The following is a 57671-nucleotide window of genomic DNA, read 5'->3' as shown; positions in this document are numbered from 1 at the left end:
CCCGGCCTATTCACAGGACGGTAAAAAAATAGCTTTTTCATCAGACCGGGCTTCAATTGCAAAAAACAGCAATACAGCGGTACATGCCATCAACCTGAGCATTTACGATGTGGACAGCAAAACCCTGACCGACATTCCTCTATTTCCAGGTGCAAATAACTTAAACGCCCAGTTTTCCGGAGACAGCAAAAGGCTGTTCTTTTTATCCAACAGGGATGGGTTCAGGAACCTGTATGAATACAACCTGGCCGACAATACGGTAAAACAACTCACCGATTATTTTACAGGGATCAGTGGCATCACCGAATTCTCACCCGCCATTTCCGTATCCAGGAACGACGACATTGTTTACAGTTATTACCGTTCGCAAAGGTATACCTTGTACAATGCGCCCATCAGCAGCTTCCGTTCAAAACCGGTTGATGCCAATGACATAAACTTTGATGCAGCGGTATTGCCGCCAATGGAAACGATCGGCGTCGATATCGTCAACTCGAACCTCGGTAATTTTGAACGCTTTGAAAAAACCATAGCAGATTCCATGCGCCTTGTGCCTTACAAACCTAAATTTAAACTGGATTACCTGGCCAATAGTGGTGTCGGGGTTTCTACCAGCAGGTTTGGTACAGGTGTACAGGGCGGTATAGTAGGCATGTTCAGTGATATCCTGGGCCGCAACCAGATCGTCGCCAATCTTTCCGTCAACGGCGAGATCTATGATTTCGGAGGACTGGTAGGTTACATCAACCAGCAAAACAGGGTCAACTGGGGTTTTGCCCTATCCCATATCCCCTACATTACCGGTTTCAGGGAAATTGTAGAGGACCAGCTGGATAACAATGGTACGCCTGTTAGCGTGATCAACGACAGGACCAACCTCATCCGGACTTTTGAAGACCAGGCCCAGCTTTTTGGTGCCTATCCCTTCAATAAAGTACATCGCTTTGAGGCCGGAGGTGCATTTTCCCGTTACAGTTACAGAATTGACCGGATCAGCAATTATTACGAGAACCTGGGTGGTTATCCGGGCTATTACATCACTTCCGACAAAAAGAAAGTGCCTTTGGACCAGGCAACCAATGAATTCGGCGTACCCTTTAAAAGTTTTTCCATCTTCCAGCTCAATGCTTCCTTCGTGGGTGATAACTCCATCAATGGCATCACCTCTCCTTTAGATGGTTTCAGGTACCGCCTGGGCATGGAACAATATTTCGGAGATTATAAGTTCTCTGCAGCTACCGTTGATGTAAGAAAATACTGGCGCTTAAAACCGATCACCATAGCAGCCAGAAGCTACAATTACCTTAGGATTGGTAAGGATGGGGAAAACTTATATCCCCTGTACGTTGGATATCCTTACTTAATCAGGGGTTATGAGGCCAACTCACTTTACAACAGCAGTACCGGAACCAGCGGAGGTTTTGACATTAACCAGTTATCCGGAAATAAAATTGCCGTGTTCAACTTTGAAGTCCGGCTTCCTTTTACCGGGCCTAAAAAGCTGTCTGCCATTCCGTCCAAGTTCTTATTTACCGATCTGAACCTGTTCTTTGATGCCGGACTGGCCTGGAATGAGGGTTCTAAAGTGGTATTTAAAAACCAGCCGGCCAATAACATCACGCCCCAGCTGGGTTCTGACGGCCTGCCGGTCAAAGACATCAATGGCAACCCGGTGTATACCGAAACCAACGAACGTGTTCCGGCATTAAGTGTGGGTATATCCTTAAGGGTAAATGTATTCGGCTATTTTGTAATTGAACCTTATTACGCCATTCCATTCCAGCGCAGAGATATCTCCGCAGGCGTGTTTGGCCTTACTTTCGCTCCGGGCTGGTAAGAGTTAATAGTAGCTAAGAAAGGATATTAAAAGCAAGATCCACCTGGCTGACCATCTTCTTATTTGTAGTGATGTGCTCAAAATCCAACCCTATCGTAAGGTCAATCCAGTCCGGATTACAAGAGCGCACCAGGCGTTCCTTTTGTGTGCGGGTAAACCTGCTGATCAGTTTAAAGCGGCTCAATGCCTGGGCCTCGGTCTTTAACTCTTCAAAATAGACCAGTCTTGTCAGCTGCTGTCCGCAATCAAACAGCAAACAAGGCATCTGTTTATAGAAATCTAAGGTCTTAATGAGATCTGAACTCATCCCAACATGTAAACTGGTTCTGTTCCTGTCTGTTACCACGTACACAAATTTTTTCATAACTATCTGTTAAAATTGCTCACAACTAAATAAATTAGTATATATTTGTATAACAATAAATATAACTAACTTTATTGGTACAATAATACTAACAATATTAGTAAAAACAAATTTATTTTAAATTTTATTTTATGTCAAATATTTCGACCAACCTGAAGTACTTAAGAAAGAAAAAAGGCCATACACAACAGCAATTCGCTGATGCAATGGAGATTAAACGGTCCCTTATTGGTGCTTACGAAGAAGACAGGGCTGAGCCAAAGTACGATTTGCTAAAAAAAATAGCAGAATATTTTGACTTAACCATAGACGAGTTCATCAACGAAAACATTAATGACGACTGGAAGCCAAGACCAAAAAGCCAGGGCTCCAACCTGAGGATCCTGAGTATATCGGTAGATAAAGATGACAATGAGAACATAGAGATGGTCCCTGTAAAAGCCAGCGCCGGATACCTGAACGGATTCTCAGATCCCCAATACATTAAAGAATTGCCAAAATTCCAGCTTCCGCTGCCCTTTTTAAAACATGGCACCTTCAGGGCCTTCGAAATCGTAGGCGATTCGATGCTGCCCATACAACCCGGCAGTGTGATAGTTGCAGAATACATGGACAACTGGAACGATGTTAAAACCGGCGAAACCTATATTATCGTCAGCAGAACAGAAGGTGTGGTTTACAAAAGAGCAGGAAACCGCTTCAAAGAAAACAAAGAACTTAAACTGATCTCAGACAATAAAGTTTATGACCCTTATACCGTTGCAGCAGACGACATCATGGAGATCTGGAAAGCCAAAGCCTATATTTCGACCAGCCTGCCGGAACCCACACCAGAGCCTACCATAGAAACTTTAAGCGCCATGATGGCACAGATGCAGAAATCCATTTCTCAGCTGAATAAGAACTAATGCAAAAAGCGGAGCTGTTTATCCAGGAAAAACTAGCGCAAAGAGCCCGGAAGGGCATTCTGCGTAAACTCCCGGCGCCTGTTTTTCCTACCGATTTTTCTTCCAACGATTACCTGGGCTTTGCCCGCTCGGCAGAATTAAAAACAAGAACTGAAAATACACTCCGCCAAATCCCGGACTATCAAAATGGCGCTACCGGCTCACGTCTGCTGAGCGGCAACCATCCCTTTACCGAGCAGACGGAACAATACATTGCCGGTTTCCACCAGGCGGAAGCAGGTCTGATCTTTAATTCCGGCTATGATGCCAATGTTGGCCTGCTATCCGGTTTAGGCCAGCGTGGAGATACCATCATCTGCGATGAGCTGATCCATGCCAGCCTGATCGATGGTGCACGCCTGAGCCATGCCAACCGCTACAGCTTCGAACACAATAACCTGGGCGAGCTTGAAGCCAAACTTAAAGCTGCCAAAGGTTGCATTTATGTGGTTGTTGAAAGCATTTATTCCATGGACGGAGACATGGCCCCATTGCCGGAGATCAATGAACTATGCCGTAAATACCAGGCAAACCTGATTGTCGATGAAGCACATGCATTGGGCATATTTGGACCTAATGGTTGCGGGATCGTCCAGCAGTTCGGCCTGCAAAATCAGGTATTTGCCCGCATTGTTACCTTTGGAAAAGCCATGGGCTGTCATGGAGCTATTGTTTTAGGCAGCCGGAACCTCCGGGAATACCTGGTCAATTTTGCCAGGTCATTCATCTATACCACTGCCGCTCCCATCCATACCATTGCAGCGGTCAGGTCAGCCTATCAAATGCTGGAACAAACAGATTACCCCCTGCAGATCGGCCATAAAATCACACATTACCTCAACCTGATCAGGCAAACAGCGCTCCCTAATACACCAAGTACCAGCGCAGTACACACCATTTTATACCAAAGCGGCGCTCAGGCTAAAGCTGCCGCAGCTGCAGTCCAAGCAAAAGGGCTGGACGTTAAGGCCATATTGAGCCCCACAGTAGCGGAAGGTAAAGAAAGATTAAGGATCTGTCTGCACCTGTTTAACACCGATACAGAGATCGCTACACTGGTTAAAGCATTAAAAGCAATCAGCATGTATGAATAATACCTATTTCATTACCGGAATTGGCACAGGTATCGGAAAAACCGTTGTCAGTGCCATACTTACCGAAAAACTAAAAGCCGATTACTGGAAACCCATACAATCCGGAGACCTGGAGATCAGCGACAGCCTGTTCATCAAACACCTGATCAGCAATTCCCAAACCGTCATTCACCCGGAAAGGTATCGTCTCGGCCAGCCGCTCTCCCCACACCTGTCGGCAAGAATGGATGGTGTGCAGATCAGCCTGGAAGCACTCCAGCCGCCCCAGACAGACAATAACCTGGTCATAGAAGGCGCAGGGGGATTAATGGTCCCGTTAAACGACAAGGAATTGATACTCGACCTGATCAAACAATTAAACGCGCAGGTCATTGTCGTTTCACAAAACTACCTGGGCAGCATCAACCATACCCTGCTCACCCTCGAGGTGCTAAAATCCAGCCACATCAGCGTTAAAGGTTTAATATTTAATGGCAGCCCAAATCCCGAAACTGAAAGTTATATCAGCCAGTACAGCCAGTTAGCCATTCTAGGCAATATCCCAAAAATGAGCATTATAGATCAGCAAAGTATCCTGCAGGCAGGGCAGTACATCAGGCTTTGATCATCAAAAAAAAGAAGCATAAAAAAAGGGAGCAAATGCTCCCTTTTTTTATAAACCTATGATGATATCTATTTTACGGTATCAATTACAGCTTTAAAAGCCTCTGGATGGTTCATCGCTAAATCAGCTAATACCTTACGGTTTAATCCGATATTCTTAGCGGCTAACTTTCCAATTAACTGAGAGTAAGATATACCATGCTGACGTGCTCCAGCATTGATACGCTGAATCCACAATCCGCGGAATTCTCTTTTCTTAACTTTACGGTCACGGTATGCATATTGCAAACCTTTTTCTACCGTATTTTTAGCAATGGTGAAAACCTTGCTTCTTGATCCCCAATAGCCTTTGGCTAAATTTAAGACCTTTTTCCTTCTTCTTCTCGAAGCTACTGCGTTTACCGAACGTGGCATGTTGTTGTTGTTTTTGATAAACGGTGTTGCGTATTACAGCAAACTTACTACCGGGTACCTGGTTAAAAATTTAATTATTTACCGATGCAAAGCATACGTTTAACGTTGCCCATGTCAGCGTCAGACACCATTGATGTTTGACCTAAGTTACGCTTACGTTTAGTCGACATCTTGGTTAAGATGTGGCTTTTGTAGGCGTTCTTCCTTGCGATTTTACCTGTTCCAGTAAGCGAAAAACGCTTTTTAGCACTGGAATTGGTTTTCATTTTTGGCATAACCTGTGTTTATTTATGTAATTTATTTATTTCTTAGCAACTTTGGGTGCAAGCGTTAAAAACATACGCTTACCTTCTAATTTAGGCAACAATTCTACCTTTCCGATATCCTCTAAAGCCTGGGCAAATTTCAACAGCAGGATTTCTCCCTGCTCTTTATAAACAATTGCCCTACCTTTAAAATGAACATAAGCCCTAACCTTCTCTCCATTTTCCAGGAAACTAACGGCATGCTTTAGTTTAAACTGAAAATCGTGGTCATTGGTATTAGGTCCGAAACGGATCTCCTTGATCACAGTCTGCTTTGCATTTGCTTTAATCTCTTTCTGCTTTTTCTTCTGCTCGTAAACAAACTTACTGTAATCAATGATTCTGCAAACCGGAGGTACAGCATTCGGAGAGATCTCTACCAAATCCAGTTCCAATTCATCGGCAAGGGCCAAAGCTTTTGCCAAAGGATAGATCCCTGGTTCAACATTATCTCCAGCTAATCTCACTTCCTGTGCTCTGATGTGCTGATTAATATTATGTTCTGCTTCTTTTTTCTTAAAAGGAGGACGTGGTCCCCTGTTAAATCCTGGTCTGCCTAATGCCAAATTTGTATCTTATTTAAACTGTTATTTCTTTAATTAATAATTCACTAAATGCCTGCAGGGTCATGTCACCTAAATCTCCTTCACCGTGTTTCCTAACTGACACCTTGCCTTCTGCCATTTCCTTCTCGCCGATAATCAGCATATAAGGCGTTTTTTTAACCTCTGCATCTCTGATTTTCCTTCCGATCTTCTCATCACGAAAGTCAATCAGCCCGCGAATATCGGAATTATTTAATTCATCTGAAACTTTTTTTGCATAATCTTCATACTTTTCTGAGATCGGCAGGATAATAAATTGTTCAGGAGAAAGCCATAACGGAAAGTTACCAGCACAATGTTCGATCAAAACTGCAATAAAACGTTCCAGTGAGCCAAACGGCGCCCTGTGGATCATTACCGGTCTGTGTTTCTGGTTGTCACTGCCGGTATATTCCAGTTCAAAGCGCTCCGGTAAATTATAATCCACCTGGATGGTACCCAACTGCCATTTTCTGCCCAAAGCATCTTTCACCATGAAATCCAGTTTCGGCCCGTAAAATGCGGCCTCGCCATATTCCACTACAGTTGGCAAACCTTTTTCATCAGCCGCTTCAATAATCGCAGCCTCAGCAAGCCTCCAGTTTTCATCACTGCCGATGTATTTGGTTTTATTCTCCGGATCCCTCAAAGAAACCTGTGCCGTATAATCGTCAAATCCCAGGGATTTAAACACATACAAGACCAAGTCTATTACCTTTTTAAATTCTTCTTTTACCTGGTCTGGCCTGCAAAACAAATGCGCATCATCCTGGGTAAAGCCACGAACACGTGTCAAACCATGCAGCTCTCCACTTTGTTCGTAACGGTAAACCGTTCCAAACTCCGCAAAACGCAAAGGCAGGTCTTTGTACGAACGTGGTTTTGTTTTATAGATCTCACAGTGGTGCGGGCAGTTCATCGGCTTAAGGAAAAACTCCTCTCCTTCCTGTGGTGTCTTTATAGGCTGAAAAGCATCTTTACCATATTTTTCATAATGACCGGAGGTAATGTACAGGTTCTTATGCCCGATATGCGGGGTAACCACCTGCTCATAACCGGCCTTGGCCTGCGCCTTGGTTAAAAACTGCACCAGACGTTCCCGCAAAGCAGCACCCTTAGGCAGCCATAAGGGCAGGCCCATGCCTACTTTTTCCGAAAAAGCAAACAGTTCCAGTTCCTTACCCAGTTTACGGTGGTCCCTTTTCTTTGCTTCCTCAATCATATGCAGGTACTCCGTCAGCTCGCTGGCCTTCGGAAAAGTAACGCCATAAATACGTGTCAGCTGCTTACGGGTCTCATCCCCACGCCAATACGCCCCGGCCACATTCATCAGTTTTACCGCTTTAACAAAACCGGTATTCGGGATGTGCGGGCCACGGCAAAGGTCAGTGAATTCACCCTGGGTATAAAAAGTGATCTTTCCATCTTCCAGACCTTCCAAAAGGTCCAGCTTGTATTCATCACCTTTTTCTTCAAAATATTCAATGGCATCGGCCTTGGTAACAGCCTTACGTTCAAAAACTTCTTTCTGTTTGGCCAGCTCCAGGATCTTAGTCTCAATCGCCTTAAAATCATCCGATGAGAATTCCCTGTCGCCAAAGTCTACATCATAATAAAAACCGGTCTCGATTGCCGGGCCTATGCCAAACTTGGTTCCGGGGTACAAGGCTTCCAAAGCCTCAGCCATGATGTGCGCTGATGAATGCCAGAACGTCGCTTTACCGGCCTGGTCATTCCAGGTCAATAATTTTACCGTTGCATCCCCTTCGATCGCTCTGGAGGAATCCCATACTTCGCCATTTACTTCGGCGGCTAAAACGTTGCGGGCAAGGCCCTCAGAAATTGATAAAGCAATTTGATGGGCAGTCGTGCCCTTTTCATACTGACGGCTGGAGCCATCAGGGAGTGTAATGTTAATCATCTACAACTATGATTTAAAAATTAATAAAAAAATTGAAACAATCACTTACAAGGTGATCCTCTTGTCGAAAACAAAGTTAATCAATATTCCGTACTTTCCAGCCAACCATTGGTCAGCACATCAGCTAAATGCATGGTTTTTAGTGGAATATTGTTTTTATCGATATAACCCTGCAGGTGCATCAGGCAGGACAAATCGGTGGAGATAATGTATTCTGCCCCCTGTTCCAGGGCATTGTTCACTTTTTGCTGCGCCATAGCAGAAGAGATGGAATCAAACTTAACGGCAAATGTACCCCCAAATCCGCAGCACATATCGGTGTCCTTCATCTCTACCATTTCCAGGCCATGCACTTTAGATAGCAGCAACCTGGGTTCCTCTTTAATTTTACATTCCCGTAAACCACTGCAGGAATCGTGGTAAACCGCCTTGCCATCCAGTTCTGCACCAAAATAATCCTTCTTCAGCACATTCACCAAAAAGTCAGAAAGCTCAAATATATTGCTCTGGATATTCCTGCATTTATTGTGCACCATCGTATTGGTAAACAAGTCATTAAAGCCGTTTTTCACCATGCCCACACAGGATGCAGATGGTGCTACTATATAATCTGTTTCCGAAAAATCGCTTAAAAACTTGGTCCCCGTTTCCTTGGCCTGCTCCCAGTAACCAGCATTATATGCTGGTTGCCCGCAGCAGGTCTGTTCCGCGTTGTAAAACACCTGGCATCCCGCTTTCTCCAGCAATTTAATGGTATTAAATGCAGTTTCAGGATATAACTGATCAACAAAACAGGGCACAAATAATTCTATTCTCATCAATATATGTTCTCTATTATTTAAATTAAAAGCGACCATGTCATTTAAGCTAAACGACAGTCATCCTGTATTTATTTTGCTTCGCAGCTTCTTCGCGGTCAGCCGTCATCTCGACGATAGGAGAGATCTCTTGAATGAGCATAACCAAGAGATCTCTCCTATCGTCGAGATGACGATTGTGCTATAGCATTGAGCATTATGTTAAGTATTTATAAAACTGATTTCCTTTCAACGCTTCTTAACACCACCAAAAACACCAAACCTATCACGAAAAATGATGCCAAAGCAATAATTGAATTCCGCATACTGCCTGTCGCTTCTTCTATGAAAGCAAAGCTAAACAATCCAATCACAATGGCCAGCTTCTCGGTCACATCATAAAAACTGAAGAAAGAAGCGGTATCCGGCGTACCGGCAGGCAAAAACTTAGAATAAGTAGATCTCGATAAAGACTGAATTCCGCCCATAATCAGCCCTACAACTGCTGCCAATGCATAAAACTGGTTGGCTGTATTTACAAAATACGCACAAAAACAGGCGCCGATCCATATGATCACCACAAAGATCAATACCCTGACATTGCCAATGACCTTTGCAAATCTTGACATCACTATGGCACCAAGTATGGCAACCAGCTGGATAATCAGGATGACCTTAATTAAATTCTCGGTACCCAGGTGCAGCGTTTTCTCGCCAAAACCGGCTGCAGCAAGCATAATGGTCTGTACCCCCATCGAGTAAAAAAAGAAAGCCGGTAAAAAACGTTTCAGGAACTTCATGTGCTTCAATTGCTTCCATACTTTCAACAACTCCTGGAAACCACTCCGCATCACATTTTTATTGACCGCCACATAATTTGGACTGCCCGCAGGCAATTTCCGGAAAGAGAGCTGTGCAAAACCGATCCACCATAAACCCACCAGCAAAAAAGAAAGCCGGGGTGGAAAAGAAAGGTCGGTAATCCCGAATAGCTCAGGTTTAAGCACAAAAACAAAACAGATCAGCTGCAACAGCACACTGCCGATATACCCAAAAGCATACCCTTTGGCACTCACCCGGTCCTGCTGGTCAGGGCTGGCAATTTCCGGCAAATAAGAATTGTTGAATACCACACCCCCTACATAACCCATTGCGGCAAGCACAAAACAGATGATCCCAAACTCCAGTGTCTCCAGCTTAAAGAAATACAGGCCCATACAGGCCAGACTGCCCATATACGTAAACAGTTTCATGAATGTCTTCTTATTGCCCCTGTAATCGGCCATTGATGTCAATATGGGCATCAGGATGACCATCACCAGGTAGGCAAAAGAAAGCGCATAATTGGATAAGGCAGTGTTGGTAAATGTCCGGCCAAAAAAACTAACCTGGTCACCATGCTGCACAGTAGTGGTGATGATGGTATAATAAGCCGGAAATATGGTTGAAGTGATGACTAAGTTATAAGCAGAATTTGCCCAGTCGAAGAATGCCCATGAGCGGATCACCTTCTTGTCGTTTTTTTGTTCCATATATCAGATAAGGCTGCTAAATTAGCTAAAAAATAACCCTGTTAATTTACTTTCTCCAGTTTAGTTGCCCCTGATTTTTTCTCGTCCACTTTTTTAGGATTGCCCTTGTAATAGATCTCACTCGAGCCTGAAGTTTTAACCTTCAGCTCATTCAGTACATTGATATTGGCCTTTCCGGTGCCATCTGTATCAATATTGTACACCCCTACGATAAAATCGAAGGCTTCTACCCTGGCGGTTCCGTTAATTTTTAAATCATGAACCCCGGCCTGTCCGCTAAACAGGATCTTACCTACGCCATCCACCCGCGTAACCACCTTCCGCGCACTCAAGTCCAGCTGTACATCAGCTGCACCCGAAAAAGAAAGCTCCAGGTCATCGGCATAAATACGTCCCTCACCAGCAGCCTTCACTGCGCCATCCAGCTTTAAGGCCCGCAGTTCTCCTATCCCAGCCCTGATCATAATAGAATCTGTACCACAATACTTATCATCATCCAGCTTCAGTTTCAGTTCATCTCCGGAAACATCAGCCTTAACATAAGCAATGATGTTCGAATCGGCAGCTATCTGGATCTTATAACTGCTGTCCTGTACCATTACCAGTTGAATTGCCCCCTCTACTTTGATGCGGTCAAAGCTTTTCACCGCTAGGGTCCTGCTCACAGGTCTGCCGGCATCTTCAATGCATTTATTTTCACATCCTGTAAATAAAACAGGGATAAACAAGGTTATAAGGGATATTTTCTTCATCATCATTAAAGGTAATAATTTTTGCCATCTGTTTTAATCTTTCCTGCATCCAGCAATTCCCGGATGCGCTCCAGGCGTTCATTTTCCGTTCCGGTAGCTACCGTACTGATCAAAACATCCAGTGCATAAGTTCCACTTTGCAACAGGGAAACAATTTCAAAATCTATTTTATCGTCAAGCACAGCGGCATCATCCAGTTTTTTTTCTGCCAGGCAAACATCACAAATGCCGCATTTATCTGCTTCAGGTTCATCAAAATAACCCAGCAGCTGTATGCTCCGGCAGATCTTTTTACCCGCATAGGCCAGTACTGCAGCGATCTGTTCAGCCTGCAGTTGTTTTCGCTGGGCAATGTATTTTACGTCAATATCCATATGGTTAAAATCCAGCCTAGGCCGTATGTATTGCAATTGCGGCTGATCAGATTGAGGGATATAAGACAACAGGCCCTGCTCCTGCAAATTGTTGAGCTGTCGCAGCACATCATTATAGGAAACCCGGAGCCGGGCAGCGATATCTGCTTCACTGATCTTCACATATTGTTCAAAAGAACCTCCATAAGACCTTAATATAGCTTTAATAAGTGAATCATAACCAGCATTTTCTATCTGAAAACGATAAACATCCTCATTGCTTACGATGAACAATACCCTCGAGGGTGAAAAAATGTTTTCTGATAAGGTCAGGTAACCATCGTGTTCTAAAAACTTCAGGGCAGCCATCGTTTTGATCACCCCTACACCGAACCTTTTGCAAAAATCGGCCAGGTCAAAACCAAAGCTCAACCCTTCCCCAGCCCCATAAGCCAGCTGAAAATAATTGCCCAGGTAATGGTAAGTTTTTTTGATCTCCTCTACCGAAGGAAAGCTGTCTGTATACTTCGCTTTCAGCGACAATTCGTCTGATTTATTGGCCAGCAATACCGTATAGGCCTTTAGCCCGTCTCTGCCTGCCCTGCCCGCTTCCTGGTAATAAGCTTCCAGACTTTCAGGAAGGTCTAAATGTACCACAAAACGCACATCAGGTTTGTCAATCCCCATTCCAAAAGCATTTGTGGCCACCATCACCCGGATGCGGTTCCGTTTCCAGTCATCCTGTTTCCTGAAACGGGCTTCCTTTTCAATTCCGGCATGATAAAAATCGGCAGCAATTCCGTTCCTGTTTAAAAATGAAGCTACCTCGGCTGTTTCCCTTCTGTTCCGTACATATACCAGGCCACTCCCTTTTACCTTATTCACAATACCGATCAGCTTCTTATACTTATCCTCATCATCCTGCACCACATAACTCAGGTTTTTGCGGCCAAAACTCTGTACAAAAATATGAGGTTTTTTAAACTGCAGTTTTTCCATGATGTCCGTTCGCACAAAACGTGTGGCAGTTGCCGTAAGTGCCAAAACAGGTACATCGGGATGGATTTCCCGGAGCTCGCTCAGTTTCAGGTAAGGTGGCCTGAAATCATAGCCCCATTGCGAAATACAGTGGGCCTCGTCTACAGCAATCAGGTTCACCTTCATATAGGAGATGCGCACCCGTACCAGTTCAGCTAATAAGCGCTCGGGCGAGAGGTACAGAAATTTGATCTTTCCGTAAATGCAGTTGTCCAGCAGGATATCAATCTCCCGTTTACCCATACCGGCATAAATGGCCACAGCGGCAATGCCCTTTGCTTTCAGTGCCTCTACCTGATCCTTCATTAAAGCCACCAAAGGCGATATTACAATGCAGATGCCTTCCTGAACCAGGGCCGGCACCTGGAAACAGATGGATTTTCCACCACCGGTAGGCAATAAGGCCAAAGTATCCTGTCCGTTTAAAACCGATCTGATAATTTCATCCTGTAAGGGCCTGAAACCATCATATCCCCAGTATCGCTTTAATATCTCCGTCTCGTTCATAAAAAGGTTGCACTCCAAAACTATAAAAATGAACTGATATTATTAAATTAGCAAAAAAATCACACAACCGGCTATATGAGAACACCTCTGCAATTGTTAATTCTTATATTCACCTATCAATCGTCATTCTCGCAATCCCAGGCTCCAACACCAGCTCAAACGCCTAAATGGGATATAGAAAAATATAAAGGCAATACCAAAACCTTCACCTTTAACACAGATGAGGGTACCTGGATGAACCTCGATGTCAGTCCGGACGGCAAGGACATTGTGTTCGACCTGCTGGGCGACCTGTATGTCATGCCCATCAGCGGCGGTGCTGCCATTCTGTTAAGCGGGGGCCCTGCCTGGGATATTCAGCCCCGCTTTAGTCCCAATGGCAGATACATCAGTTATACCAGCGACAAAAGCGGTGCCGACAACATCTGGATCATGAACCGCAACGGTTCCGGCAAAAGACAGGTCAGTAAAGAAAGCTTCAGGCTATTGAACAGCGCCACCTGGATGCCCAACAGCGAATACCTGATTGCACGCAAACACTTTACCGGTACCCGCTCACTGGGCGCCGGAGAAATGTGGATGTACAGCATTTATGGCGGTGAAGGCGTACAGCTGACCAAGAGAAAAAATGACCAGCAGGATGCCGGAGAACCCAATGTATCGCCCGATGGCAAATACCTGTACTTTAGTGAAGACGTATCACCCGGCCCCAATTTTGAATACAGCAAAGACCCTAACGGGATGATCTATGCCATTCGGCAGCTAAACCTCGGCACCGGTAAGCTCAGCAACCTGATTGCCCAGCCAGGCGGAGCGGCAAGGCCACAGGTCTCACCCGACGGCAAACTGATGGCTTATGTGAAACGCATCCGGTTAAAATCGGTGCTGATGTTACAGAACCTGCAGACCGCGGAAGAATGGCCGATCTACGAAGACCTTTCGCACGACCAGCAGGAAACCTGGGCCATATTTGGCGTTTATCCCAATTATGCCTGGACGCCTGAAGGCAAGAGTATTATTTTTTATGCCCGGGGCAAGATCAAAAAGATCGACCTCAGCTCCCTCTTCACCAATAACATCCCTTTTCATGTAACCGGCTCCCAAACCATACAACAGGCTCTGCACTACCCACAGCAGGTATACAACCCTGATTTCACCGTAAAAATGATCCGCCAGCTAACCACTTCTGCCGATGGAAAATTTGTCGTGTTCAATGCTGCCGGTTTCCTTTATAAAAAAGACCTACCCAATGGCATTCCAGAAAGGATTAGTAAAGGCCTGGATTTTGAGTTCGAGCCGGAGATCAGCAGCGATGGAAAATCAGTGATCTATGCCACCTGGAGCGATGAATTTAAAGGGGCCATTAAAAAAACAGAGCTCAAATCAGGAAAAACAATTGCATTAACCGAAGAAAAGGGCTTTTATTACTCCCCATCTTTCTCCGGCAAGGGCGATAAGATCGTATTCCGGAAAGGAGTTGGCAACGATGTGCTGGGCTATGCCTTTGGCCGGGGAACAGGAATTTTTACCATGCCTGCCGGCGGGGGGCCTAAAACCCTGATCACCGAAAGTGGCATCAGGCCGAAGTTCAATGCTGATGATACCCGGATCTGGTTTCAATCCAGTGAAGGTGGAAAAAAAGTTTTTAAAAGTATAGACCTGAACGGGGCGAACGAACGTACCCACTATACATCTGCTTATGCTACCCAGTTTGTGCCCAGTCCGGACGGAAAATGGATGGCTTTTACCGAACTATTCAACAGTTATGTAACCCCAATGGTAAGTACCGGCACGGCGCTGGAATTGTCTGCTACCAACAAAGCCATCCCCCTTACCCGCATTACTAAAGACGCCGGGACTTATATCCACTGGAGCAAGGACAGCCAGAAATTGTTCTGGACATTGGGTGAACAATATTTCAGCCGCGACATTCAAACCGCATTCAATTTTACCGATGGCCCAACGGCTGCCATCAAAGCACCGGACAGCGTTGGCCTGCCTATAGGCTTAAAGCTGAAAACCGATGTACCCCTTGGCTTAACTGCACTTACGGGCGCCAGGATCATCACCATGAAAGGTGATGAGGTGATCGAGAACGGTTCCATTCTGATAGAGAACAATAAGATTGTATCCATCGGTAAAAACCTGCCCCTGCCGGCAAATACCAGGATTATTGATGTAACAGGAAAAACCATTATGCCAGGTATCGTGGATGTACATGCGCACTTACGAACCAGCCCGGATGGCATCAGCCCGCAGCAGGACTGGTCTTACCTGGCCAACCTGGCCTTCGGGGTAACTACCGCTCACGATCCGTCCAGCAATACCGAAATGGTCTTCAGTCAGTCGGAAATGATCAAAGCCGGGCGGCTTACCGGCCCCAGGTTATACTCTACAGGTTCCATTTTGTACGGTGCCGATGGGGATTTCAAGGTGGTCATCAATAGCCTGGATGATGCCTTATCCAACCTGCGAAGGTTAAAAGCAGTCGGTGCTTTTTCCGTAAAATCGTATAACCAGCCCCGACGTGACCAGCGCCAGCAAATACTGGAAGCTGCACGACAATTAAAAATGCTGGTGGTACCCGAAGGGGGATCTACCTTTTTCACCAATATGAACATGATTGCTGATGGACATACCGGCATCGAACACAGCATCCCGGTAGCGCCGGTATTTAAAGACGTGACTACCTTCTGGAACAAAACCGAGGTGGCCTATACCCCTACACTAATTGTAAGCTATGGCAGCCAGTGGGGTGAAAATTACTGGTACGACCGGACCAATGTATGGGAAAACGAGCGGCTGATGGCCTTTACGCCACGTGCCATCATCGATCCGCGTGCGCGGAGGAGAACCACTTCCGAATATGGCGATTATGGCCATATTGAGGTAGCCAAAGCCGCCAGACAAATTGCTGAAGGGGGTACCAAAGTTAATTTAGGTGCCCATGGGCAAATCCAGGGCCTGGGTGCGCATTGGGAACTCTGGATGCTGGCCCAGGGCGGAATGACGCCCTTACAGGCCATCAGGTGTGCCACCCTGAACGGCGCTGCATACCTGGGCATGGATAAAGAGATCGGCTCACTGGAAATCGGCAAACTGGCCGACCTGATCGTGATGAATGCCAATCCGCTAGATGACATCAGGAATTCAGAAAAGATCAGGTATGTAATGATAAATGGACGTATTTTTGACAGTTTGTCTATGAATGAAATTGGCAACCGGGAAAAAGTACGGGGAAAATTATGGTTTGAAACAGGTAAAGGTATGGTCTACACTTTCCCTACCGGGAATGCAGAAACCTGGACCTATACCACCCCAAATTGCGAGTAGTAAGCGTACAATAAGGGTTGTACCTACTACTATTTAGCAAGGTTTTAAAAACATATTAAACAGTACAGTGCTTCCCGAATGCTGAACTTTTTAATAATTGAAAAGATATGATATATTTGTTATATTAGTAGTATTCAAGTAATTAAAACTGAGCATCCCTATTGTTCTTTAATAAATTTATTTTCCTTAGAAATTGAGGATGGGTAGGTACATTCAATATAAAATTGACTATAAAAGAATAAAATGGAAACTATTGACAGAAGAACTGATATATCTTACAAAGAATTCATCAGCGAGTATCAGCAGCCGGGTATCCCCCTGATCCTTAAAAATGCAACAAAGGTTTGGAAATCCAATCTGCTGTTTACACCAGATTATTTCAAAGAGAATTTTGGCAATCGCATTACCCACCATGAAAACAGAGCTTATACCATGTCTGAAATCCTGGATATCGCCGCCAATAGCACAAAGGAAAATCCCGCGCCTTATCCGATAAAATTCAATTTATTAAAGCAGCTCCCAGAAATAATGGAGTATATGGATCCCCTTAATCTCAATCTGGCAAAACCAAACTGGCTGTTTAGCAAGGTATTTCCCAAAAGCAAAATGGACCATAGTGTTGACTTGTTTATAGGTGGCCCGGGTAATCACTATTCTGTTCACAAAGACAGCTATCAGGTTCATGCCTGGTTAATCCAACTGTATGGGGAAAAAGAGGTCATTATCTTTCCCAAAGAGCAGGAGGAATTGCTGTATGCCGGAAAAGTAGGCATAGAAAAATTACGTTCGCCTATTAACATTGCTGATCCTGATTACGAAAAGTATCCCAGGTTTAAAGAGGCAAAGCCCATCCGTGTAATTTTAAAGGCCGGCGAAGTCATCTACATCCCAAGCGGTGTCTGGCATACCACCATGGCATATGTACACAACATTTCTATTATTGTAGACCAGCTGAACAGCACAAATTACAAGGCATGGAGAAAAGATATCTATGATTATAAAAAACATTACAATAAGCCCAGGGCCATTTTTGATTATTGTGCAGCAACGTTCATTGGAAATGTATGTATGGCAGCTGAATTCCTGGGCATACCGCTTTGAACCGAATTATAAATTGTCTGCAATTACAAAGCCACTGGCCCAGGCCCATTGAAAATTATAACCACCCAGCCAGCCGGTCACATCCACACATTCCCCGCCAAAGTACAGACCAGGTATTTTTTTACATTCCAGCGTTTTGGACGATAGCTCACTGGTATCTATGCCCCCACGCATCACTTCTGCCTTATCGTAACCTTTATCCCCCGCCGGTTTCACTTTAAACTGGTGTATAATTTGCGCAATCTGCTCCATCTCCGCCCTGGTTAAGCTTGCAACCTGTTTTTCTACCGGCAAAAACCTGGCCATGGCATCGGTAAACTTCTTAGGGTATAAATGGTTAAAAAAAGTAGACAATAGTGATTTGCCGTTCTGTTTCCGTTCTTCTTCCAGTAACGCAGTAATGTTTTGCCCCGGCAGCAAATCGATGTTAAATACCTCACCTCTCTTCCAGTAGGATGATATCTGCAGGATGGCAGGCCCGCTTAAGCCCCAGTGTGTAAACAGGATATTCTCTTCAAATGCAATGTGTTCATTACTCACGCGGCAAAAAACGCTGTTCCCCGAAAGCCGGGCATACCAATCTTCCTCTTTTCCGGTAATGGTTAGGGGCACCAGTGCAGGGGCAGTTTCTGCAATTTTTAAGCCCTGTTTCCGGGCAAAACGCAGGGCGAAATCTGTCGCACCCATTTTCGGGATGGGCAGTCCTCCGGTCGCTATCACCAGTTTAGGGGCTTTGAGTATCCGGCTTTTCGGGCCCTTATCATATTTTACCGCAAAGCCATCTTCCAATATATCGATGTCGGTAATAGAAACCCCGCAGATCAGCTGCTGCCCTAAATCTTCGCAAAGCGAAGTAAATACCGCAACAATATCCCTGGCATTGTTACTTTCCGGAAACAATTGCCCCAGGGTTTTCTCCCTCCCGTTGATGCCATAAGTTTCAAAAAAACTGATCGTATCGGCAACTGTCCACTGGGTAAAGGCAGATTTGACGAAATGTTTGTTACCGGAAATGAATTGCTCATCTGTAGCAAACAGATTGGTATAATTACACCTTCCCCCTCCGGATATCAGGATTTTAGCCCCCGGCTGTTCATTTTTTTCCAGCAGGATTACCCGTCTGCCGAGGTAGCCGGCCTGCACCGCACACATCAAACCACAAGCCCCGGCACCAATAATTATAGCATCTGCATCCATCAATCCGTTTATATTGTTATTTTTGTGCAAAATAAGCATAACTTTTTCATATAGATATGGCAAAACAAATAAGCGATCTGAAACTGGGCATATTGGGGGGCGGACAACTCGGCAGAATGCTGATCCAGGAAGCCATCAATTATAACCTGAGCACCCTGGTTTTAGATCCGGATACCGATGCGCCCTGCAAGCACCTGGCAAATTACTTCGAATGCGGCTCTATTACTGATTTTGATACCGTTTATAACTTCGGGCAAAAAGCAGACCTCATTACCATAGAGATAGAAAAGGTTAATATTGAAGCACTGGAACAACTGGAAAAAGAGGGAAAACAAGTATTTCCGCAATCCAGGGTCATCCGCCTGATCCAGGACAAAGGCGTACAAAAGCAGTTTTTTAAAGAAAACAATATCCCTACAGCCCCTTTTCAGCTGGTAAATACCAAAGAAGACATGCGCAACAGCAGGTTTGCCTTTCCGTATATCCTTAAACAGCGCCGGGACGGCTACGATGGCAAAGGGGTTATGAAAATCAACCTGGCCGCTGATATTGACCAGGCATTTGACGCGCCCTGCCTGATTGAAGAAATGATAGATTTTGAAAAGGAAATTGCCGTAATTGTGGCCAGGAACTCCAATGGGGATATGAAAACCTTTCCGATGGTAGAAATGGAATTCAATGCCGAGGCCAACCTGGTAGAATTCCTGATCTCTCCTTCCACTTATCCGGAAGCCTTGCAAAACAAAGCAGAAGTAATTGCCAAAAACATTGCTGCCTCGCTCAACATTACCGGCCTGCTGGCTGTAGAAATGTTTGTAACCAGGAACGGTGAGCTTTTGGTAAATGAACTGGCCCCAAGACCACACAACAGCGGGCACCAAACCATAGAGGGCAATTATGTTTCCCAGTTTGACCAGCACCTGAGGGCCATTTTCAATTTACCACTGGGCGATACACGCGCCATCAGCAATGCGGTAATGATCAACCTCCTGGGCGAGAAAAACCACAATGGTGTGGCCAAGTACCAGGGTCTGGAAAAAATCATGGCCATTGAGGGGGTATATGTACACCTTTATGGTAAAAAGTACACCAAGCCTTTCCGGAAAATGGGGCACGTTACCATAGTAGACCAGAACCGCGACAGCGCTATACAGAAAGCAAATTACATTAAAAACACACTAAAAGTTATTTCCTAATGAGCATACAAGCAGGCATTATCATGGGCAGCAAATCGGACCTTCACATCATGCAGGACGCCGCCGATATTTTTAAAGCATTTGGCGTTGAATTTGAAATGACCGTAGTATCGGCGCACCGTACCCCCGAAAGGATGTTTGAATATGCTAAAAATGCAGCCTCAAGGGGCTTAAAAGTGATCATCGCCGGTGCCGGCGGTGCCGCTCATTTACCAGGCATGGTAGCTTCCATCACTACTTTACCGGTAATTGGTGTTCCCGTAAAATCCTCAAACTCCATTGATGGCTGGGATTCTATCCTTTCCATTTTACAAATGCCAAATGGCATCCCTGTAGCTACTGTGGCCTTAAATGCAGCAAAAAATGCAGGTTTACTCGCAGTACAGATCCTGGCTACGGCAGATGCTTCACTTGGCGTTCAAATGCAGGCTTATAAAGATGAGCTGCGCAGAAAGGTAGAGGAAAGCGCGGACGAACTGCAGGGATAAGGCAGCTCAGTTTAAATTAGGGTCCTGGGGAAAATTGCTTACATGTGCATATTTTGGTCCCAGGTTAATGATCACTTCGCGCCACAGGTTTTCTTCATTTGCGGAGAAAACCACATCGGGATGAAATTCATCGGAGACGATCCAGGTGTTCTCTTTCATCTCCTTTTTCAGCTGTTCCTTTCCCCAGCCCGAATAACCTATAAAAAATTTGATCTCATCTTCAGTAATGCTGTTGCTGTTAATAAGTACTTTCAGGGCCTCAAAATTACCACCCCAATAAATTCCTTTGGCCACCTCCTGTCCATCTCCTATTTTATCATAACAACGGTGTACAAAATGTATGGTATCGGTTTCTACCGGTCCGCCAAAATAGACCGGAAAATTGGCTTCAGCGAGTTCGGGGATTACATCTTTAAGCAGCAATGTACTGCATTGGTTCAGAATAAAACCAACTGTACCTTCTTCCTGATGATCAGTGACCAGGATTACCGCACGCTTAAAATTCGGGTCCATCAAAAATGGTTCGGAAATTAACAATCTGCCCAGTGAAGGTTCTAACCTGCTTATCATTTTGGAAATTTAGGGATAAAATTGAATAAACTAAAACCTATTTTTGTACATGGACCTCAATAAAATTAATTTACATGATTTAAGACAGGAATACCGCGCTGCCCAGCTTACCGAACAAGATGTGGAAAGTGACCCTATCCTGCAGTTTGGAAAATGGTTTAACGCTGCAGTAGCTGCGCAATTGTACGAACCAAACGTAATGACCCTGGCCACTTGCGACCGTTTTGGCAAACCTTCGGCAAGAATTGTACTGCTGAAAGGTTTCGATGAAAACGGCTTCGTTTTTTATACGAACTATGAGAGCAAAAAAGGACGGGACCTGGTAGAGAACCCCCAGGCGGCACTGGTGTTTTTCTGGCCCGAACTGGAAAGGCAGGTGCGCATTGAAGGCGTGGTGAGCAAGGTAGCTGCAGAAACCTCAGCTGCTTATTTTCATTCCCGCCCGGTAGGCAGCCAGATCGGGGCCATGGCCTCGCCACAAAGCAAGGTGCTCGACAGCCGGGAATCCCTTGAAAATAAAGTAGATGAACTGACAAAAGCTTATGAGGGCATCGAAATTCCGCATCCGTTACACTGGGGCGGATACCTGATCGAACCCTCTTATATCGAGTTCTGGCAAGGCAGGCCAAGCCGGCTGCACGACAGAATTGTTTACAACCTGGTGGAGGGTTCGTGGATTATAAATAGATTAGCGCCTTAAAACGTTAAAAAACTCATAAAGAAAAAGGAATGAATACTATCGCGGTAATTGGCTCGGGTACCATGGGCAATGGAATTGCACATACTTTTGCACAGTTTGGCTATCCTGTAAACCTGATCGACATCAGCAAGGAGGCTTTGGAGAAGGCCATCAGTACCATTGGCAAAAACCTCGACAGGCAGGTGGGCAAAGGAACACTTACCGAAGCGGAAAAAATGGCTACTTTAAGCCATATCAGCACTTTTACAGACCTGCAGACAGGTGTAGCCCATGCCGACCTGGTGGTAGAGGCTGCAACAGAGCAACTGGAGCTTAAACTGAAGATATTTAAAGACCTGGATGCTTTTGCCAAACCAGGGGCCATTCTGGCCAGCAATACTTCTTCCATTTCCATTACCCGTATTGCCTCGGTTACCGGTCGCGGCGATAAAGTGATCGGCATGCATTTCATGAATCCCGTACCGGTCATGAAACTGGTAGAGGTGATCAGGGGTTATGCGACAAGTGATGAAACTACAGAAAACATTATGGCGCTTTCAAAAAAACTGGCGAAAGTTCCGGTAGAAGTGAATGATTATCCGGGCTTTGTGGCCAACCGGATATTGATGCCCATGATCAACGAGGCCATTTATACCCTGTATGAAAATGTAGCTGGCGTGGCAGAAATAGATACGGTAATGAAACTTGGCATGGCCCATCCCATGGGGCCTTTGCAGCTGGCCGATTTTATTGGCCTGGATGTTTGTCTGGCCATTTTAAGGGTATTGCAGGAGGGTTTTGGCCATCCGAAATATGCACCCTGCCCATTGCTGGTAAATATGGTGGCAGCAGGCCATAAAGGCATCAAATCGGGAGCAGGTTTTTACAATTATGCCAATGGGGTAAAAGAGCCCGTTGTTGCTGCCAAATTTCTTTAGCCCATGCTAAAATTCTAATTTTTAAGCGTATTTTTGAATAATGAACGAGAATCTCGACCCCTCATCCGAAAGCCTGTCACCTGTAGAACGCGATATTGAAAAAGTATTGCGCCCGCAGGCCTTTGACGATTTTACCGGACAGGAAAAGGTGATGGAAAACCTGAAGATCTTTGTGAAAGCGGCAAAACTGCGTGGCGAACCACTCGATCATGTTTTATTGCATGGCCCTCCTGGACTGGGGAAAACCACACTTTCCCTGATCATCGCCAATGAAATGGGTGTAGGGATAAAAGTGACCTCCGGACCAGTACTGGATAAACCAGGAGACCTTGCCGGGCTGCTGACCGGTCTGGATGAAGGTGATATCCTTTTTATTGATGAAATACACCGCTTAAGTCCATTGGTTGAAGAATACCTGTATTCGGCAATGGAGGACTTTAAAATAGACATTATGCTGGAGAGCGGGCCCAACGCCCGCTCTGTACAGATTTCCCTGAATCCATTTACCCTGGTTGGTGCCACTACCCGCTCCGGTTTACTGACCGCACCCTTACGGGCCAGGTTTGGCATCAACTCGCGTCTGGCCTATTACGATGCCAAGCTATTGACCACCATCGTATTGAGGTCATCAGAAATTCTGAAAACCCCCATTACAGATGAAGGGGCTTATGAAATTGCCAGACGGAGCCGCGGTACCCCCCGGATTGCCAATGCTTTATTAAGACGGACCAGGGATTTTGCACAGATCAAAGGTACCGGTGAGATCGATACCGATATTGCCCGCTATGCTTTAAAAGCTTTAAATGTAGATGAGCATGGCCTGGATGAAATGGACAATAAAATCCTGACCACCATCATTGACAAGTTTAAAGGTGGCCCTGTGGGTTTAAAAACCATTGCAACTGCTGTTGGTGAAGATGAAGGTACGATTGAAGAAGTTTACGAGCCATTCCTGATCCAGGAAGGTTTTTTAATGCGTACCTCACGTGGCAGGGAAGCCACAGAAGCAGCATATAAACACCTGCAAAGAAATTTCCCCGGACAAACCGGAAGATTATTCTGACAAAAAACTTTTTAGGCATCATTTCTGTTTCAGAATAGCTAAATTTAGCTGATATGAACATAGAAACAAGAAAACTTACTTTAGAAGATTATGACGACCTGAAAGAATCTATGCAACAGGCATACGATACACTGGGTGGTCAGATCTGGAGTAAGGTGACGATTGCTAAACTTTTAAAGCTATTCCCGGAAGGACAATTGTGTATCGCTGTTGACGACAAAGTAGTCGCTTGTTCGCTAGCAATTATTGTAGATTATGATGAATACGGTGATAAGCACACCTACCAGATGATCACCGGAAATTATACCTTTTCTACCCACGATCCGAACGGCGATACCTTATACGGAATTGAGATTTTCGTTTCCCCGGATTTCCGTGGATTGCGCTTAGGGCGGCGCCTGTATGAAGCCAGAAAAGAACTTTGCGAAAGCCTGAACCTGAAAAGTATCATCGCCGGCGGGCGCATACCCGGTTACCATGAACATGCGGAGCGCTTGACACCCAGGCAGTATATCGATAAAGTTAAAGCCAAAGAACTATATGATCCTACACTCACCTTTCAGATCTCCAACGATTTCCACGTCAGGAAAGTACTCAAGAACTACCTTCCCGGCGACCATGAATCCAAAGAATTCGCGACGCTGATCGAATGGAACAACATCTATTACCAGGGTATAGATGCTTCGGCACGGTCAGCCAAGACCATCAGGATTGGACTGGTGCAGTGGCAAATGCGCTTATTTCCTGACATAGAAGCGTTTTATGAACAGGTTGAATTCTTTGTTGATGCGGTAAGCGGCTACAAGTCTGATTTCATCATGTTCCCTGAGTTTTTCAACACTCCGCTGCTGCAGCCCTACAATCATTTACCGGAAATGGAGGCGATGCGCAAACTCGCCGATCAAACTGCTGAAATTGTAGAACGAATCCAGCAATATGCGCTTTCCTATAACGTGAACATCATATCAGGGAGCATGCCGGTTGTTGAAAACAATAAATTATACAACGTGACCTACCTTTGCCATAGGAGTGGGAAGACGGATGAATATAGAAAAATCCACATCACACCGAACGAACAGAAATATTACGGAATGGTAGGCGGAGATAAAATCGAGGTATTTGATACAGACTGTGGTAAAATAGGGATCCTGATCTGTTATGACGTGGAGTTCCCGGAACTGAGCAGAATATTGGCTGATGAGGGGATGCAAATGCTTTTTGTACCATTTTTAACGGACACGCAAAATGGTTATACCCGGGTAAGGCATTGTGCCCAGGCCAGGGCCATAGAAAATGAATGTTATGTAGCGATTGCCGGCTGTGTGGGTAATTTACCTAAAGTGAACAACATGGACATTCAGTTCGCACAGTCAGCGGTATTTACACCATCTGATTTCGCTTTTCCTACAAATGCAGTTAAAGCGGAAACCACACCGAACACAGAAATGATGCTGGTGGTAGATGTTGACCTGCACCTGCTGGATGAACTCCATCACTTCGGTACCGTTAAAATATTAAAGGACCGGCGTAAAGATCTTTACGAAGTAAGGCTGTTGAAATAAAACAACAGCCTTAGCATTTTTTTAACTGCCTGCCCCTTTAAAGGCGAACCAGTAAATGAGCAGGGCAATCACCAGTAGCGGAATCAGCCACCTCAGCACCACTGCTGCACCATTGATGTCTTTCTCTTTTACTGCCTGGGGCGATGGCCCGGGGTCCGTCTGATGGTGTGCGTAATCATGCTCTATCGGTTTATGTGGCTTGTTGGGATCTTCGGCATGTTTTGCAGCCAGATCATCTACACTATCATTCTGATTTTCAGTATCTTTATTTAAATTTTCCATAACATCTAAAATTTGGTCTGCTTATATAACAGCAGCTTAAATGGAAATGTTTTGTTCCTAAAGTTTATCTTTGCAGCAAAATGAACAGCAATACCGCTACATACAGTGAAATGATCAAAGCAGAAGCCCGGAGACTGGGCTTTATGCAATGTGGCATTGCCAAAGCGATTTTTCTGGAACAGGAAGCACCAAAACTGGAAAAATGGCTACAGGACAAGCATCATGGACAGATGGCCTACATGGAGAACCATTTTGATAAAAGACTGGATCCCAGGCTGCTTGTGGAAGATTCCAAATCGGTCATCTCCCTGACTTTAAACTATTATCCCGCTGAACAGCAGACAGACCCAGATGCACCCAAAATATCCAAGTATGCTTACGGAATGGATTACCACCAGGTCATTAAGGATAAGTTGTTCCAGCTGCTGAATTTTATCAGGGAAGAGATCGGGGAAGTTGCAGGCCGGGCCTTTGTAGATTCTGCCCCGGTGCTGGACAGGGCCTGGGCAAAGCGGGCGGGTATTGGCTGGATCGGCAAAAACAGCAACCTGATCAGTAAACAGAATGGCTCCTTCTTTTTTTTGGCCGAGCTGATCCTGGACCTGGAACTGGAATATGACCATCCCTTTGAAACAGATCATTGCGGAACCTGCACCAAATGTATAGATGCCTGCCCTACCGAGGCCATTTTATCCCCCTTTATCATTGATGCCAAAAAATGTATTTCCTACCTGACCATCGAACTGAAAGAGGAAATTGACCAGGAATTTAAAGGCAAAATGGACAACTGGATGTTTGGCTGCGACATCTGTCAGGATGTATGTCCCTGGAACAGGTTTGCAAGCCCGCATGCCGAACCGCTGTTTAAACCCAATGTACAGCTGCTGCAAATGAAGCGGGAAGACTGGCAGGACATTACAGAAGAGGTATTCAAAAGCATTTTCAAAAACTCAGCGGTAAAGCGCACCAGGTATAAAGGCCTGACCAGGAATATCGATTTCCTAAAAAAAACCTCTTAACAGTAGGGGTTATTTTACCTTAAAGGTATTGTCACTCTTGTCTTTGTCTGGCACATGTACGCTGCCCAGTACTACTCTTTTGAGCGTTTTGAGGGTGGGCAGGTCAATATCAATGGCCGGATCACCTTTTTCCCAAACTCCTATACTCCTGTGCAGCTGTGCCGAACTGCCATCGGCATACTCCAGGTTAAGGTCTATTGGTAAAGGTTTGCTGCTTTTGTTGGCGATGGTGACCTGGTAGCCCGCGGCCGTTTTAACAACGGCCTTGATGGCCATATCTGTGATGCCATCTTCAAAAAACCAGCGTTTCCAGAACCAGTCCAGGTTTTTACCGGAAGCTTCATTCATACAGTAAAAGAAATCGAATGGCATGGGATGTTTGCCCTGCCAGGTTTTCATGTAATGGTGCAAAGCTTTGATGAACAGCTCGTCGCCAAGATAATCTTTGACAAAGAGATAACCCATTCCTGGTTTGGGATAGGAATTGGTAAATGTCCCAACTCCTTTTAAATCAGGCGTTAAAGTGACAATAGGCACATCGTTTTTAGTACCCGAAGAAATTGCGGTCGATTCCACCCCGTAGTCATCAACCAGCGAAGTATCGATCATCGGGGCCAGCAGCCACTCGCCAAGGGTGGCCCAGCCTTCGTCCATCCATCCGTATTTTGTTTCGTTGGTACCCATGTAAAAAGGGAACAGGGTATGGAATACCTCATGCACCGTAAGGGTAATGGCGTCTGCTCTTTTCTCTACAGGATTATCGTTCACCATCATGGGGTATTCCATCTGGTCCAGGCCATCAAAAACCGTCTCATGCGCATAAGGAAAAGGCCATTTGGGAAACACATGGCTCATCAGGTATACGGTTTTCCGCGTAAAATCAATCACTTCATGATAATCTTTATGTATGGGATTAAAAGCGGCATCTACCCGGATCCTTCTTTTGGTCAGGGAATCAACAATCAGGCTGGAAGACTTCCATAAATAATGGTTACTGGTGGCAAAAACAAAATCAGTAACATTTTTTGCCTCAAAGATGTAGGTGTTAAATGCTTTGGTACTGGTTACCTGTTTTTGCTGCAGGTCTGTTGCTGTGATCACATCCAGCACTTCGTCTGTTTCTTCTGCCCTGCCCAAACGGCCCGCGATCTCTTTTCTGAATACCGCTTTCGGGTTCAGCAAATCGCCCGTGGCCCAAACCACATAATCTTTAGGCACGGTAATTTCAGCTTTGAAATTGCAGAAATCATTGTAAAACTCCTCTTCACCGGTATAAGGGTATTTGTTCCAGCCATCTATGTCGTCGTACACCGCAATGCGCGGAAAAAAGTAGGCTACAAAATGGGCACTGTCATTGACCTGCCCCGTCCGCATGTGCGAGCCTTTATTTAAGACATACTGGTAATCCATTTTCAGTTTTAAAGACTGACCAGGGGCCAATGCTGCAATATTGGTATGCATATTGGTACCTGCTATCTGCAGTTCGTCCTGAGCTATGGCCTTTCCATTTACCTGAACTGAGCTGAGCTCAACGCCCGGGCCCAGATCTTTAAGGGCTATTTTGGTTTTGACATTTCCACCTTTTTGATACAGGTTGGGATAAAGTTTAAACCACAGCTGTTTAAGGGTATCCGGACTATTGTTCACATAAACAATTTCCGCCTGCCCCTTCAGCTCCCGGCTAAGCGGGTTAAAATTTGCTTTCAACTGATAACTGGCGATATTTTGCCAGTAGGCAGGACCAGGTTTACCGCTCTTGCTCCGTGTACCTTTGGCATAGGCTTCCTGTATACTGGTGGGCACCGGCAAAGTTTGGGCAAATGCAGAAACAGACAGCATTAAAAATAATGCTGCCGCGGCTGTCCTTTTCATCATAAGCAAGGGGGATTATTTTCCAAATTTCATCTTCAGCTGTTCCAGCATATCGTTGGTCACTTCAGCGGCAGGTTTTTCCTTTTTAACCTCCAGGCTTTGCGGCCTGGCCGGGTTTTGCTGAGGTTTGGCCTGCGGGGCTTTCGGCTTGTTTGCTTCGGCCTGCTGTTGACGCTCCTGTTTAAGCTGTTCTTTCTTTTTGTTCCAGCGGATCCAGATCTCTTCTAACTTTTTCTTGGTATACAGCGGGAAATCGCCCTGCTTCATCCAGGCATAATAACTGGGTTCTATGTCAAAAACCTGTTCAACGGTTTTGCCTTTATGTTTACCAAAGTTGAAGATCTCTTCCTCATTTTCATTGTAAACCATTCTGCCGGCAAAATCAACAGGTTTATTCATATTGGTAAAGGCATGAAGGGCATCCACGTCATTTTGTACCGGTCTGGATATTTTACCTTGTTTATCCTCAAAATCAGTGTCTTTGTAACGTTCTATCTGCGCCAGCAATACCTGATAGGTTGCTATAATGTCTGCTTCTGCAGAATGTGCATTGATGATGTCTTTGTCACAATAGAATTTATAAGCCGCCCTCAGGGTACGTTGTTCCATCTGGTGGAATACATTCTGGACATCAACAAATTTCCTGTCTGACATGTCAAAATCCACTCCTGCCCTTAAAAATTCTTCCAGCAGCACCGGAATATCGAACCTGTTGGAGTTGTATCCGGCAAGATCTGCATCCCCGATAAAATCAGCCAGTTCAGCTGCAACCTGTTTAAAGTTGGGTTCATGGGCAATGTGTTCATCATAAATTCCGTGGATCAATGAAGCATACAAGGGAATAGGCATTTCAGGATTGATGCGCATGGTTTTGATCAGTTCAGATCCGTCCGGCATAGCTTTTAATATCGCAATTTCCACAATACGATCAGCACCTACATTCACACCAGTGGTTTCCAGATCAAAAAAAGCGAGTGGGCGTTTTAAATTTAATTTCATCTATTTATATTTTGACTTTTCATCTGTCAGATGGAGCCTTTGGTGATTAAAATAATTGTTGCCCTGTGAGCTTATTAATTATTTTAATCCTGTCGGGTTCATTTTTTAACTTTTTGGTAGCTTTTCAAAAGTCGTAAAAATCATCCATTAATCCTTGACTTATTTATTTGTAATTCGATTTTTTTATTCAGAATTCGGCATTATCTTGCAGTATATTTTATGCATTTAACGCCCGGATATGAAATATCTTATTTTTTTTATTGTGCTTTGCTCTTCTTTGACCGTATTTGCGCAGAACTTTGATTTTGCGCTTGTAGGCAACGACGATCTTTATTTAAAAAAAACGGAACTGGACAGCAGTGCCAATGCGGTAGTACTCCGGGAATTTGGCACCGCAGCCATCAGGCTTGACGAAAGCTATGGCAATCTATACATCGATTTTGAATACCATGTACGCATAAAAATATTCAACAAAAATGGCTTTGAAAAAGCCAATATCGTTATCCCGCAGCGATTTTACGGCGACAAGCAGGATATGGTATATGAACTGAAGGCGGTGACCATCAATGAGCAGAACGGACAGGCCGTTCAAACCGAACTGGACAAGAAAAAAGTGTTCAGTGAGAAAAAGAACAAATATGTGACCCTGACCAAATTTACGATGCCCAACCTGAAGGAAGGCAGCATTATTGAATACAGTTACCGCCTGCATTCGCCTTCCATATACAATTTCAGAAGCTGGGAATTCCAGTCTGACATTCCCAAACTGTACAGTGAATATGTTGCTTTTATTCCGGCACTGTATACCTATAATACTTCCTTGCGCGGTGCACAGAAACTCAGTTCGCAAAATGCAGAGCTCAATAAAGAATGCATCATTCTTTCAGGAACCCGTTATGATTGTTCAAAAATGACCTATGTCATGAAAGACATCCCGGCACTGATCGAAGAAGATTACATGACGGCTCCCAGTAATTTCAGGTCGGCCATTAATTTTGAGCTGTCAGAATATTATATGACTTCCGGCGGCAAAAAAAGTGTGACCAAGGAATGGAAAGATGTAGACTACGAACTGGTTACTGATAAATCTTTTGGCAGCCAGATGAAAAGAAAAGATGTATTTAAGGATATACTGCCTGATATCCTGAAAAACACCAGCGATCAGTTGAGCAAAGCAAAGGCCATCTATTATTATATTAAACGCAACATCAAAGGAAACGGCTTTGCAGGTGCTTTTACTGAAAATGGCGTCAAAAAGGCATTGGAAACCCATTCCGGAAATGTGGCCGACATTAACCTTGCCCTGGTAGCTGCACTGAGTGCCGCCGATCTGGACGTGGAGGCTGTCATCCTTTCCACCCGTTCCAATGGCATGGTCAGCAGCCTGTTTCCGGTGATCAGTGATTTCAATTACGTGGTGGCCAAGGTCAATATTGAAGGCAAGAGTTACCTGCTGGATGCGACTGAACCTTTAATACCTTTTGGCCTGCTGCCCCTGCACTGTATCAATGGACAGGGCCGGGTGATCGCCCTGAAAAAACCATCTTACTGGTATGACCTTAAAGCCAGCCAGAAAGAAACCACCCGGTACAGCTTAATTGCTGAACTGGGTAACGACGGAAAAATAAGGGGCAATTTAACCACCTATTCTGTCGGGTATGCTGCCCTGAACAAACGCAAAAGGATCATGTCGGCGAGTTCTGTGGATGAATTTGTAGAGAAACTGGATGAAAGCATGCCCAAGATCAGCATCCTTAAGCATGAACTGCACAATCTGGACAGCCTGGAAAACCCGCTTACTGAAAGTTATGAAATCGAAATGCCGGCCTTTAGCGACCTCCATAGCGACCCCTTATTCTTCAACCCCTTTTTTATCGACAGGATCAACCGGAATCCTTTTAACTTAAATGAACGTACCTACCCGGTAGATCTGGGTGCAGAAAGTGAAATGCGCATTACCATGACACTTAAACTGCCAGCCAATTACAGCCTGGTAGACAAGCCCAAAACCATGAACATGTCCCTTGCCGATGCTGGAGGCCGGTTTATGTGCGCCACCGATCTGACAGAAGGCATACTGCAGTTCACCCTGCTGCTCCAGTTCAATAAACCCATCTACAATTCAGCTGAATACCTGTCACTGAAAGAGTTTTACAGCAGGATCATCCAATTGCAAAAAACAGACATCATCCTTAAAAAATCAAAATAATGAGGTTAAAAAAAATGGGCCTGCCTGCACTGCTGCTTTGTAGCCTCCGCGTTTTTTCGCAGGAGGGTTTTCCGGCAGAAGAGATTCCTGCCGCACTGAAGAACCGGGCAAATGCGGTGATCCGGAAAATGGAGCGGACCGTAGACATGCGCGCAAACGACAATGTCATCTTAAACATCAAAAAGACGGTTACCATACTCAATAAAAATGGGGATGAAGAGGCCGAAATGGTCCTGCCCTATAACAAAAATAACACGATAAAATACGTTAAAGGCGTTATTCTGAATGCTTTTGGAAAAGCAACCAGTAAGTTCAGCCTCAGTAATTTCACAGACCATAGTGCAGTGAGCGACTTTTCTTTATTTGAAGATGACCGGGTAAAACATTATGCCCCGAATGTTTTATCCTACCCTTACACCCTTGTTTGTGAATATGAGGTCAGGTCTAAACAAAACCTGGCCATACCAGACTGGTACGCGGGGCTTGATGCCGGTGTTGCGGTAGCACACAGCAGCTATACGTTCATTTGTAAACCTGAAGATAAGGTAAGGATCAAAGCCTACAATTACATTGGAAATCCTGAACTCAGCACAACGGACAAGTTTAAAAGCCAGACCTGGACCGTAAAAAACATTCCGGCCTTTAAGCCGGAACCCTATGCCCCGGACCCGGACAATTACCGCACCCATATAAAAATAGCCCCTGAAGAATTTAACTTTTATGGCTACAAGGGCAAATACCAAAACTGGGACGAACTGGGCAAATGGATTTACACCGAACTGGTTAAAGACAGGCAAACCTTAACCCCCGCTGCTGTTGAAGAAGTTAAGGCCCTGGTGGCGGGAATAGAAAATGACAAAGACAAGGCCAGGAAAATCTATGCATATGTACAGCAAAAAACCAGGTACATCAGTGTGCAGATCGGTATAGGTGGCAACAGGCCCATGCCTGCAGCAGAGGTTCACCAGCTGTCTTACGGAGATTGTAAAGCCCTGGTGAACTATACCCAGAGTTTACTGAAGGCAGTTGGCATCCCTTCCTGGTACTGTGTGGTTAATGCCGGTGATTTCAAAAAGAACATGGAAACTGATTTTGCCAGCATGAACCAGGGCAACCACATCATTTTATGCCTGCCTTTGAAAAATGACACCACATGGCTGGAATGCACCAACCAGGAAATCCCTTTTGGTTTTCTCGGCAGCTTTACAGACGACCGGACGGTGCTGGCCTGCACCGGGGAAGCCGGAAAAATACTGAAAACCCCGGCTTTAACTACGCCGATGAACTTACAGCACCGCAGGGCTGAGCTGAGCCTGGACAAAGAGGGCAATATCAGCGGAAAGCTGCAAACTACTTTTGCCGGTTCGCAATATGACAATTGTGAAAGGATGATCAACCAGCCTTTAACCGAACAGTTAAAAATGCTGAAGCGTACATACGACATTGACAACATCAACTTTAGTGAACTTAAATATCAGCAGGATAAGGGCAGCAAACCCATTACTACCGAATCATTTGACCTCAGTATACAGAAATATGCCGCACAAACCAATAATCACCTGTACCTGGTGCTCAATGCTTTCAACAAAAAACGCAGTGTACCGGAAGTGAGGAACAGGAAGCTACCCCTTTTTATCAACAGGGGTTATACAGATGTGGATGAACTCATTTACCATTTGCCTGAAAATATAAATATTGAGCTTAGCCCCGATGATAAAGTGCTTAAAACTGAGTTTGGAACTTACGAGCTGCACATTAAAAAAGAAGATAAAAAGCTGACCTATAACCGGAAATTTATACTTAACGACGGAACTTATCCGGCAGAAAAATATGCGGATTTTGCTGATTTTATCAGTAAGGTCAGTTCAGCCGACCAGGTTAAGGCTATTTTTAAGCTGGACTCAGCCCAAAAATAAAATCCCCAGTGCAATGCCAATGGCCATGATCAGGTACATCAGGAGCTCTGTGGTGGCAAATTTGCTGTATTTTGTCCAGAATGAAATATCGGGTTTAGGTTTTGACATGTTTTAGTTTTTTACCGATCCGGCTTTTACAATGACCCTTTGGTAAGCAGGAAGACTTAAATCATCCACCACAACACCCCTGGTAGTAGAGGCATGCACGAAATAATTGTTGTTCAGGTAAACGCCTACATGGTCTACTGCCCCGCCGCCAAATGAAAAGAAGACCAGGTCGCCTTCATTCAGTTGGCTCATATTTTTCTCCCTTACAGCAGCTGCCTGATCCCTGGACCTTCGTGGTAAAGTATTGCCATAAATGTCTTTTTGCAGTAGCAAGGCAAAGCCGGAACAGTCTATACCTTTTTTATCCAGACCTCCTAAACGATACTGCACACCTGTCCAGTCGGTAATGAACCGGTACAAATGCCGGTTCTTTAAATGCGCCATGGCATCGGCTGTTTTAGCCGCAGCGGTAGTGCTGGGTTTTGCTGTATTTCTCCTGGAACTACAGGCAGAAAAAAACAAGACAGCACTCAGGAGCAGCAGCATGCCCTGCCTGTTTTTTCCGGATAATAAACTGCTGATATTCATATTACTGTTTTATTAAACGTTGTATCTCATCTAACTTTAATAAGGCCTCAACCGGTGTCAGCACATTAACATCGAGGTTGTTCAGCATATCGCGTATTTTAACCAATACCGGGTCATCAACCGCAAACATGTGCAGCTGATAGGCCTGGTTCTGTACTTTTTTGATACTGTCTTTGATGCTCTGTCCTTCGGTACGGTCTATTTCCAGCTTTTTTAAGATCTCATTGGCCCTGTTGATCAGCTTAGCTGGCATGCCCGCCATTTTAGCCACATGAATACCAAAACTATGCTCACTGCCACCGGGAATGAGCTTTCTTAAAAAGATCACTTTATTACCTACTTCTTTAATGGATACATTAAAGTTTTTGACGCGGTTCATGGTAGTGGCCAGCTCATTCAGTTCGTGGTAATGTGTAGCGAACAGGGTTTTGGGTTTGGCCGTTGGATGTGTATGTAAAAACTCGGCGATTGCCCAGGCAATGGATATCCCATCGTAAGTACTGGTTCCCCGGCCGATCTCATCCAGCAGGATCAGGCTGTTGTCTGATATGTTGTTCAGGATACTGGCCGTTTCGTTCATCTCCACCATAAAGGTACTTTCTCCTGAAGAAAGGTTATCAGAAGCACCTACGCGGGTAAAGATCTTATCTACCAGGCCAATGCTTGCCGCTTTGGCCGGAACAAAACAGCCCATCTGCCCCATGAGCACAATCAGGCCGGTTTGCCTTAAAATGGCCGATTTACCCGACATATTGGGACCGGTGATGATGATGATCTGCTGGCTGTCGTTGTCCAGGAACACATCATTGGTGATATAGGCTTCACCCACAGGCAAGCGCTGCTCGATGACCGGGTGCCTTCCACCCTTGATGTCCAGGGTTTTACCTTTGCTGAGCACTGGCTTTACATAGTGGTTTTTAACCGCTAAACAGGCAAAACAAAGCAATACATCCAGCTGGGCAACAGAAAAAGCATTCAACTGTATGGGCCTGATGTAATTGCTTACCTGGTACATCAGCTCATTGTACAACTTCACCTCTATCTGCTGGATTTTCTCTTCAGCACCGAGAATCTGCTCTTCGTATTCTTTCAGTTCAGGGGTAATGTAGCGCTCGGCACTAACCAGGGTCTGTTTCCTGATCCAATCGGCCGGTACTTTGTCTTTATGCGTATGGGTAACTTCCAGGTAATAGCCAAATACATTGTTAAAAGCGACTTTTAAAGAAGGGATGCCCGTAGCAGCAGCTTCCCTTTTCTGGATTTCCACCAGGTAATCTTTGCCGCCAAAAGAAATTTTGCGCAGGCGGTCCAGTTCTTCGTCTACCCCCTCAGCAATCACATTCCCCTTGATCAGTAAAGCCGGCGGATCCTGCTGCAGCTCTCTTTCCAGCTTTTCCCTGATGCTCAGGCAGGGGTCCAGCTGCGCGGCAAGTGCTGATAAAAATGGGTTCTTTGAATCTTCAGCTATCTTCTTAACGGATTCAATATGGTATAAGGCCTTTTTCAGCTGGCAAAGCTCCCTCGGTCCAACTTTTTGCAGGCCAACTTTAGAGATGAGTCTTTCCAGGTCGCCGATCTGTTTGATGTGGGCCAGGAACTCTTCTAAAAGGGCATCATGCCTGACCAGAAAATCGACCATACCCAGACGTTCCTCGATGGGTTTCAATTCTTTTAGGGGCATGATGATCCATTTGTGGAGTAATCTGGCACCCATTGGCGTACTGGTTTGGTCCAGCACTTCAAAAAGCGTTACCGCATTGTCATTTGCCGAACTGACCAGTTCCAGGTTGCGGATGGTAAAACGGTCCAGCCACATGTATTTATCCTCTTCCAGACGTGATATGGAAGTAATGTGTTTCAGGTTGCGGTGCTCGGTTTCATTTAAATAATGTAACACTACCCCTGCCGCAACAATACCGGTCTGCAAACGGTCTACCCCAAAACCTTTTAAAGAATTTACTTCAAAATGTTTGGTTAAGATTTCGTTGGCATAATCACCGGTAAAGGCCCAGTCGTCCAGGGGGTAGGTATAGAACCTGTCCCCGAACAGCTCCAGGAATTCTTTTCTTTTCGTTTTTTGAAAAACTACTTCATTGGGCCTGAAGCCCTGTAAAAGCTTGTCAATATATTCTGCGTTGCCCTGCGCGACATGGAATTCTCCGGTAGAAATATCTGCAAAAGATACGCCTATATTATTTTTATCAAAATAAACTGCAGCCAGGTAATTATTTGATTTTTGACTCAGAATATTGTCATTATAGGCCACACCGGGAGTAACCAGCTCGGTAACCCCTCTTTTTACAATGGTCTTGGTCATCTTGGGATCTTCCAGCTGGTCACAGATGGCTACCCTTTGCCCGGCCCTAACCAGTTTGGAAAGATAATTGTCTAAAGAATGATGTGGAAAGCCGGCAAGTTCCAGCGCCCCGTTTGGGCCTGTGCCCCTCCGGGTCAGTACAATCCCTAATATCTGGGATGTTTTAACCGCATCTTCACCAAATGTTTCGTAAAAATCTCCAACTCTGAACAATAATAACGCACCCGGGTACTTTGCTTTAATCACATTGTACTGTTGCATTAACGGGGTTTCCTTAGTATGATCTTTAGCCAAAATGATTCTGTTTACAAAATCGTAAAGATACTATCTTGAGGCCTAGGCTTTACGATTTGTTGAAAATTAAAAAAATGTGAATAGGTTTATAATTTTGTAATATAGGTAAGGAAAAGGCTCAGTGCTTCACGTTTTTTGTCGGTTAGCTCAAAATCCAGTTTATGCAACAAATAATCCTCCAGGTCAAAATTTGGTAGTTTCGGCAGTTCCTGCAACAGCAGTTTGCGGTTGGAAAGCCCGAATGCCAGCGCTTCATTAAAGTCATTGATAAAAGCTTGCGGAATGGGTTTATTGGCTACCCATGCGGCATACAGGAAAGGCAGTCCCGTAAAATTCATCCATTCCTGTCCCATATCATAAGCGTAGGCAAATTCTTCTTTTTTACCAAAGGTGCGGTCTCCTATTAAAACAATGGCATCCGTTTCCACATCCGGATCAGTGGTATAAGTTACCTCCCGTTTAAAATGGAATTTCAGTAATACTTTAGCCAGGTTGTTGGAGGTCCTGGATTGAAGATCCAGTTTTACCGTGCTGATTTCAGCGGCGGGTACCTTGCTGAATATGAACACTGAATTCACTGCACCAACAGAGCCGATGCAATAATCAGCAACGATGTACGCATTGGGGACATCTGGTATTGCAGCCACAGGGATCAGACCTATATCTACCTGTCCATCAATCAATTTAGCGGCGCAATCTGTAGGGATATCTAAACTCAGGTCTATCTGGTCCAGCAGTGCCGAACGTTCAATTCCATAAATAAAAGGCTTGGTATTGGTATAGGAAACAGCAGAGATTTTAATCTTATTCAACAGTACAGCTTATTTTAAATGATCGGTATTGTTAAACTCCGTGATCACAAACTGACCGCCGCTAAGTTCAACTTTATAAAGGGTGGTATTCTGATGGGGAAACTCGGTCATCTCTGCTATCGGCCTGTTGGTAAGCAAACATAAGAACAGGCGCATTGCACGTCCATGCATGCAAACCAATACCCTTTTCTCCTCTACTGCATTTTTAATGATGTCGATCGCTGCCTGTTCCCGTTTCACCACATCATTCGGGCTTTCGCCACCTTCAAAATGTGCATCATAATCTCCGGCCTCCCATTGCTCCATCAGGCCTTTAAATGCCGAAATGGCATTTTCATCATTTGGCTTCCCTTCCCAGATTCCCCAGGCCAGCTCATCCAGTCCATCCAGTTGTGTCCAGGGTGTACCTGCATCAATAAAAGCTTTAGCTGTCTGATGAGTACGCTTTAATTTTGAAGTATATACCCTGTCAAAGCTGATGTTTTTATAAGCTTCATAAAACGCCGCGGCCTGGGCCCTCCCGGTGTCGTTCAGGTCACTGTTTATGCCCCGGCCCTGTACAATTCCCTGCTTGTTTAAATCTGTTTCACCATGTCTGATGATATATAATTCTTTGTCCATCTAATTGATTACTGGCAATTTATAATACTGCGGTTTTACCTCATCTTCAAAAGTAACGTTACTGTAATCCGTTACCACATTATAGAGGGTATCTCTTTCTATTGGTTTTCTGTTTACCTGTTTGATCAGGTTGACCAGGTCCTGGGTACTCATTGCCGGATGTTGTTCCTCTGCCCCGGCCATAGAATAGATCTTGGTGGTATCGTCTAAAGTACCATCGATGTCATCTACCCCAAAGTTCAGGGACAATTGTGCAGTTTGCCTGCTAATCATTGCCCAGTAGGCTTTGATATGATCAAAATTATCCAGATAAATGCGTGCAATCGCATAATTTCTTAGATCCTCTATAACAGAAACCTCCGGAACATGGTCCATCTGGTTATGCTGGTTCCTGAATTTCAGCGGGATAAAAGCCTGGAAGCCTCCTGTTTTATCCTGCTGCTGGCGCAGGCGCTCCATATGGTCTACCCGGTGCCAGAACTGCTCTATATGACCATACAACATCGTAGCATTGGTTTTCATGCCCAGCTTATGCGCCTGTTCATGAATATCCAGCCATTGCTCGGCATTGCATTTATCGTGTGCGATCTTTTCCCTGACCTCGGGATGAAAGATCTCTGCACCACCACCAGGCATAGAATCCAGACCAGCTTCCTGCAGGTATTTCATCCCCTCATAATGGCTCAGTTTAGCTTTTTTAAAGATGTAGTAATACTCTACCGGAGTTAATGCTTTAATGTGGAGCCCGGGACGGTGTGCTTTTGCTTTTCTGAAAAAGTCACTGTAAAATTCCAGGTTCTGCTTGGGCACTACCCCTCCGGTAATGTGTACCTCCGTTACAGGTTCATTATCGTATTTCATCAATACCTCCATCATGGCGTCTACACTCATTTCCCAGCCTTCTTCCTTTTGTTTGATCAAGCGGGAATAAGAGCAGAATTTACAGTCATATACACAAACATTGGTAGGTTCAATGTGAAAATTACGGTTGAAATAAGTATGGTCTCCATGCTTCTGTTCCCTGATATAATTGGCTAAAACCCCAAGGTAGCCCAATTCCGCATGTTCGTACAGGTAAACACCCTCATCAAAGGTAATCCTTTCCTGGTTTTGAACTTTTAAGGCAATCGCTTTGAGTGCTGCCGGCAGACCGGCATCTGCTAAGATCAACGCAAGTTTTGAAGTAGTATCCATCTATTAGGTATAATGGACAAAAATAGCATAAAATCATTAAATACCCGTTTTTTAACCGATTTAACCTGTCAGCATTATGTAAAAGAGCTTAAGGAAGATATATTTGTTTTATAAATAGAAACCTGACATGCACAAACACCTTATCCTAATCATTATTCTTGGAATCCTCCTGCCAGCAAGCCCACTTTTTGCAGGCAAAAGAGTGGCCGACAGAGATTTTTACCAGATAAAGATCTATCATCTAAAAAACACGGAACAGGAAAAACTGGTAGACGAATTTTTGAAGCTGGCCTATCTTCCGGCTCTACACCGCGCGGGCATTACCAACGTGGGCGTTTTTAAGCCCGTACGCAGCGATGATCCCCAGGCAGAGCAACTCATTTACGTATTTATTCCTTTTCGTTCGTACAGCCATTTTTCCAAACTGGAGAAAAGCCTGGAAAAGGACAACAAACTGATCAGCGATGGAAAGGTTTACCTGGACGCCCTGCTTACGGCTGCACCTTATGAAAGAATAGAAACGATCCTGTTAAATGCTTTTGAGGGCCATCCGAATTTTAAAATGCCAAATTTAACTTCGGCCAAAGCAACCCGCATCTACGAATTGCGCAGCTACGAGGGCCCAACAGAAAAACGTTTTAAAAACAAGGTGGAAATGTTTAACAAGGGAGATGAGATCGGCTTGTTTAAACGCCTGAACTTCAATGCAGTCTTCTATGGCGAGGTGATCTCCGGCAGCCGCATGCCCAACCTCATGTACCTCACCACTTTCGAAAATAAAGCCGACCGGGATGAACACTGGAAAACCTTCGGAAAAGATGAGCAATGGCAAAAGCTAAAAACCATGCCCGAATACCAGAACAACGTTTCCAGGAACGACACCAGGTTCTTATATCCTGTTGATTATTCAGATATATAAAATTCAAAATCCAATTATATACGCTATATAAACAAAACAGGGTGCCCAAAAGGCACCCTGTTTTGTTATGAATAAAAGAAAAATCACCTTTTCAGGCCATCTTTTTGTAGCGATCGCATTAGGATCCTGAAATAAATTCAGGATGACGACCGATATCGTATGCACCTTGCTTATACTACTTAAAAGAAAAATAACCTTCTCAGAGAAGTCCTAGCGTCTTTTCGCTCCCTTCAGAGCGAAATTATGCAGACTTCGAAGAGAACGGTTATTTTTCCCGTTATTTTGCAGCCTTACTAAAATTCAACACGATATAAGCCGTAGCACTGCCATATTCAACCGGCGTTTTAATCACCATGCTCTCTCCTGTTGCAGAAGCTATCATCATGCGGTAGCCTTCCGTTACATTTTTAGGTTTATCACCTTCATAGATCTTTTTAAACTGGAAAGTGTCCTCTTTTGTACTTGCCGACCAGTAAATGGTTTGTGTTTTAGCGGTACAACCTGTTCCTCCAGGCAAACTGTAACTGCCGTTACCGCTATTGGTTAACCTCCATGTACTGCCTACAAAACAGTTATAAGACCCATCGCCGAACAAAGATTTTACAGACGATTGAGGAATCCCTTCAAAGGTAATGTCATTTAATACCCAGTTTCCAGTGATGTTACCTCTTTTTAAAGGTTGGGTCGTCGCTGCACCTTTTGGTGAACAGCCTTGCAACACCATTAATGCACTGCAAAAAATGGCTGCTATCAGGAATATTCTTTTCATATCTTCAATTTTTACTTTTTAAATACATAAATCCTGCCAAAACTTCAGCATAATAATTTTTACCTTTAACCTCATCATCACATCAGCTATATTTTAGCATTTAACCCCATAATAATGAGAGCAGAAACCTTGGCCATACATGCCGGAAATTTATATCCAGTCAGCACACAAGATGTAACTCCACCTATAAATTTATCTACAACATTTCTAAGAAACGAAGAGGGTGGATATTCTGGTGGACACATGTATAGCAGAATCAGCAATCCCAACAGGTCGGCATTAGAGAAGGTCATTACCGAATTAGAGAAAGGTGCAGATGCCTGCGCCCTTTCCTCCGGCAATACTGCGGGTATGACTGTTTTCCAGGCATTAAAGCCGGGAAGTCACATCATAGCCCCAGATGACATGTATTGGGGGCTGAAAATGCAGTTGCAAACAATTTTCGCCGATACCCTGCAAATGGATTTCGTTGACCTTACAGATATAGACCTGGTAAAACAATACATCAAGCCCAACACAGTAATGATCTGGGCCGAAACCCCCTCTAACCCTTTATTAAAAATCACGGACATCAGGGCTTTGGCAGAAATCACCAGATCGAATGGGTTAACATTAGTATGCGACAGTACCTTCGCTTCCCCATCGCTGCAAAATCCAATCACCTTAGGCGCTGATCTGGTCATGCATTCTTCCACCAAATATATCGGCGGACACAGTGATGTACTGGGTGGAATTCTAATTACCGCAAAAAAAGATGAATTCTGGAACAAAATCAGGAACATACAGGCCGTTGGAGGGGCAGTACCCGCTCCTTTTGATTGCTTTTTACTCCTGCGAAGTATTAAGACTTTGGCCTATCGCATGCGCGGGCATTGTGAAAACGGCATGGCACTGGCAACTTACCTGGTAAAACATCCTGCAGTTGAAGCGGTTTATTACCCTGGCTTGCCCGACCATCCGGGGCATGAAACCGCTAAAACACAAATGACCGGTTTTGGAGGCATGCTGTCTATCCTGGTGAAAGGCGGCGCAGCAGCAGCGAGGCAAATTGTAAACCAGGTAAAACTATTTGCCCAGGCAACCAGTCTTGGCGGTGTAGAAAGTTTAATAGAACACCGTGCATCAATAGAAGGCCCTGACACTAAAACCCCACAAAATTTAATTCGGATATCCGTTGGACTGGAACATATTGACGACTTAATCGCCGATTTCGAACAGGCTTTATCAACAATAAACCGATAACAGCTCTCAAAATTAAACTTTATCTAGCTAAAAAACAATAACTTACAAAATATTCAGAATTAAATTTTGGTTATTTTGATCCTGAGCCCTACATTTGTGGCATCAATCGGCGAAAGCCGATCAAGTCAATGCCTCCTAACAAAGGTTTGATTTATAAAGAAGTGGCGAGAGACAGGCTCTTTGACCCACTGGCAACCCTCCCAAAATGGAGAAGGTGCCAATTCCTGACCAGGCGGCATGGTGCTGTTTGGAAAGATAAATTAAAACAGATGAAAACGATTATTTCAACATTGCGTAATTATTGCTGTCCGGTACAGACCAACTGTATGTGCTGTTGCATGCAATAACCTTTAAAATCTTCCTTTTGCATTTCTTGATCCATCCGGAAGGCCCTGTTGGGTACGCTAAACACACATCATTCCTGCGCCATCAGGCCTGGATTCGATCTACTCAGAAAATTAATTACACCATATAAATTTTAAATCATATGTCAGCTCCTCTAAAATTCGAAACATTACAAGTACATGCAGGCCAGGAAATTGATCCTACAACAGGTTCAAGGGCTGTTCCAATATATCAAACCACTTCTTACGGATTTAAAAACTCCGAACATGGGGCAAACCTGTTTGCTTTAAAAGAATTTGGCAATATCTACACCCGTATCATGAACCCGACTACGGATGTATTTGAAAAAAGGGTAGCAGCGCTGGAAGGTGGTGTGGCAGCACTTGCTGTAGCTTCAGGGCAGGCGGCACAATTCATCGCCTTAAACAACATCCTGGAAGCCGGAGATAATTTTGTTTCCTCATCCCATCTGTATGGTGGTTCGTACAACCAGTTTAAAGTTGGCTTTAAACGTCTGGGCATAGAAGTTAAATTTGCCAACGGTGATGACCCTGCTGATTTTGAAGCAAAAATAGATGCCAATACCAAAGCCTTATATGTAGAAAGCATCGGTAATCCAGCCTATAGCATTATAGATTTTGAAAAACTATCCGCTATTGCCAATAAACACGACCTGCCGTTAATTGTAGACAATACTTTCGGCGCAGCCGGCTACTTGTTTAAACCTTTGGAGCATGGTGCCCATATTGTCGTACAATCGGCTACCAAATGGATCGGAGGTCATGGAACAAGCATTGGTGGAGTGATTGTGGACGGAGGAAATTACAACTGGGGAAATGGTAAGTTCAAACAGTTTACAGAACCTTCCGAAGGCTATCATGGCCTGGTGTTTAACGATGTATTCGGAACCGGCGGACCTTTTGGCAACATCCAGTTCATCATCCGGGCTCGCGTAGAAGGATTGAGGGATTTTGGCCCGGCCATTGCTCCCATCAACTCTTTCCTGCTGTTACAAGGCTTAGAAACCTTATCACTGCGTGTACAACGCCACGTAGACAATACTTTGGCACTGGCTACCTGGCTGGAAAACCACGAAGCCGTAAGCAGTGTAAGCTATCCGGGTCTGGAAAGCAGCCCTTACCATGCCAACGCCAAGAAGTATTTACAAAACGGTTTTGGTGCAGTACTGTCATTTGAATTAAAAGGTGATAAGGAACAGGCTACCTCACTGGTAGACAACCTTAAACTGGTAAGCCACCTGGCCAATGTCGGTGATGCAAAAACACTGATCATCCAGCCATCGGCTACCACGCACCAGCAACTGAGCGATGCAGAGCAGGCAGCAGCAGGGGTTAAACCCAACCAATTGAGGGTATCGGTAGGAATAGAGCATATTGACGACATTAAAGCAGATTTTGAACAGGCATTTGCCAGCATAAAAAAATAACAAGCGCCCCGCAATTTTACCCGAATTTAGTAATGAGTACAATCTCCACATATAGTTATGCCAAAACCTTTAAACTTGAAAACGGCAGGAAGTTGCGTAAACTTGAAATTGCTTACCAGACTTATGGTAAACTGAACGCCAAAAAGAATAATGTAATTTGGGCCTGCCATGCACTTACAGCAAATGCTGATGTGCTGGACTGGTGGAAGGGTCTTTTTGGCAGCAATGCCCTGTTTAACCCGGATGAGCATTTTATCGTTTGTGCCAATGTATTGGGTTCACATTATGGAAGTACCAGTCCACTGAGCACCAATCCGGTAACCGGACTGCCCTATTACCTGGCCTTTCCGGAGTTCAGCATCAGGGATCTGGTTGCTGCACACCGCCTGCTTGCAGCGCAGCTGGGCATCAGTACGATTAAGGTATTGATCGGTGGCTCATTAGGTGGACAGCAGGCTTTGGAATGGGCAATCACAGACAATAATGCCATTGAAAACCTCATTTTGATGGCTACAAATGCAGCACACTCGCCATGGGGCATTGCCTTTAACGAAAGCCAGCGTCTGGCCATTACTACAGACCGCAGTTTTTATGCCCAGAAACCTGACGGCGGATTAAAAGGTTTAAAAGTAGCCAGAAGTATCGCTTTATTGTCGTACAGAACTTATGATGCTTATGTGGCTACCCAGCTGGAAAGTGTGAACGACAAGACGGGTGGCTTCAGGGCTTCTTCTTATCAGAACTACCAGGGAGAGAAACTTTGCAGGCGTTTTAATGCTTACAGCTATTGGTACCTGAGCAAGGCAATGGACAGTCATAATGTGGGCAGGAACAGAAGCAGCGTTACTGACGCCCTGGCACAGGTAAAAGCAAATACACTGGTCATCGGTATTGAGAACGACGTTCTTTTCCCCCTGGTTGAACAGGAGTTTCTTGCCCGGCACATCCCTGGTGCAGCATTCCAAAGCCTGAAATCGGCTTATGGCCACGATGGCTTCCTGATCGAAACAGATGCACTCACCAATGTGATCGGTAATTTCCTTAAAGCGCAGGTAAGCAAGAAAATAATTAAATTACATAAAACAGCATAATAAATAGATGAGCAAGAAACTTAAAATTGGGTTATTTGGTTTTGGGGTAGTTGGCCAGGGATTACACGACATTATCCGTGGTCAGGATCTGAATCTTGAAATCATTAAGATCGCGATCAAGAACCCGGACAAAAAACGCAGCTTAGACGCCCACCTTTTCACCACAGACCACAATGAACTGTTGAACAATAGTGAAATCAATACCATTGTAGAACTGATCGATGATGCAGAGGTTGCCTTCGATATTGTTAAAAGGGCTTTGATCAGTGGCAAGAACGTAGTTTCGGCCAATAAAAAAATGATCGCCCTGCACCTCGCCGAACTGGTTGAATTGCAGGAAAAACATGATGCTTCCCTGCTTTACGAAGGTGCAGTATGCGGCAGTATCCCCATCATCCGCAACCTGGAAGAATATTACGACAACGAATTGCTACATGGCATCAGCGGCATATTTAACGGCTCATCAAACTATATCCTGTCTAAAATCTTTAACGAGAACATGGAATATGGTGTGGCCTTAAAACAAGCTCAGGACCTGGGCTTTGCTGAAACAGACCCAATAATGGATGTTGGTGGCTATGACCCTAAATTTAAACTGGCCATCGCTACTGCACATGCTTATGGCCTGTTCATCAACCCCGATAAAATCCTGAATATAGGCATTCAAAACCTGTCTGAAAATGACATCAGGTACGCGAGAGAAAAGAACTTTAAAATCAAACTGGTACCTACTGCCCGAAAAATAAGCACCAAACAGGTAGTGACCTATGTATTGCCTAAGTTTGTGAAATCAGACGATTTTCTGTTTAACGTAGAAAATGAATACAATGGGGTAACTGTTCAGGCGGCATTTGCCGACAAGCAGTTCTTCTTTGGAAAAGGGGCAGGCGGACACCCTACCGGGGCCGCAGTATTGTCGGACATTGCAGCACTGAGGTATGGCTACCGTTATGAGTACAAAAAATACCACCAGCACAATGGCCTTGTACATACAGACGATGTAAACATTGAAGTTTACCTGCGTTATGTACATGAGTACACTGTAGAGAAACTGCAGATTGAAAACATTGTGGAGCGCTTCTCCCGTGATGATTACAAATATGTGATCGGAAATGTCAGCCTGAAAAGCTTGCTGGCCAACCGCGACCTGCTGGAGCAAAAAGATGTATTTATTGCCCATACCGGAAAATATACTTATACCGAGCAGCAGATCAAAACTGTAGCAGGCGAAGAAGTATTATTTAGTTAATTATTCTTGTTTTGATAAAAAAAGGCCCCAAACGGGGCCTTTTTTTTATACTTGAGTTTTATATTTCCCTGTTCATATCCCAGTTTTCCAGGTAATCAGCTACCCTGCGTACAAATGAGCCGCCTAGCGCACCATCCACTACCCTGTGGTCATAAGACAAGGACAAGAACATCATGTGTCTGATCGCGATCACATCGCCGGATGCCGTTTCCAGTACGGCAGGTTTCTTTTTAATGGCCCCTACCGCCAATATTGCTACCTGTGGCTGGTTAATGATCGGTGTACCCATTACATTACCAAAAGACCCTACATTGGTTAAAGTAAAGGTCCCGTTTTGTGTTTCATCAGGTTTTAATTTTGAAGCCCTGGCGCGGCCGGCCAGATCGTTCACCGCTTTGGTTAAACCCAGCAGGTTTAGTTCATCTGCATTTCTGATCACCGGAACAATCAGGTTTCCACTCGGTAAGGCAGCAGCCATACCTATATTGATGTCTTTCTTCTTAATGATCTGATTTCCGTTTACGGATACGTTGATCATCGGATAATCTTTAATTGCCCTGCTCACCGCCTCTAAAAAAATCGGCGTAAAGGTGATCTTTTCGTTTTCACGTTTCTCGAAATCCTTTTTCACCTTTTCACGCCACAGGACCATATTGGTTACGTCAGCTTCCACAAAAGAAGTTACATGCGGAGAAGTCTGCTTGCTCATCACCATATGCTCTGCAATCAGCTTGCGCATCCTGTCCATCTCTATGATCTCGTCGGCACCGCTTACACTGTTGCCGGCCTGAGGGGCCTGGGCCTTTACAGGCTGTGGTATTGCCGATTGCTGAACCTGGGCTTTTGCCTGTTCCTCCTCCATGGCATGCACAGGCGCAGCAGTTGGGCTGTCTTTTTTCCCGTTCTGGATGTAATTTAACAAATCATCTTTGGTCAGGCGCCCTTCGGCACCCGTTCCGGCTATGGTATCCAGTACTTCCGGAGTTATTCCCTCCTGTACGGCTATATTTTTTACCAGGGGCGAATAAAAACGGTCAGAACTAAAACCGGATGGAAGCTGTTCGGTACCTGGTATGTTTGCTACCACAGCTTCCGGGCTTACTGCGGCTACCGGCTGCTCCGCTGTTTCGGTTACAGTTACGGGAACATCCGCATCGGTTTCAATAATGGCAATTACCGCACCTACCTGGACAATATCATCTTCTTTAAACAATTGCTTTACCAATTTACCCGCTATTGGCGAGGGAACTTCGGAGTCTACTTTATCCGTGGCAATCTCCAACACCGTATCATCCATCTCAATTTGGTCCCCAGGCTGTTTAACCCATTTAATTATGGTTGCTTCTGCAACGCTCTCCCCCATTTTAGGTAACAATAATTCGTATTGAGCCATTTTTTATTTTATGATTGGTATCAGGTGCAAAAGTAAAGTATTTCCCAGACTTAACCCACATCTTGTTTAAGCTCATTCAAAACCATGGTTAACGCAGCTACTGCAGCGCGCTCGATATTTTGTGTGCGCCGGTTGCCAAACCTGAAGAGCCTGGCCACAACCCTATGCTTACTTGCCACTGCAACCCACACAGTACCAACATGTTTCTCTTCAGTACCCCCATCAGGGCCCGCAATTCCACTCACGGCAACGGCATAATCCGTTTTAAAATTGGCCAGGCATCCCTGCGCCATTTCTTTTACCGTTTCCTCACTTACCGCTCCAAAATTTTCCAGCGTTTTGGGCAGTACCCCAAGCATAGCCGTTTTTAAGGCATTGGAATAGGTAACTGCAGCGCCGGCGAATACCGCAGAACATCCCGGATGCTGTGTGATCAAATGCGAAATGTAACCACCAGTACAGCTTTCGGCAATACTCAGGGTAAGTTTCCTTTCTTCCATCAGGTTTAACAGGGCTTTTTCAAGCGCTATATCCTGGTCTGTTACTACATATTTTTTTAGCCTGGCAATGAGTTGCCCTGCATAAAATTCCACTTCTTTTTGCAACCCTTCTTCATTCGCAGCTGTTCCGCTCAACCTTAACCTGACCTGTCCGAGTTTGGGCAGATAGGCCAGTTTAATGTGGTCAGGCAAGCCGTTTTCAATATCTTCTATTTCCTGGGCCAGGAAAGATTCACCAATGCCGGCCGTTAAAATTGTTTTGTGAAAGATGGCAGACAGTTTAAATGCACTTTGCAAACGCGGCAGGATCTCCTCGGTCATCAGGTACATCATTTCAAAAGGTACCCCTGGCATAGACACATAGATCTTTCCATTTTGTTCAAACCACATGCAGGGTGCTGTGCCGTTTTTGTTTTGGATCACCTTGCAGCCATCAGGCACGTCGGCCTGCCTGCGGTTCAGTTCTATCATGGGCCTGTTCAGGCTGGTAAAAATATTCGTCACATGATCCAGCGTTTCCTGATCTCTCCTGAAACCCATATGAAAGTATTTTGCCAGGGTTACTTTGGTCACATCGTCTTTAGTGGGCCCAAGACCACCTGTAATCAGGATCACATCGGCACGTCCTTCGGCAAGCATAAGTGCTTCCATAATGTGGTCTGCATCATCAGATACCGAACTTACCTGTTTCACTTTAATGCCAATCAGGTTCAGCTCTTTTGCCATCCAGGCAGAATTGGTATCCACAATCTGTCCGATCAGTATTTCATCACCAATGGTTATAATTTCAGCTAGCATCATCGTTTTTTTAAAATCTGGTATAATATCCTTTTCTCTTGCTCAGTTTCAGGTCCTGAAGAATAGAGGCCTTCACTTTGATGTCGACAGAATAACTCTGGTAAAAACCAAATGGCACCCAGCTAAAGCTCATGTCCCAGCAATGTAAATCCCGGTATATCGAGAAATTGGTCTGTGAAATGGTATTGCGCTGAAAATCCCATCCCGAACTGAAAGTCACCTTCCATTTGGGGGTAATATTGGCATCACCATTAAAGTTTAAAGTATTGGTCACCGTGCTGTTCTTTCCAACCTCATCGGTACTGTAGTTGAAGGTATAAGAAAAGGCAAAGTTCCAGGGGATGTTAAAGTCGACAAAAGCATTGGGGTCGCGGCTCACCTTAGCCAGGGCTTCGGCCTGTTCAGGGCTTATCGCACCCGAATTTGCCTGTTCTTTTACTTTATCGTCCGCATCATTTTTCCTTTTTAAGGCCTCAGGGTTCAGGCTATAGTTAAAAGAGAAGCCAAAATTGGTCAGGCGGGGAAATTTCCCCTGTGTCCAGGTATACTGATCTTTAAGTCTTGTTGCAACCGTATTGGTTATCGAATCTGTATATTCCTCGGTTAAGTACGGATTTAAGGTACCATAATAATTGATCCCCAGTTTATCGGTAAACTGGGAACGGCCACTAAAGCTCAGGGTAGACAATTTAAAATTTTCGGCCAGCAGGTTATAAGATCCGCTGATCCCTAAACCCTGTATGATCGCGATCTTCTTTTCGCCGGTTCCGGTGGTGTCTTTAGGAGAAAGGACTTTTGCTTCTACTGTATTATCGATAGAGAAACCAATAGACGCATTTCTGCCCATACCGGGCCCGCCGTAATAAGAGGATTCATGAATGGAATACAGCAGTCCTGTTGGGTCCCCTTTTGCATCTTTTGTCATCACCTTAGTTCCATCATCATAAAAAGCTTGCTTATAATTCCCCAGCTTGAGGGCAGAAAAATCAGGCGTATAACTGAAGTTCATACTTGGGGTCATGACATGCCTGAGGGCTTTAAATTTCCCTAAATTTTTGAACTGCGCAGTAGAGTAAACTTTGGTTGACATCCCCCCGCTAAGCGAATACTGGCCAGAGCGGTTAAAGCCGGGAATGGTATCAATAAAAACAGCGTCTGCCTTATTGGGTACCTTGAAATACGTTTTTCGGATCGACTGAAAATGCCATCTTTCCGTATAGGAGGTACCTACGTTAAAATTAAAGTACTTCAGCACGTTAAAGGCCATATTAACCGGTATCGTATGCTGGAAACCACTTCTGAACTTACGGAGTGATTCTTTTTTAAACAGGATGGAATCGGGAGCGGTGATCTGATTGGTGGCCTGCAGGTTGTAACCCACCGTGATTTTCTGATACCATTTTTGCTCACCCACCCGCTCTTTAGAATCAAAGGGATTAAAAGTTGGAATGGATAAGGTGATATCGGGAAGGATCAGACTGACGCTGTTGGTTTGGGTTTCCTGCGAATGGCGCAAGGCACCGGTAAAGTTGATTCCCTGGCCAAATGTCCGGCCGTAGGCAATACTGGATCCAAAGGTATTTCTTGCAATCCGGCCGGGGTCGTAAGTTCCGCCGGCAGCCGTCTCCCTGTCATAGGTATTGGTACCTGCATCAACCTGTGCAGAAAATGTGGTACCGGGTTTCGCATTGGCATTTTGTGAATGGTTCCAGTTGATCCGGAAATCCTTGCTGGTGCTAAAGTCCTGTGTCCCCCTTGTTCCATTTTTGGTAAAAGCATAACTCAGGTCAACGTTACCATTGTACTTATACCGCTTGGTATAAGTTGAGGCTACCCGGCCATTATACGAGCCATAGCTGTATATACTTCCGGTTATCCTGGCATCCCAGTAATCACTCAGGCCCAGGTAATAACCTCCGTCCTGTAAAAAAAAGCCCCTGGTATAATCTTCACCTGGCGTTGGCAATATGATCCCCGAGCTTTTTTTGTTCGGCTTGGGGAAAAAAGCAAAAGGCAAGGCTATGGGTAAGGGTATATCCTCTATCTGCAGGTAAACCGGCCCTGTAATGATCTGGTTTTCCGTTACAATCCCCTTGGTAATGTGTAAACCATAATGCGGATGTGGTAAATTACAGGTACTGTAAGTCTGGCCCTTGCTGTGGATCTCATCATCGGGCTGCTTTTTAGCTTTACCACCGGAGAAAAAACCACCCTCCTGCTCCGTAAAAACCCCGTAAATATTTCCTTCCTTGGTGATGGTATTGAACCGAAGGGAATCGGCCAGGGAAGTTCCCTGCCCCTCCATTTTAAAGATGGGCCTGCCTACATATTTTCCTTTGGTATCCTTGGTCCCCCTGGCATAAATCAAATGGGTCCTGTTGTCGTAGGTAATGTAATCGGCATCCAGTTCCAGGCCCTGGTACATTACCCTGGCTTTTCCATACAGGTAAACAATGCTGCTGTCCTTGCTAAAGGCGATAGAATCTTTAGCAGCATACTGGATTTTCTCCGATGCTGTAGTATCTGCCGGATCATTTTTCAGCGTCCCTTTTTTAAGGCTGTCCTGCTTTGTCGTATCATTTTGCTGAACAACCTGAAATGAGGCAAAAGAAGTCAATGCAAACACATGGTTACCAACAGATGTTAGTAAAACAAGCGTTTTAAAAAAAATGATATAGCGTAAAAGTTTCAAATTCGTGTGTGAATGTTATTTTTGCATTAATGTTTAATCCAAAACGTTCAAAATTAATGAAAAATATACCATTGCTTAGACCAAATGCAATTTTGATCGTATTTATTTCTTACATCATCATTATTACATCTGGATACCAGGCATTTACACAAGAATACAAAATAAAAACCATAGTCATAGATGCCGGTCATGGCGGACGTGACGGTTCTACGCGTGGCTTATATTCTACGGAGAAAGACGTGGCTTTAAAAACTGCCCTGCACCTTGGTGAGGCCATTGAAGCCAGCATGAAGGATGTAAAGGTCATTTATACCCGGACTACAGACGTATTTATCCCTTTATACGAGCGCATAGCCATTGCCAACAATGCAAAGGCAGACTTATTCATCTCGATTCACTGCAACGATATGCCCGTACACCGGTCTACTGTAGTAACCGGGTATAAAAGGGTCCGTGGCAAAAGAGTAGCCATAAGGGAAACCGTATACCGGAAAAGCACTTCCACCCGGGGTGTCGAAACTTTTGTATCGGGTATGGGAAGGATGAATGAGCAGGATGAAGTGATCAAGAGGGAAAATGCCGCGATCTTTCTGGAAGACAATTATAAGGAAAACTATGAGGGATTTGACCCCAACAATCCTGAAAACTACATCATCCTGTCTTTAATGAAAAACACCTTCAGAACCCAAAGCCTGAAACTGGCCAAGCTGGTACAGGACGAATACGTCAATGTTGGCCGCATCAATCGCGGTGTACAGGAAAAAAGCCTTGCCGTACTTGCCCGGGCCGGAATGCCGGCAATTTTAACGGAGATTGGCTTCATCAGTAATCCCGATGAAGAGAATTATATGAACTCCGAAAACGGACAACATGAAATTACGGAATGCTTATTGAAGGCTATTCAAAATTACAGGAAGGGCATTGAAGGATAAATAGCCATTAAAATTAAAACATAAAAAAATAGATGAGACTGAAAAATTATATATTCCTGATCACCATTTCATTAATTATAAGTACACAAGCCGCTTTTGCCCAGGGATATAAAGTTAAAACCATTGTTATTGATGCCGGACATGGCGGGCCAAAACCAGGTGCCAGGGGAAGTTATTCACTGGAAAAAAATGTAGCCCTTAAAGTGGCCTTAAAACTGGGCAAAAAGTTTGAGGAAGAAATGCCTGAGGTCAAAATTCTGTACACCAGAAAAACAGATATTGACGTCGAATTTCATAAAAGAGCTGCCCTGGCCAACGACAACAAAGCCGATATATTTATTTCTATACACTGCAACTCTATGCCCGACAGAAGAGTAGTTACAGGTTACACCAAAACCCGGAGCGGAAAAAGAGTGGCGAAATATGGTTATGTAAAAAACACCTCTACCAGCGGGACCGAAACTTTTGTAGCCGGATCACACCGCCTGGATGAGCAGGATGTTGCCATCAGGGAGAACGCAGATATCAAGCTGGAGAAAAACTACAAGCAGAACTATGATGGTTATGACCCGAACGATCCCGAAACATTTATTATACTATCTTTGTTCAAAAATACATTTAGAGACAAAAGCCTGAAATTAGCCCGTTTAATCCAAAACAATTATACAAATGACAGCCAAAGGGTGAACAGGGGCGTAAAAGAACAAGGTATTTTAATTTTACAAAGGTGTGGAATGCCTGCGGTTTTAACGGAGATAGGATTCATTTCTAACCCCAGGGAAGAAGATTACATGAATTCAGCCAGCGGGCAGGATGAAATCGTAGCGTCCATCTATAAAGCTGTAAAAACCTATAAAAAAGAAACTGAAATCAATTAAGACTGCCGAAGGCTGCTTGAAGACAATAATAGAAAGACAAACAAATACTCAATGAAAATAGCAAACGAAACTAAAGTAGGCATCCTGGCAGCCTGTTCAATTACCTTATTAATTATCGGTTATAATTTTTTAAAAGGTAATGCCATTTTCTCGAACGAGACGGTCCTGTATGCCAAATATCCACGTGTTGATGGATTGGGGGTATCCAAGCCGGTGCTGATCAATGGTTTTCAGATTGGCCGGGTTGATCAGCTTCAATTACAGCCGGATGGCAGTATCCTTGCTACTTTAAAGATCAAAGGAAAATATGAAATCCCTAAAAACAGCATTGCCAGACTGGAAGGAACGGATCTGCTGGGCAGTAAGGCGATTGTAATGGAACTGGGCACCGGGCAGGATTTTGCCCAGGATGGCGATACCCTGAATGCAAATGTAGCCAAAGGCCTGCTGGAAACGGTACAGCCGGTTCAGAAAAAAGCGGAGCTGATCATTGCGAAAATGGATTCTATACTGACCAGTGTAAACGCTATACTGAACCCTAACTTTCAAAAGAACGTTGACAAAAGCTTTAACAGCATCGCCTCTACCCTTTCCTCACTGGAAGCTACCTCCAAGAAAGTAGACAACCTGGTGGGTTCTGAAGGTTCAAGAGTTTCCGCAATCCTGGCTAACGTAGAGGCCATTTCCCTTAATTTAAAGAAAAACAACGAAAAGATAAACGGCATTCTGAACAATATTGGCAACATTACCGATCAGGTGGCTGCCGCCAACTTTAAGCAAACGATAGACAATGCCAATAAAGCCATGGCTGATCTGCAGACGATCGTCAACAAGGTGAACAATGGGCAGGGTACTTTAGGCCTGCTGGTTAACGACACCAAAATGTACGAAAACCTGAACAATGCTTCTAAAAATCTGGATAACTTAATGATAGACCTGAAGCAGAACCCTAAACGTTATGTTCACTTCTCTATATTTGGCGGTGGTAAAAAGGACAACTAAATCGTGTAGGTATTCCCCTCAATGGCCAGTTCCGTGTTTTTAAACACTGACCTGGCTTCTTCAAGTAGTGGCTGCAGGGTCTTGTACCTCGATGAAAAATGCCCGATGAGCAATTTGACCGCTCCCGTTTCTTTTGCGATCTGAGCAGCCTGCAATGCAGTGGTATGGTGGGTATGGTTCGCCCTTTCCAGCATTTCCTGTAAAAAGGTAGCTTCGTGATACAAGGTATCACAGCCCTTAATGCTTTCAAAATAGCCCTCGTCAAACAAGGTATCGGAACAGTAGCAATACTGTCTCGGACGCTCGGGATCTCTGGTATAATCTGCGTTCAGCAAAACCCTGCCATCCGGTAAACTGAGGTCAACACCTCTTTTTAGCAGGGGGTAATAATCAAGAGGTATTTCTTCGGCCTCCAGCTTTTCTACGATCAGCTTTCTCAGCCTTTTTTTCTGTACAAATTTAAAACCGGTACAAGGAATGCGGTGGTTCAGAATCACTGTTTCCACCGTTAGGTCTGTATTTTCAAAAATCAGTGCAGGTACATCCGTTTCTGTGGCCACAAATTCTAAAGGGTACCTGATCACGGTTTCCGAATGTTTGAACTGCAGGGCCAGTATTTCGGCCAGTGCCGCAGGACCAAATATTTTAAGGGGTTTCATGCGCCCGTTTAGATGCAGACTGGAAAGCAGGCCGATCAATCCAAAATAATGATCACCATGCAGGTGACTGATGAAAATAAAATCAATCTTATTGGCTTTAAACCCAAACCTGATCAGCTGTTGCTGCGTTCCTTCCCCGCAATCAATCAGGTAGAACTTTTCATTGCAATTTAAAAGCTGGGCCGTCGGATTTCTATTGTATACAGGCGTTGCAGAACTACTGCCTAAAATAGTGACCTCAAACTTCATTAACCTTTATCTACGCTCCCCAGTAATTCTTTTTCTATCTCTTCCATAAAGATCAGGTCAGTAGCCTCGTCTATTTTAGACACGATAGTGAGTGACTGGTCAAGGCTGGACATTTCCAGGATCTGGGCTACAGCCTCATTGATACCGGTAACGATAAATAAGCCATTTGCCTTTTTACAAAGTCTGTCGCCAAAAAGTAAACTGCTCAGGTCCTGGGAATCGTTACATTGTTTTACCGCCGAAAGGTCTAATACAATATTACAATAACCTTCTGTGTTCAATAAAATGAACTCAGATTTCAACTTCGGTGTATTGTCGTTCGTCAGCTTGGATTCATTAAGCTTTAAAACCACATACTTTTCATGCTTATCTACTGAAAATTTCATGATATTGATCGTTATTTGGTCTGATATGAATATTTAGTCTGATACGAAAGTAATTAATTTTATTTGTATGTACAGGGTTTAAAATTTAATTGTGCTTAAAAAACCATTCACATTTTTTTCCATACGTGCCAGCACATCTGCCTGTTCATTCTTAACAAAGCGGTCTCCTGTAATCTGTTCATAAAGTTCAATATAGCGGTCGGCTATGGAATTTACAATTTCAGGGGTCATTACCGGGATACTTTGCCCATCCTTACCCTGAAAACCATTTTCAATCAACCATTTGCGCACAAACTCTTTAGACAATTGTTTCTGGGCTTCGTTCCGTTCCTGTCTTTCTGCATAGCCTTCCGCATAAAAATAACGGGAAGAATCAGGCGTATGGATCTCGTCAATCAAAAAGATCTCCCCGGCTGCTTTACCAAATTCGTATTTGGTATCTACCAGGATCAGACCGCGTTCAGCAGCCATTTCTGTCCCTCTTTCATACAACGCATAGGTATACTTCTCCAGCAATGTATAATCGGCCAGGGAAACAATGCCTTTGGCTAAAATATCTGCTTTGGAGATATCCTCATCATGACCAACAGCAGCCTTTGTAGTTGGGGTAATGATGGGTTCAGGCAGTTTATCATTCTCTTTGAGGCCTTCCGGTAAGGCTACCCCGCAAACGCTGCGTTTACCCGCGCTGTATTCTCTCCAGGCATGGCCTGCAAGGTATCCGCGTACTACCATTTCCACTTTAAAGGGTTCACAGATGCGGCCAACAGTTACCATTTCATCCGGCACAGCAATTACCCAGTTGGGTACGATATCCTTCGTCGCATTTAAAAACTTAGCTGCAATCTGGTTCAATACCTGCCCTTTAAAAGGAATGGCTTCTGGTAAAACCACATCAAACGCAGATATCCTGTCGGTTACCACCATTGCCATAAACTGGTTATCAATCGTGTACACATCGCGCACTTTTCCCTTATAAAAATTGGTCTGCTTCGGAAAGCTGAAATTTGTTTCTTTAATTGCTGTCATCTTCTTAAAAATCTAAGATCCCTCTCTTATTGTATATCGCCGTAAGCTTTTAATATTCTTTTCACCAGTTTATGCCTCACCACATCATCACCGTTCAGGTAAATGATCTCTATGCCCGGTATATCGTCCAGTATGCGCAGTGCATTGTGTAAACCCGACATCTGTTTTTTAGGCAGATCGATCTGCGTTACGTCGCCGGTTACAATAAACTTGGCCGATGGCCCCATACGTGTCAAAAACATTTTTAACTGCAGATCGGTCGAGTTCTGGGCCTCATCCAGTATCACAAAACAATTATCAAGCGTCCTTCCACGCATAAATGCCAGTGGTGCAATTTCAATGGTCCGGTTCTCGATATAGGTTTTCAGCTTCTCTGCCGGTATCATATCATCCAGGGCATCGTACAAAGGGCGCAGGTAAGGATCTACCTTTTCCTTTAAATCCCCGGGCAAAAAGCCCAGGTTCTCCCCCGCTTCAACAGCCGGCCTGGTCAGTATGATTCTTTTGATCTCTTTGTTTTTCAAAGCCCTTACGGCCAAAGCTACTGCAGTATAGGTTTTTCCCGTTCCGGCAGGGCCAATCGCAAACAGCACATCGTTCTTTCCAATACTGTCTACCATCCGGCGCTGGTTGGCCGTTCTGGCTTTCACCATCAAGCCATTGGTACCAAAAACAATCACCTCTCCGCCCCCGCCAGTGCTGGCAGGTTTCTCTGCTCCATTTTCAGCAGGTGACGATGTCTTCT

Annotated in this window: 51 protein-coding genes and 1 riboswitch (2 of these 52 running past the window's edge); of the genes, 23 read left to right on the top strand and 28 right to left on the bottom strand. The window is 44.6% G+C overall.

The genetic code is table 11. The features are described from left to right. Positions 1-1837, top strand: partial view of a basic secretory protein-like protein gene (locus tag R2Q85_RS02780; RefSeq protein WP_316810215.1) — the 3' portion only. Its footprint begins 1343 nt before the window's first position; the window shows 1837 of its 3180 coding nt (coding positions 1344-3180); its start codon lies off the left edge, out of view; its stop codon occupies positions 1835-1837. 13 nt (positions 1838-1850) lie between these two features. On the opposite strand, the gene R2Q85_RS02775 is transcribed toward R2Q85_RS02780, so the two are convergent. Next, a complete protein-coding gene (locus R2Q85_RS02775) occupies positions 1851-2201 on the bottom strand; it encodes a GIY-YIG nuclease family protein (protein WP_316810214.1) in 351 nt (116 codons plus the stop codon). A 131-nt stretch (positions 2202-2332) separates the two neighbouring features. Between R2Q85_RS02775 and R2Q85_RS02770 the strand changes: the two genes are divergently transcribed. From R2Q85_RS02770 to bioD, 3 genes are read left to right on the top strand one after another with little or no spacing between them, the layout of a single operon-like run. Beyond that, on the top strand, positions 2333-3109 hold the full coding sequence (locus R2Q85_RS02770; protein ID WP_316810213.1) for a LexA family transcriptional regulator: 777 nt from the start codon (positions 2333-2335) through the stop codon (positions 3107-3109). After that, positions 3109-4242 carry an aminotransferase class I/II-fold pyridoxal phosphate-dependent enzyme gene (locus R2Q85_RS02765; protein WP_316810212.1) on the top strand — a complete coding sequence of 378 codons (1134 nt, stop codon included), beginning with the start codon at positions 3109-3111 and terminating at the stop codon, positions 4240-4242. Before R2Q85_RS02770 ends, R2Q85_RS02765 begins: the two co-directional genes overlap by 1 nt. Then, positions 4235-4846, top strand: a complete 612-nt coding sequence (gene bioD / locus R2Q85_RS02760) for a dethiobiotin synthase (protein WP_316810211.1) — start codon at positions 4235-4237, stop codon at positions 4844-4846. The genes R2Q85_RS02765 and bioD overlap by 8 nt, the downstream gene beginning before the upstream one ends. 68 nt (positions 4847-4914) lie before the next feature. Here bioD and rplT read toward each other — a convergent pair whose 3' ends face one another. The 8 genes from rplT to R2Q85_RS02720 form a co-directional block, all read right to left on the bottom strand. Then, positions 4915-5259: a 50S ribosomal protein L20 gene (gene rplT, locus R2Q85_RS02755; RefSeq protein WP_015807731.1), complete on the bottom strand. Its 345-nt coding sequence runs from the start codon at positions 5257-5259 to the stop codon at positions 4915-4917. A 74-nt stretch (positions 5260-5333) separates the two neighbouring features. Continuing rightward, entirely contained in the window at positions 5334-5534 is a 201-nt protein-coding gene (rpmI, locus tag R2Q85_RS02750; RefSeq protein ID WP_015807730.1) for a 50S ribosomal protein L35, read from the bottom strand. Between the two features lie 26 nt (positions 5535-5560). Further along, positions 5561-6130: a translation initiation factor IF-3 gene (gene infC, locus R2Q85_RS02745; RefSeq protein ID WP_090783770.1), complete on the bottom strand. Its 570-nt coding sequence runs from the start codon at positions 6128-6130 to the stop codon at positions 5561-5563. Positions 6131-6143: 13 nt separating this feature from the next. Further along, positions 6144-8069 (bottom strand): threonine--tRNA ligase, encoded by a 1926-nt coding sequence (thrS, locus tag R2Q85_RS02740; RefSeq protein WP_316810209.1) that lies wholly within the window; start codon positions 8067-8069, stop codon positions 6144-6146. Between the two features lie 80 nt (positions 8070-8149). Then, positions 8150-8887: a (Fe-S)-binding protein gene (locus R2Q85_RS02735; protein WP_316810208.1), complete on the bottom strand. Its 738-nt coding sequence runs from the start codon at positions 8885-8887 to the stop codon at positions 8150-8152. A gap of 209 nt (positions 8888-9096) precedes the next feature. Next, a complete protein-coding gene (locus R2Q85_RS02730) occupies positions 9097-10398 on the bottom strand; it encodes an MFS transporter (RefSeq protein WP_316810207.1) in 1302 nt (433 codons plus the stop codon). A gap of 41 nt (positions 10399-10439) precedes the next feature. Continuing rightward, positions 10440-11156: a head GIN domain-containing protein gene (locus tag R2Q85_RS02725; RefSeq protein ID WP_316810206.1), complete on the bottom strand. Its 717-nt coding sequence runs from the start codon at positions 11154-11156 to the stop codon at positions 10440-10442. Further along, positions 11156-13048, bottom strand: a complete 1893-nt coding sequence (locus tag R2Q85_RS02720; RefSeq protein ID WP_316810205.1) for a RecQ family ATP-dependent DNA helicase — start codon at positions 13046-13048, stop codon at positions 11156-11158. Before R2Q85_RS02720 ends, R2Q85_RS02725 begins: the two co-directional genes overlap by 1 nt. Positions 13049-13123: 75 nt before the next feature. Between R2Q85_RS02720 and R2Q85_RS02715 the strand changes: the two genes are divergently transcribed. Together R2Q85_RS02715 and R2Q85_RS02710 are read left to right on the top strand one after the other, a co-directional pair. Beyond that, positions 13124-16381, top strand: coding sequence for an amidohydrolase family protein (locus tag R2Q85_RS02715; RefSeq protein ID WP_316810204.1), 3258 nt, complete (start codon positions 13124-13126; stop codon positions 16379-16381). A gap of 243 nt (positions 16382-16624) precedes the next feature. Continuing rightward, positions 16625-17482, top strand: a complete 858-nt coding sequence (locus R2Q85_RS02710; protein WP_316810203.1) for a cupin-like domain-containing protein — start codon at positions 16625-16627, stop codon at positions 17480-17482. A 6-nt stretch (positions 17483-17488) separates the two neighbouring features. On the opposite strand, the gene R2Q85_RS02705 is transcribed toward R2Q85_RS02710, so the two are convergent. Beyond that, a complete protein-coding gene (locus R2Q85_RS02705) occupies positions 17489-18718 on the bottom strand; it encodes an NAD(P)/FAD-dependent oxidoreductase (RefSeq protein WP_316810202.1) in 1230 nt (409 codons plus the stop codon). 17 nt (positions 18719-18735) lie between these two features. Here R2Q85_RS02705 and R2Q85_RS02700 point away from each other — a divergent pair, with 17 nt between their 5' ends. Beyond that, the gene (locus R2Q85_RS02700; RefSeq protein WP_316810201.1) at positions 18736-19875 is read left to right on the top strand and encodes a 5-(carboxyamino)imidazole ribonucleotide synthase; all 1140 of its coding nucleotides are present in this window, start codon (positions 18736-18738) and stop codon (positions 19873-19875) included. Then, the gene (gene purE / locus R2Q85_RS02695) at positions 19875-20363 is read left to right on the top strand and encodes a 5-(carboxyamino)imidazole ribonucleotide mutase (protein ID WP_316810200.1); all 489 of its coding nucleotides are present in this window, start codon (positions 19875-19877) and stop codon (positions 20361-20363) included. The genes R2Q85_RS02700 and purE overlap by 1 nt, the downstream gene beginning before the upstream one ends. Positions 20364-20369: 6 nt before the next feature. Here the strand turns inward: purE and R2Q85_RS02690 are convergent, their stop codons facing one another. Further along, complete coding sequence (locus R2Q85_RS02690) at positions 20370-20933, bottom strand: YqgE/AlgH family protein (protein WP_316810199.1); 564 nt, start codon at positions 20931-20933, stop codon at positions 20370-20372. A 49-nt stretch (positions 20934-20982) separates the two neighbouring features. On the opposite strand from R2Q85_RS02690, the gene pdxH reads away from it, so the two are divergent. Genes pdxH through R2Q85_RS02670 form a run of 4 tightly spaced genes read left to right on the top strand, consistent with a single transcriptional unit; the run spans position 20983 to position 25175 of the window. Beyond that, positions 20983-21633, top strand: coding sequence for a pyridoxamine 5'-phosphate oxidase (gene pdxH, locus R2Q85_RS02685; protein ID WP_316810198.1), 651 nt, complete (start codon positions 20983-20985; stop codon positions 21631-21633). 29 nt (positions 21634-21662) lie between these two features. After that, positions 21663-22550, top strand: a complete 888-nt coding sequence (locus tag R2Q85_RS02680; protein ID WP_316810197.1) for a 3-hydroxybutyryl-CoA dehydrogenase — start codon at positions 21663-21665, stop codon at positions 22548-22550. Between the two features lie 40 nt (positions 22551-22590). Next, entirely contained in the window at positions 22591-23613 is a 1023-nt protein-coding gene (gene ruvB, locus R2Q85_RS02675; RefSeq protein ID WP_316810196.1) for a Holliday junction branch migration DNA helicase RuvB, read from the top strand. A 53-nt stretch (positions 23614-23666) separates the two neighbouring features. Continuing rightward, positions 23667-25175 (top strand): bifunctional GNAT family N-acetyltransferase/carbon-nitrogen hydrolase family protein, encoded by a 1509-nt coding sequence (locus R2Q85_RS02670; RefSeq protein ID WP_316810195.1) that lies wholly within the window; start codon positions 23667-23669, stop codon positions 25173-25175. A 21-nt stretch (positions 25176-25196) separates the two neighbouring features. On the opposite strand, the gene R2Q85_RS02665 is transcribed toward R2Q85_RS02670, so the two are convergent. After that, entirely contained in the window at positions 25197-25457 is a 261-nt protein-coding gene (locus R2Q85_RS02665; RefSeq protein WP_316810194.1) for a hypothetical protein, read from the bottom strand. Positions 25458-25537: 80 nt separating this feature from the next. On the opposite strand from R2Q85_RS02665, the gene queG reads away from it, so the two are divergent. Continuing rightward, on the top strand, positions 25538-26476 hold the full coding sequence (gene queG / locus R2Q85_RS02660; RefSeq protein ID WP_316810193.1) for a tRNA epoxyqueuosine(34) reductase QueG: 939 nt from the start codon (positions 25538-25540) through the stop codon (positions 26474-26476). 9 nt (positions 26477-26485) lie between these two features. Here queG and R2Q85_RS02655 read toward each other — a convergent pair whose 3' ends face one another. Next, positions 26486-28351: a M1 family metallopeptidase gene (locus tag R2Q85_RS02655; protein ID WP_316810192.1), complete on the bottom strand. Its 1866-nt coding sequence runs from the start codon at positions 28349-28351 to the stop codon at positions 26486-26488. A gap of 12 nt (positions 28352-28363) precedes the next feature. Next, entirely contained in the window at positions 28364-29347 is a 984-nt protein-coding gene (locus tag R2Q85_RS02650; RefSeq protein ID WP_316810191.1) for an exonuclease domain-containing protein, read from the bottom strand. 238 nt (positions 29348-29585) lie between these two features. On the opposite strand from R2Q85_RS02650, the gene R2Q85_RS02645 reads away from it, so the two are divergent. Continuing rightward, positions 29586-31556 (top strand): DUF3857 domain-containing protein, encoded by a 1971-nt coding sequence (locus R2Q85_RS02645; RefSeq protein WP_316810190.1) that lies wholly within the window; start codon positions 29586-29588, stop codon positions 31554-31556. Continuing rightward, complete coding sequence (locus tag R2Q85_RS02640; protein ID WP_316810189.1) at positions 31556-33472, top strand: DUF3857 domain-containing transglutaminase family protein; 1917 nt, start codon at positions 31556-31558, stop codon at positions 33470-33472. Before R2Q85_RS02645 ends, R2Q85_RS02640 begins: the two co-directional genes overlap by 1 nt. On the opposite strand, the gene R2Q85_RS02635 is transcribed toward R2Q85_RS02640, so the two are convergent. The 6 genes from R2Q85_RS02635 to mqnE form a co-directional block, all read right to left on the bottom strand. Next, the gene (locus R2Q85_RS02635) at positions 33458-33580 is read right to left on the bottom strand and encodes a hypothetical protein (protein WP_316810188.1); all 123 of its coding nucleotides are present in this window, start codon (positions 33578-33580) and stop codon (positions 33458-33460) included. The two genes, R2Q85_RS02640 and R2Q85_RS02635, sit on opposite strands and share 15 nt — an antisense overlap. A gap of 3 nt (positions 33581-33583) precedes the next feature. After that, positions 33584-34108, bottom strand: a complete 525-nt coding sequence (locus R2Q85_RS02630) for a C40 family peptidase (protein ID WP_316810187.1) — start codon at positions 34106-34108, stop codon at positions 33584-33586. 1 nt (position 34109) lies between these two features. Next, a complete protein-coding gene (gene mutS, locus R2Q85_RS02625; protein ID WP_316810186.1) occupies positions 34110-36719 on the bottom strand; it encodes a DNA mismatch repair protein MutS in 2610 nt (869 codons plus the stop codon). A gap of 86 nt (positions 36720-36805) precedes the next feature. Continuing rightward, the gene (locus R2Q85_RS02620) at positions 36806-37531 is read right to left on the bottom strand and encodes a menaquinone biosynthesis protein (RefSeq protein WP_316810185.1); all 726 of its coding nucleotides are present in this window, start codon (positions 37529-37531) and stop codon (positions 36806-36808) included. A 9-nt stretch (positions 37532-37540) separates the two neighbouring features. Beyond that, positions 37541-38152: a histidine phosphatase family protein gene (locus R2Q85_RS02615; protein ID WP_316810184.1), complete on the bottom strand. Its 612-nt coding sequence runs from the start codon at positions 38150-38152 to the stop codon at positions 37541-37543. Beyond that, on the bottom strand, positions 38153-39346 hold the full coding sequence (gene mqnE / locus R2Q85_RS02610) for an aminofutalosine synthase MqnE (RefSeq protein WP_316810183.1): 1194 nt from the start codon (positions 39344-39346) through the stop codon (positions 38153-38155). Between the two features lie 127 nt (positions 39347-39473). Between mqnE and R2Q85_RS02605 the strand changes: the two genes are divergently transcribed. Beyond that, complete coding sequence (locus R2Q85_RS02605) at positions 39474-40265, top strand: NIPSNAP family protein (protein WP_316810182.1); 792 nt, start codon at positions 39474-39476, stop codon at positions 40263-40265. Positions 40266-40542: 277 nt separating this feature from the next. On the opposite strand, the gene R2Q85_RS02600 is transcribed toward R2Q85_RS02605, so the two are convergent. After that, the gene (locus R2Q85_RS02600; protein WP_316810181.1) at positions 40543-41034 is read right to left on the bottom strand and encodes a lipocalin family protein; all 492 of its coding nucleotides are present in this window, start codon (positions 41032-41034) and stop codon (positions 40543-40545) included. Positions 41035-41148: 114 nt separating this feature from the next. On the opposite strand from R2Q85_RS02600, the gene R2Q85_RS02595 reads away from it, so the two are divergent. The 4 genes from R2Q85_RS02595 to R2Q85_RS02580 all read left to right on the top strand — a co-directional run bounded on the left by R2Q85_RS02595 (position 41149) and on the right by R2Q85_RS02580 (position 46408). Further along, entirely contained in the window at positions 41149-42276 is a 1128-nt protein-coding gene (locus R2Q85_RS02595; protein ID WP_316810180.1) for a trans-sulfuration enzyme family protein, read from the top strand. Positions 42277-42424: 148 nt separating this feature from the next. Continuing rightward, a riboswitch (SAM riboswitch) is annotated at positions 42425-42538 on the top strand. 225 nt (positions 42539-42763) lie between these two features. Next, a complete protein-coding gene (locus R2Q85_RS02590) occupies positions 42764-44068 on the top strand; it encodes an O-acetylhomoserine aminocarboxypropyltransferase/cysteine synthase (RefSeq protein ID WP_316810179.1) in 1305 nt (434 codons plus the stop codon). Positions 44069-44100: 32 nt separating this feature from the next. Beyond that, positions 44101-45159 (top strand): alpha/beta fold hydrolase, encoded by a 1059-nt coding sequence (gene metX, locus R2Q85_RS02585; RefSeq protein ID WP_316810178.1) that lies wholly within the window; start codon positions 44101-44103, stop codon positions 45157-45159. Between the two features lie 7 nt (positions 45160-45166). Beyond that, positions 45167-46408, top strand: a complete 1242-nt coding sequence (locus R2Q85_RS02580; protein WP_316810177.1) for a homoserine dehydrogenase — start codon at positions 45167-45169, stop codon at positions 46406-46408. Between the two features lie 58 nt (positions 46409-46466). Here R2Q85_RS02580 and R2Q85_RS02575 read toward each other — a convergent pair whose 3' ends face one another. The 3 genes from R2Q85_RS02575 to R2Q85_RS02565 are packed head-to-tail and all read right to left on the bottom strand — an operon-like array spanning position 46467 to position 51791. Next, a complete protein-coding gene (locus R2Q85_RS02575) occupies positions 46467-47801 on the bottom strand; it encodes a dihydrolipoamide acetyltransferase family protein (RefSeq protein ID WP_316810176.1) in 1335 nt (444 codons plus the stop codon). A 50-nt stretch (positions 47802-47851) separates the two neighbouring features. Next, positions 47852-49099 (bottom strand): competence/damage-inducible protein A, encoded by a 1248-nt coding sequence (locus R2Q85_RS02570; protein ID WP_316810295.1) that lies wholly within the window; start codon positions 49097-49099, stop codon positions 47852-47854. A gap of 10 nt (positions 49100-49109) precedes the next feature. Then, the gene (locus R2Q85_RS02565; RefSeq protein WP_316810175.1) at positions 49110-51791 is read right to left on the bottom strand and encodes a putative LPS assembly protein LptD; all 2682 of its coding nucleotides are present in this window, start codon (positions 51789-51791) and stop codon (positions 49110-49112) included. A gap of 56 nt (positions 51792-51847) precedes the next feature. On the opposite strand from R2Q85_RS02565, the gene R2Q85_RS02560 reads away from it, so the two are divergent. The 3 genes from R2Q85_RS02560 to R2Q85_RS02550 are packed head-to-tail and all read left to right on the top strand — an operon-like array spanning position 51848 to position 54603. Then, positions 51848-52723, top strand: coding sequence for an N-acetylmuramoyl-L-alanine amidase family protein (locus tag R2Q85_RS02560; protein ID WP_410478827.1), 876 nt, complete (start codon positions 51848-51850; stop codon positions 52721-52723). 32 nt (positions 52724-52755) lie between these two features. Continuing rightward, positions 52756-53601 carry an N-acetylmuramoyl-L-alanine amidase gene (locus R2Q85_RS02555; protein WP_316810173.1) on the top strand — a complete coding sequence of 282 codons (846 nt, stop codon included), beginning with the start codon at positions 52756-52758 and terminating at the stop codon, positions 53599-53601. 51 nt (positions 53602-53652) lie between these two features. Beyond that, complete coding sequence (locus R2Q85_RS02550; RefSeq protein WP_316810172.1) at positions 53653-54603, top strand: MlaD family protein; 951 nt, start codon at positions 53653-53655, stop codon at positions 54601-54603. Here the strand turns inward: R2Q85_RS02550 and R2Q85_RS02545 are convergent. The 4 genes from R2Q85_RS02545 to R2Q85_RS02530 all read right to left on the bottom strand — a co-directional run. Then, on the bottom strand, positions 54600-55511 hold the full coding sequence (locus tag R2Q85_RS02545) for a ribonuclease Z (RefSeq protein WP_316810171.1): 912 nt from the start codon (positions 55509-55511) through the stop codon (positions 54600-54602). The genes R2Q85_RS02550 and R2Q85_RS02545 overlap by 4 nt on opposite strands. Continuing rightward, positions 55511-55897, bottom strand: coding sequence for an STAS domain-containing protein (locus tag R2Q85_RS02540; RefSeq protein WP_316810170.1), 387 nt, complete (start codon positions 55895-55897; stop codon positions 55511-55513). Before R2Q85_RS02540 ends, R2Q85_RS02545 begins: the two co-directional genes overlap by 1 nt. A 78-nt stretch (positions 55898-55975) precedes the next feature. After that, a complete protein-coding gene (locus tag R2Q85_RS02535; protein WP_316810169.1) occupies positions 55976-56926 on the bottom strand; it encodes a phosphoribosylaminoimidazolesuccinocarboxamide synthase in 951 nt (316 codons plus the stop codon). A 26-nt stretch (positions 56927-56952) separates the two neighbouring features. After that, positions 56953-57671, bottom strand: the 3' portion of a protein-coding gene (locus R2Q85_RS02530) for a PhoH family protein (RefSeq protein ID WP_316810168.1). 250 nt of this gene lie beyond the right edge of the window; the window shows 719 of its 969 coding nt (coding positions 251-969); its start codon lies beyond the right edge, outside the window — the gene reads right to left on this strand; the stop codon is at positions 56953-56955.

Source organism: Pedobacter heparinus (assembly GCF_032678725.1).
Classification (GTDB): domain Bacteria; phylum Bacteroidota; class Bacteroidia; order Sphingobacteriales; family Sphingobacteriaceae; genus Pedobacter; species Pedobacter heparinus_A.
This window is presented reverse-complemented; position numbering and strand designations above follow the sequence as displayed.

What these genes read in the sequence shown, in the direction of transcription:
- R2Q85_RS02645 (WP_316810190.1), top strand. Translation starts at nt 29,586, where the DNA reads ATGAAATATCTTATTTTTTTTATTGTGCTTTGCTCTTCTTTGACCGTA.
- R2Q85_RS02715 (WP_316810204.1), top strand. Translation starts at nt 13,124, where the DNA reads ATGAGAACACCTCTGCAATTGTTAATTCTTATATTCACCTATCAATCG.
- R2Q85_RS02535 (WP_316810169.1), bottom strand. Translation starts at nt 56,926, where the DNA reads ATGACAGCAATTAAAGAAACAAATTTCAGCTTTCCGAAGCAGACCAAT.
- R2Q85_RS02640 (WP_316810189.1), top strand. Translation starts at nt 31,556, where the DNA reads ATGAGGTTAAAAAAAATGGGCCTGCCTGCACTGCTGCTTTGTAGCCTC.
- ruvB (WP_316810196.1), top strand. Translation starts at nt 22,591, where the DNA reads ATGAACGAGAATCTCGACCCCTCATCCGAAAGCCTGTCACCTGTAGAA.
- R2Q85_RS02710 (WP_316810203.1), top strand. Translation starts at nt 16,625, where the DNA reads ATGGAAACTATTGACAGAAGAACTGATATATCTTACAAAGAATTCATC.
- R2Q85_RS02680 (WP_316810197.1), top strand. Translation starts at nt 21,663, where the DNA reads ATGAATACTATCGCGGTAATTGGCTCGGGTACCATGGGCAATGGAATT.
- queG (WP_316810193.1), top strand. Translation starts at nt 25,538, where the DNA reads ATGAACAGCAATACCGCTACATACAGTGAAATGATCAAAGCAGAAGCC.
- thrS (WP_316810209.1), bottom strand. Translation starts at nt 8,069, where the DNA reads ATGATTAACATTACACTCCCTGATGGCTCCAGCCGTCAGTATGAAAAG.
- R2Q85_RS02600 (WP_316810181.1), bottom strand. Translation starts at nt 41,034, where the DNA reads ATGAAAAGAATATTCCTGATAGCAGCCATTTTTTGCAGTGCATTAATG.
- R2Q85_RS02545 (WP_316810171.1), bottom strand. Translation starts at nt 55,511, where the DNA reads ATGAAGTTTGAGGTCACTATTTTAGGCAGTAGTTCTGCAACGCCTGTA.
- R2Q85_RS02665 (WP_316810194.1), bottom strand. Translation starts at nt 25,457, where the DNA reads ATGGAAAATTTAAATAAAGATACTGAAAATCAGAATGATAGTGTAGAT.
- R2Q85_RS02705 (WP_316810202.1), bottom strand. Translation starts at nt 18,718, where the DNA reads ATGCTTATTTTGCACAAAAATAACAATATAAACGGATTGATGGATGCA.
- rpmI (WP_015807730.1), bottom strand. Translation starts at nt 5,534, where the DNA reads ATGCCAAAAATGAAAACCAATTCCAGTGCTAAAAAGCGTTTTTCGCTT.
- R2Q85_RS02615 (WP_316810184.1), bottom strand. Translation starts at nt 38,152, where the DNA reads ATGGACAAAGAATTATATATCATCAGACATGGTGAAACAGATTTAAAC.
- R2Q85_RS02730 (WP_316810207.1), bottom strand. Translation starts at nt 10,398, where the DNA reads ATGGAACAAAAAAACGACAAGAAGGTGATCCGCTCATGGGCATTCTTC.
- R2Q85_RS02550 (WP_316810172.1), top strand. Translation starts at nt 53,653, where the DNA reads ATGAAAATAGCAAACGAAACTAAAGTAGGCATCCTGGCAGCCTGTTCA.
- R2Q85_RS02775 (WP_316810214.1), bottom strand. Translation starts at nt 2,201, where the DNA reads ATGAAAAAATTTGTGTACGTGGTAACAGACAGGAACAGAACCAGTTTA.
- R2Q85_RS02540 (WP_316810170.1), bottom strand. Translation starts at nt 55,897, where the DNA reads ATGAAATTTTCAGTAGATAAGCATGAAAAGTATGTGGTTTTAAAGCTT.
- R2Q85_RS02570 (WP_316810295.1), bottom strand. Translation starts at nt 49,099, where the DNA reads ATGCTAGCTGAAATTATAACCATTGGTGATGAAATACTGATCGGACAG.
- R2Q85_RS02765 (WP_316810212.1), top strand. Translation starts at nt 3,109, where the DNA reads ATGCAAAAAGCGGAGCTGTTTATCCAGGAAAAACTAGCGCAAAGAGCC.
- R2Q85_RS02650 (WP_316810191.1), bottom strand. Translation starts at nt 29,347, where the DNA reads ATGAAATTAAATTTAAAACGCCCACTCGCTTTTTTTGATCTGGAAACC.
- pdxH (WP_316810198.1), top strand. Translation starts at nt 20,983, where the DNA reads ATGGACCTCAATAAAATTAATTTACATGATTTAAGACAGGAATACCGC.
- R2Q85_RS02590 (WP_316810179.1), top strand. Translation starts at nt 42,764, where the DNA reads ATGTCAGCTCCTCTAAAATTCGAAACATTACAAGTACATGCAGGCCAG.
- R2Q85_RS02735 (WP_316810208.1), bottom strand. Translation starts at nt 8,887, where the DNA reads ATGAGAATAGAATTATTTGTGCCCTGTTTTGTTGATCAGTTATATCCT.
- R2Q85_RS02700 (WP_316810201.1), top strand. Translation starts at nt 18,736, where the DNA reads ATGGCAAAACAAATAAGCGATCTGAAACTGGGCATATTGGGGGGCGGA.
- R2Q85_RS02655 (WP_316810192.1), bottom strand. Translation starts at nt 28,351, where the DNA reads ATGATGAAAAGGACAGCCGCGGCAGCATTATTTTTAATGCTGTCTGTT.
- R2Q85_RS02605 (WP_316810182.1), top strand. Translation starts at nt 39,474, where the DNA reads ATGCACAAACACCTTATCCTAATCATTATTCTTGGAATCCTCCTGCCA.
- R2Q85_RS02635 (WP_316810188.1), bottom strand. Translation starts at nt 33,580, where the DNA reads ATGTCAAAACCTAAACCCGATATTTCATTCTGGACAAAATACAGCAAA.
- purE (WP_316810200.1), top strand. Translation starts at nt 19,875, where the DNA reads ATGAGCATACAAGCAGGCATTATCATGGGCAGCAAATCGGACCTTCAC.
- R2Q85_RS02690 (WP_316810199.1), bottom strand. Translation starts at nt 20,933, where the DNA reads ATGATAAGCAGGTTAGAACCTTCACTGGGCAGATTGTTAATTTCCGAA.
- bioD (WP_316810211.1), top strand. Translation starts at nt 4,235, where the DNA reads ATGAATAATACCTATTTCATTACCGGAATTGGCACAGGTATCGGAAAA.
- R2Q85_RS02725 (WP_316810206.1), bottom strand. Translation starts at nt 11,156, where the DNA reads ATGATGATGAAGAAAATATCCCTTATAACCTTGTTTATCCCTGTTTTA.
- R2Q85_RS02770 (WP_316810213.1), top strand. Translation starts at nt 2,333, where the DNA reads ATGTCAAATATTTCGACCAACCTGAAGTACTTAAGAAAGAAAAAAGGC.
- R2Q85_RS02595 (WP_316810180.1), top strand. Translation starts at nt 41,149, where the DNA reads ATGAGAGCAGAAACCTTGGCCATACATGCCGGAAATTTATATCCAGTC.
- R2Q85_RS02560 (WP_410478827.1), top strand. Translation starts at nt 51,848, where the DNA reads ATGAAAAATATACCATTGCTTAGACCAAATGCAATTTTGATCGTATTT.
- R2Q85_RS02580 (WP_316810177.1), top strand. Translation starts at nt 45,167, where the DNA reads ATGAGCAAGAAACTTAAAATTGGGTTATTTGGTTTTGGGGTAGTTGGC.
- R2Q85_RS02630 (WP_316810187.1), bottom strand. Translation starts at nt 34,108, where the DNA reads ATGAATATCAGCAGTTTATTATCCGGAAAAAACAGGCAGGGCATGCTG.
- R2Q85_RS02555 (WP_316810173.1), top strand. Translation starts at nt 52,756, where the DNA reads ATGAGACTGAAAAATTATATATTCCTGATCACCATTTCATTAATTATA.
- rplT (WP_015807731.1), bottom strand. Translation starts at nt 5,259, where the DNA reads ATGCCACGTTCGGTAAACGCAGTAGCTTCGAGAAGAAGAAGGAAAAAG.
- R2Q85_RS02670 (WP_316810195.1), top strand. Translation starts at nt 23,667, where the DNA reads ATGAACATAGAAACAAGAAAACTTACTTTAGAAGATTATGACGACCTG.
- metX (WP_316810178.1), top strand. Translation starts at nt 44,101, where the DNA reads ATGAGTACAATCTCCACATATAGTTATGCCAAAACCTTTAAACTTGAA.
- R2Q85_RS02720 (WP_316810205.1), bottom strand. Translation starts at nt 13,048, where the DNA reads ATGAACGAGACGGAGATATTAAAGCGATACTGGGGATATGATGGTTTC.
- R2Q85_RS02575 (WP_316810176.1), bottom strand. Translation starts at nt 47,801, where the DNA reads ATGGCTCAATACGAATTATTGTTACCTAAAATGGGGGAGAGCGTTGCA.
- mqnE (WP_316810183.1), bottom strand. Translation starts at nt 39,346, where the DNA reads ATGGATACTACTTCAAAACTTGCGTTGATCTTAGCAGATGCCGGTCTG.